Below are 48,617 nucleotides of genomic sequence, written 5' to 3' on the forward strand. Positions count from 1 at the left end.
CCACGTCGACGGCGTTGAAGGACCAGGAGCCGCGCCAGATAGGCCACGGTGCGCTCCCCGATCGGGAGGACAGCGGTGTAGGTGACAGGATCAGACATGCAGGACCTCGGTGACGGTGTCGATCTGTGCTGGACCGAACCGATCTACCGGGGTCCTGCCCCGTTCCCGCTCATCTCACCACCCTCGGCGTGTCGCCACGACCTGCCACCCCGCTACTGAGAACACCTCACTGTCCAGCCTCGGCCGGCGACCTCGGCCGCCACGTGCTCGGCGATCTGGTCCAGCGTCGTCGTCCCGTAGATCTCCGGCTGTCTCGTCCCCAGCGTTCCCAGATTGGGCCCGTTCAACAGAAATAGCGATGGCACGGTTCTCCTCGCGGATGGTGTCGTAATGCACGAACAATTCTAGGAGAATCTTCCGGGGTTGGCGGCCGAGGCGCTGAAATAGGGGTTCCTAGGGGGCGTTAGGGGCGGTGACGTCCCGATTTACCAGGGTTACTCTCGAATGGTCCCGGCAGGTGTCGGGCAGTTTCCCGCGATGTCGCGCATTCCACCGTCAGAGAGAAGTGATGCGTCATGGCCGACCACCTGCAGCCCGCGCCGGAGCTCCCGGCGTGGCCTCAGTACTCCGATTCCGAACGGACCGGTCTGATCCGGGCACTGGAACAGGGGCAGTGGTGGCGGATCGGGGGCAGCGAGGTCGACTCCTTCGAGCAGGAGTTCGCGCAGTACCACGGATCCGAGCACGCGCTCGCCGTGACCAACGGCACCCACGCCCTCGAGCTCGCCCTCGAGGTCCTCGGCGTCGGGCCGGGCACCGAGGTGGTGGTCCCCGCGTTCACGTTCATCTCGTCGTCCCAGGCGGCCCAGCGGCTCGGCGCCACGGCGGTCCCGGTCGACGTGGACCCGCAGACCCTCAACATCGACCCGGACGCGGCCGCCGCCGCCATCACGCCGCGGACCCGGGCGATCATGCCCGTGCACATGGCAGGCCTGGTCGCCGACATCGACGCCCTGAACAAGATCGCCGCGGACAGCGGGGTGTCGATCGTGCAGGACGCGGCGCACGCCCACGGCGCCCGCTGGCGGGGGAAGCGGATCGGTGAGCTCGGTTCGGTGGCGGCGTTCAGCTTCCAGAACGGCAAGCTGATGACCGCGGGCGAGGGCGGAGCCGTCCTGTTCCCCGACGCCGGGCTGTACGAGGAGGGCTTCGTCCGGCACAGCTGCGGGCGGCCGCGGACCGATCGCGGCTACTTCCACCGCACCTCCGGGTCCAACTTCCGGCTCAACGAGTTCTCGGCGAGCGTGCTGCGGGCCCAGCTGGAGCGGCTCGACGGCCAGATCGAGACCAGGGAGCAGCGGTGGCCGCTCCTGCGCTCACTGCTCGCCGAGATCCCGGGGGTCGTGCCTCAGGCCGACGACGAGCGCGCCGACCGGAACCCGCACTACATGGCGCTGTTCCGGCTGCCGGGCATCGGCGAGGAGCGCCGCAACCTGCTCGTCGACCAGCTGGTGGCGCGCGGCCTGCCGGCCTTCGTCGCGTTCCGCGCCGTCTACCGCACCGCCGCGTTCTGGGAGACCGGCGCCCCGGACGAGAGCGTGGACGACCTCGCACGCCGCTGCCCGAACTCGGAGGAGATCACCGCCGACACCGTCTGGCTGCACCACCGGACCCTGCTCGCCCCGGAGGCCGACATCGAACGGGTCGCCGCGATCATCGCCGAGACGGTGGCGGCACTGTGAGCGCAGCCGTCCGGGTCGCCGTAGTCGGTGCCGGGTGGGCGGCGCGGTCCATCTGGTTGCCCAGGCTCGCCTCGCTCCCCGGCTACGTCGTCACCGCCCTGGTCGACGCGGATCCCCGGGCGTCGGCGGCCGCTGCGGACCTGGCCCCCGCCGCGGCCCGGTACACCGGCGCCGACCAGCTCGATCCCGCCGCGATCGACCTCGCTGTCGTGGCGGTGCCCAACCACGCCCACGCCGCCGTCGCGAGCGGTCTGCTGCGGCGCGGGATCGCCGTCTTCGTGGAGAAGCCCGTCTGCCTGGACGCTGCGCAGGCCGCCGAGCTGGCCGAGGCCGAGCGGGTGGGCGGGGCGGTGCTGCTCGCCGGCAGCGCCGCCCGCTACCGGGCCGACGTCCGCGCCCTGGTGGATGCCGCGGCCACGGTGGGCGAGCTGCGCCACGTCGACCTCTCGTGGGTCCGTGCGCGGGGTGTCCCGGACGCGGGCGGCTGGTTCACCGACCGTCGGACGGCAGGCGGCGGCGCGCTCCTCGACCTGGGATGGCACCTCCTCGACGCCGCGACCCCCGTACTGGGACGGCTGGAGGTCGAGCACGTCGCGGCCGCGGTGTCCGGCGACTTCGTCAACGATCCCACCCGGCGGGCGGGATGGCGCCCCGACACCGACACCCGCGAGCGGGCCCACGGTGACGTCGAGGACACCGTGCGCGCCTTCCTCGTCACCCGGTCCGGCGTGTCCGTGTCCCTGCGCGCGAGCTGGGCCTCGCACGAGGTGCGGGACACGACGGTGCTGACCGTCGAGGGGAGCCGGGCCGTCGTGCGGCTGCGGGCGACCTTCGGCTTCAGCCCCCATCGCGAGGGCGGATCGACCCTCACCACCACACGTGCCGGGGTGACCACCGAGCTCGACCCGGTCGACGAGCCGATCGGGAGCGAGTACGACCGCCAGCTCGTCGAGCTGCCGGCGCTGCTGCGCGACCCGAGCAGCCGCGGGGTGGCCATCGCGGAGGCCGAACGGGCCGTCGCCCTGATCGACCGGATCTACACCTCGGCCCGGGCCACCGAGCCGACCACGCTGGGAACGGGGAGCCGACCATGACGGTGCACACCGAGTCGTCGCACGTCCTCACGGTCGTCGGACCGACCACCCCCGCCGACGCCGTCGTCTTCGACCTCGACGGAGTCCTGGTGGACAGCTTCGACGTGATGCGCGAAGCGTTCGGCATCGCCTACGCCGAGGTCGTCGGACCGGGAGAGGCTCCGTTCGCCGAGTACAACCGGCATCTCGGCCGGTTCTTCCCCGACATCATGCGGATCATGGGGCTCCCCCTGGAGATGGAGGAGCCCTTCGTACGGGAGAGCTACCGCCTCGCGGACCGCGTGTCGCTGTTCCCCGGGGTCGCCGAGCTGCTGGCCGAGCTGGACGCCCGGGACGTGCCGCTCGCGGTCGCGACCGGCAAGGCGGGGGTCCGTGCCCGGTCCCTGCTCGACGGGCTGGGGGTGCTCGGCAGGTTCCGCCACGTGATCGGGTCGGACGAGATCAGCCGGCCGAAGCCCGCCCCGGACATCGTGCTCCGCGCGCTCGACCTGCTCGACGTCGCGCCGGAGCGGGCCGTGATGGTCGGTGACGCCGTCACCGACCTGCGCAGCGCACGCGGGGCGCGGGTCCGCTCGGTCGCCGCGCTCTGGGGCACGACCGAGGAAGCGGCGCTGCGGGCCGAGGGGCCGGACGTGGTCGCCACGGTCCCGACCGACGTGTTGGCGCTCGTCCGAGCCGCCTGAGCCCGACACCGCAGAGACGAGCCGCCGCGGCGGCCGGAGAGAACGAGGACCATGCGAAGCGATCTGATCCGCCCGCTGCCGGAGACCCTGCTGGCGCACGCGGCGGAGTCCGGCACCACCGTCGCTTTCCGGGACGCGCGCCGCGCGGTCACCTACGCCGAGCTCGAGGCCCGCACGGCGCGGCTCGCCGGGCACCTGGCGTCGGGCGGGGTGGGCCGCGGTGACCGGGTGGCGATCCTGCTGGGCAACGCGGTCGAGGTGATCGAGGGCTACCTCGCCGCGACCCGGGCGGCTGCAGTGGGTGTCCCGCTGAACCCGCAGGTCAGCGCGAGCGAGCTCGACCACCTGCTCGGTGACAGCGGAGCGCGGGTCGTCGTGACCGACCGGGCGCGGGCAGCCCTCGTGCGCCGCATCGCAGCGCGCGACGTCCGGGTCCTGGTGACGGGGGAGGGGCGGCTCCCCGACGGCACGGAGTCCTTCGAGGCGCTCGCCCGGACCGCGCCCGCGGTGTCCGCCCGCGACGACCTCGACCTCGACGAGCCGGCGTGGATGCTCTACACCTCCGGGACGACCGGGCTGCCGAAGGGCGTGCTCTCGACCCAGCGCAACGCCCTCTGGTCCGTCGCGTCCTGCTACGTGCCGATCCCCGGGCTCTCGGCCGAGGACCGGGTGCTCTGGCCACTGCCGCTGTTCCACAGCCTGTCCCACATCGCGGGCTTCCTCGCCGTGGTCTCGGTGGGGGCCACCTCCCGCATCCTGGACGGGTTCGCCGCCGACGAGGTCCTCGCCGCTCTGCGGGAGGACCGAACCACCTTCCTGGCCGGCGTCCCGACCGTCTACCACCACCTGGTCGCGGCGGCTCGCGACACCGGCTTCACCGCTCCGGACCTGCGCATCGGGCTCGTCGGCGGCGCCGTGACCACCGCCGCGCTGCGGGCCGACGTCGAGGAGATCTTCGGCGTGCCGCTGCTCGACGCCTACGGCAGCACCGAGACCTGCGGCTCCATCGCCATGGTCCGGCCGGACGGACCACGGGTCGACGGCTCGTGCGGGCAGCCGGTGCCCGGGCTGGAGGTCCGGCTGGTCGACACGACGACGGGTGCGGACACCGCGACCGGCGCGGAGGGCGAGGTGTGGGTGCGCGGGCCCAGCGTCGCGGTGGGGTACCACCGCCGGCCCGAGGAGACCGCAGCGGCGTTCGGCGGCGGGTGGTACCGCACCGGCGACCTGGCCACACAGGACGGAGCCGGGTTCCTGACGGTCACCGGCCGGATCAAGGAGCTGATCATCCGGGGTGGGGAGAACATCCACCCCGTCGAGGTCGAGACCGTGCTGCGGCGCGGTGCCGGTGTCCGGGACGTGGCCGTCGGCGGCCGCCCGCACCCCGTGCTGGGCGAGGTCCCCGTCGCCTACGTGGTGCCAGGGCCGGACGGTCGCGACGGCCTCGACCCGGGCGCCCTCCTCGCGGCCTGCCGCACCGAGCTGTCGCCGTTCAAGGTGCCCGAGGAGATCCGACTGATCGCCGAGATCCCGCGCACCGCGTCGGGGAAGGTGACCCGCCACCTGCTCCTCGAGCGGCCCTCCCGGCTGGTCGCGACCGGTGCGAGCCACCACGAGCACCTCCTGCGCGTCGAGGACGGGCGCCTGGTCCGCGTGCCCTCCGGCGACACCGGCCCGGCGGCCGGGATCGCCGATCCCGTGCTGGTCACGGGCGCGGACTCGGCCGTGGCCGCGGCGGTCGCCACCCACCTCGTCGGTGCGCACGGGGTGCGCGAGGTCGTGCTGCTCAGCGACTGGGGCCAGGCCGACGGCGCCGGGCCGCTCGCCGAGGAGCTGCGCCGCCAGGGCGCCCGGGTCGTCGTCGTGGCCGGCTCGCCGAATGACCCCGAGCTGGTGCGCGTCGCCGTCGGCGCCGCGGGCGGTCGGTTCGGCACCGTCGTCCAGACACACCCGACCGCCGACCCGGGACGGGTCGCGGCGGTCCTGGTGGACGTCGCGGCCTCGGCACCGGAGACGACCCTCGTGGTCCTGACCGCGCTGGCCCCCGGTGACGGCTACGGCACCGCAGGGGCCGCTCGCGCCCTGTCCGAGTGGGCGGCGGCCCGGCGTGGTGGCGGACTCCCCACCACGGTGCTCGCGGTGGGGCCGACGGCTCTCGACCCCACCGTCCTCGACACCCTTCCCGACACGACACCCGACTCCACGACACCCGACTCCACGACACCCGGCCTCGATGCGACCGTGCCGCTGGCGCCGGCGGAGCTGCTGTCGGCCTTCGATGCCGCCCTCGACCAACCCCCCGGCGACTCGGTGATCCTGCGGCTCGACGAGCGCGCGGCGGCGGAGGTGCCCACACTGCGCCATCTCGTCGTCGAGCAGACGGGCCCGGGTTCGGGTGAGGGCCGGGCCCGGCTCGACGGGCTCACCGCGGCCGAACGGCGCCGGACGCTGGTCGGGGCCGTGCGCTCGGCCGCGGCCGAGCTCCTCGGCGTGCGCGACCCCGCCGACCTGCGCCCCGACCGGCCGTTCCGGGAACTCGGCCTGAGCTCGCTCGCCGCGGTCCGGCTGCGGACCGTCCTGGCCGCGCACTTCGGTGTCACCCTGTCCGCGACGGCGGCCTTCGACCACCCGACCCCGGACGCACTCGCCGACCACCTCGACGAGGTGCTGCGCGGCGGTCGCACCTCCTCCGTGGCGATCCGGGAGCGGACGGCCGCGCCCGGCGAGCCCATCGCGATCGTGGCCGCGAGCTGCCGTCTGCCCGGTGGTGTGACCTCGCCCGAGGACCTCTGGCGGCTCGTCGCGGAGGAACGCGACGCGATCGGCGACTTCCCGCTCGACCGGGGCTGGGACGTCGAGGGCCTCTACGACCCCGAGCCCGGCCGCCCCGGGCGCACCTCGGTCCGACGCGGCGGGTTCCTCTACGACGTCGCCGACTTCGACGCGGACCTCTTCGGCATCTCCCCGCGCGAGGCCGCCGCGGCCGACCCCCAGCAGCGGTTGCTCCTGGAGCTGGCCTGGGAGGCCTTCGAACGCGCGGGGGTGGACCCGCGGTCGCTGCGTGGTGCCGACGTCGGCACCTTCACCGGCGTCATGCACCACGATTACGCGAGCCGCCACGACCAGGTCCCCGACGAGGTGGCGGGCTACCTCGGGATCGGGACGGCGGGCAGCGTCGCCTCGGGGCGGATCGCCTACACGCTGGGGCTGGAGGGCCCCGCGATCACGGTGGACACCGCGTGCTCGTCGTCGCTGGTCGCGTTGCACCTGGCGGTGCAGTCGCTGCGCAGCGGCGAGAGCACGCTCGCCCTGGCGGGCGGGGCGGCCGTGATGGCGACCCCGGGTGTCTTCCTGGAGTTCTCCCGGCAGCGCGCGCTCGCCCCGGACGGACGGTGCAAGGCCTTCGCCGACACCGCGGACGGGACGGGCTGGTCCGAGGGGGCCGGGCTGCTGCTGCTCGAGCGGCTGTCCGACGCGCGCAGGCTGGGCCATCCGGTGCTGGCCGTGGTGCGCGGCACCGCGGTCAACCAGGACGGCGCGTCGAACGGGCTGACCGCGCCGAGCGGCCCGTCGCAGGAGCGGGTGATCCGTGCGGCCTGGGCCGACGCCGGTCTCTCCGGGGCCGACGTCGACCTCGTGGAGGCCCACGGGACGGGGACGACGCTCGGCGACCCGATCGAGGCCCAGGCACTGCTGGCCACCTACGGCCGGGAGCGGACGGCGGACCGGCCGCTGCACCTCGGCTCGCTGAAGTCGAACATCGGGCACACCCAGGCGGCCGCGGGCGTCGCCGGGATCATCAAGGTGATCGGGGCGCTGCACGCGGGGACGCTGCACCGCACCCTCCACGTCGACCGGCCGTCCGCACAGGTGGACTGGACGAGTGGAGCCGTCGAGCTGCTCACCGAGGCTCGGCGGTGGACCGCGGCGACCGGGCCCCGGCGCGCCGCGGTGTCGTCGTTCGGGGTCAGCGGGACGAACGCGCACGTGATCGTCGAGGAGGCGCTCGACCCTGCGGTGGTGTCCGCGCCGCGGGTGGCACCCGCCGCCGTCCCCTGGATCGTCACCGGGCGGGGCGACGCGGCTCGGGTGGCGTTCGCGTCCCGGCTGCGGGCCGCGCTGGACACCGAGGACGCGGCCGGGAAGGAGCACACGCTCGCCGACGTCGGGTGGTCGCTGGCCACCGCGCGCGCGACGCTGGACCATCGCGGGGTCGTGGTCGCCTCCACCACGGGGGAGGCGCTGGCCGGGCTCGACGAGCTCGCCTCGGGCGCGCCCGCCGCGGTGGTCACCGGGGTCGCGGACGTCGCGGGCCGGACCGTGTTCGTGTTCCCCGGGCAGGGTGCGCAGTGGGTGGGGATGGGCGCGGAGCTGGCCGAGTCCTCCCCGGTGTTCGCCGAGGCCGTCGACGAGGTCGCGGCCGCGCTGGCGCCGCTCGTCGACTGGGACCTGTGGGCGGTCCTGCGGTCCGAGCCGGGCGCACCGTCGCTGGAGCGGGTGGACGTGCTGCAGCCGGCGTCCTTCGCGGTGGGGGTCGGCCTGGCCCGGCTCTGGGGAGAGTTCGGGATCGTGCCGGACGCCGTCGTCGGGCACTCCCAGGGTGAGGTCGTCGCCGCGCACGTGGCCGGGGTGCTCGGCCTGGCCGACGCCGTGGAGGTCGTGGTCGCGCGCAGCCGTGCGATCGCCTCGGGGCCGGCGGGTCACGGGGGGATGCTCGCCGTCTCGCTCGCCGAGGACGAGGCGGTGGCCCGGGCGAGGGGCCGCGTCGAGCTCGCCGCGGTCAACGGACCCTCCGCGGTCGTGCTCGCGGGAGAGCGGACCGCCGTCGCGGACCTGGCCGCCGAGCTGGAGGCCGACGGTGTCCGGGCCCGGGTGATCCCGGTGGACTACGCGTCGCACACCGCGGCGGTCGACCCGACCCGGCCGGAGATCCTCACCGCGCTGGCCGGCATCCGGCCCGGCCGGGCCCGGATCCCGTTCTGGTCCACCGTGGAGGACGGGTGGGTCTCCGGCGAGGAGCTCGACGCCGGCTACTGGTTCCGCAACCTCCGCAGGCCGGTCCGCTTCGGTGCGGCCGTGGACGGGCTGGTGGGCGCCGGGTTCGCCGCGTTCGTCGAGGTGAGCCCGCACCCCGTGCTGACCTACCCGATCGAGGCGGGCCTGGAGCGCCTCGACGTCGCCCGCGCCGTCGTCACCGGCACCCTGCGCCGCGACGACGGCGGCCTCGGCCGGTTCCTGCGATCGGCGGCGGCGCTGTTCGTGCGGGGGCTGCCGGTCGACTGGGCGCCGGTCTTCGCGGGGACGGGTGCGGTGCGCGTCGACCTGCCCACCTACCCGTTCCAGCGGGAGCGGTTCTGGCTCGGGTCGACGGCGCCCGCCGGGGTGGCGGCGGCCGGGATCGAGGCGGCGGACCACCCGCTGCTCGACGCCGTGGTCCCCCTCGCGGGCCGCGACGCGAGCCTCGCCGTCTCGCGGCTCTCCGTCCGGGACCATCCCTGGCTCGCCGACCACGTGGTCGACGGCGCGGTCCTGCTGCCCGGCACGGCGCTGCTCGACGCGGTGGCCGCGCTCGCCGACCGGCTCGGCGCACCCGTGGTCGAGGAGCTCACGGTCTCCGCACCGATCGTCGTCCCCGCCGCGGGGGCGATCGACCTGCAGGTCGAGGTCGGCCCGGAGGAGGGTGGACGGCGCGCGGTGGCCGTGCACGTGCGGGCGCGACCGGAGGAGCCGTGGGCCGAGCACGCCACCGGCACCCTCCTGGCCGACACACCCGCGCCGCGCGCGGAGACGACCGCCTGGCCGCCGGCGGGGGAGCCGGTCGATGTCGCCGGGCTCTACGAGCGGCTGACCGTCGACTACGGGCCGGCCTTCCACGCGGTGCGCGCCGTGTGGCGCGACGACGAGCGGGTGCACGCCGAGATCACCCTGCCCGACGAGGTCGACGCCGCGGGCTACGGCCTCCACCCGGCGCTCCTCGACGCCGCCCTGCACCCGGTGCCGGTGACCGACCTGCTCGACGCCGGCCAGGGCGCGCGGCTGGCCTTCTCCTGGGCGGGCGTCCGCCGGTACGCCACGGGAGACCGGACACTGCACGTCACCCTCGTGCCCGCCGGGCCGGATGCGATCTCGCTCCGTGCGACCGACCCGTCCGGCGCCCCGGTGCTGGAGGTCGACCGGCTCGTCCTGCGGCCGGTCCCGGCGGTACGCGACGACTCGCTGTTCGAGATCGCCTGGGTGGCGGCCCCCGGCGGTGACGATCCCGGCGAGCTGCGGCTCATGGCCCCGGACGAGGACCCGGCGGGCCCGGGGACCCCGGTCCTGGTGCCGGGGACCGGCCCGGTCGGGCCGAGCGTGCCGGAACGGGCGCGTGCCGCGGGGCTCGGTGCACTGACGGCGCTGGCGAGGTGGCTGGGCGACGAGTCCGTGACCGACGTCGTGGTCGCCGTGCAGGCCGGTGACCCGGCGGGGGACGTCGTCGCCGGGCTCGTGCGCTCCGCGCAGTCCGAGCACCCCGGCCGGATCCGCCTGCTGGAGCTGGACCGGGTCGACGAGGCGGGCGTCCGGACCGGCCTCGCCGTCGACGGCGACGAACCGCGGGTCGCCGTCCGGGACGGGACCGCCCTCGTGCCGCGCCTGCGCCGGGTGCAGGTGCCGGACGCCCGTCCGGCCGGCCTCGCGGGCGGCGCGGTGCTGGTGACCGGGGCGACCGGCGGGCTGGGTCGGCTGGTCGCCCGGCACCTGGTGACCGCACACGGGGTGTCCGAGCTGGTCCTCGTGACCCGCTCCGGAGTGCCGGACGCACAGCGCGAGGAGCTGGTCCGCGCCGGTGCCTCGGTGCACGTGGTGACCGGCGACGCGGCGGACCGCGCGGTCCTCTCGGAGGCCCTGGAGCTCGTCGGGGACCGGCTCGTCGGCGTGGTGCACGCTGCGGGGGTCGTCTCCGACGGTGTCCTCGCCGCTCTCGACGCGCAGCGGTGGGACCGGGTCGTGCGCACGAAGGCGGACGCGGCCTGGCACCTGCACGAGCTGACCGCCGGTCGGGACCTGGCGGCGTTCGTCCTGTTCTCGTCGGCGGCGTCGACCTTCGGCGGGGCGGGACAGGCCAACTACGCGGCGGGCAACGCGTTCCTGGAGAGCCTCGCGGCCAGGCGCCGCGCCGCCGGGCAGCCCGCGACCGCGCTCGCCTGGGGTCTGTGGGAGCAGCAGGCGGGGATGGGCGGCCGGCTCGCCGAGGCCGATCTCGCCCGGATGGCCCGGGTCGGCACCGTGGCGCTGTCCGACGAGGAGGGTCTCGCGCTGTTCGACCGGGCCCTGGCAGGTGACGCGCCCACACTGGTGCCGATCCGGCTCGACCTGGCCGCGGTGCGCGCCTCCGGCGAGGTGCCCGCGCTCCTGCGCGAGCTGGTCCCCCGCCGGGCGACCGTGCCGAGGACGGAAGGCCTGGCCGGACGCATCGCCGGTCTCCCCGAGAAGGAGCGGGCCGCCGCCGTCCTCGACGAGGTCCGGACCCACGTCGCGGACGTCCTCGGCCACGGTGCGGCGACGGCGGTCGACGCCGCGCGCGCGTTCAAGGACCTCGGGTTCGACTCGCTCACCGGGGTGGAGCTGCGCAACCGGCTCACCGCGAGCACGGGCGTGCGGCTCCCGGCCACCGTGGTGTTCGACCATCCGACCCCGGAGGCGCTGGCCGCGCACCTGCTGACCGAGCTCGTCGGCCTGCGACGTGGCGTGCCCACCGCGCCGACGCGTCGCGTTGCGACCCCGGACGACGACGCGGTCGCGATCGTCGCCGCGGGCTGCCGGTTCCCCGGCGGCATCACCTCCCCCGACGCGCTCTGGCGGTTCGTCGAGGCCGGGGGCGACGCCATCGGTCCCTTCCCCACCGACCGCGGCTGGGACCTGGACGCGGTGTTCGCGGCCGATCCCGACCGCGCGGGCACGACGTACGTCCGAGCGGGCGGCTTCCTCGACGACGTCGCCGGGTTCGACGCCGAGTTCTTCGGCATCAACCCGCGCGAGGCACTGGCGATGGACCCGCAGCAGCGGCTGCTGCTGGAGGTGTCCTGGGAGGCCCTGGAGCGGGCGGGCATCGACCCGGCCGGGCTGCGCGGCAGCCCCACCGGCGTGTTCGTCGGCACCCACGGTCAGGACTACGGCACGGGTGACCAGCGCGGCGCGGGGGCCGACGAGGGCTACCTGGTGACCGGCAACGCGGGCAGCGTGCTGTCCGGCCGGATCGCCTACGCGCTCGGCCTGGAGGGGCCTGCTCTCACCGTCGACACGGCCTGCTCGTCGTCGCTGGTGGCGCTGCACCTGGCCACCCGCGGGCGAGGTGTCGCTGGCGCTGGCGGGCGGGGTGTCGATCATGTCGACGCCCGACGGCATCGTCGGGTTCTCCCGGCAGCGCGGGCTGGCCGAGGACGGGCGCTGCAAGGCGTTCGCCGAGGGTGCCGACGGCTTCGGGATGGCCGAGGGAGTGGGGGTGCTGCTGCTCGAGCGGCTCTCCGACGCACGCAGGCTCGGCCATCCCGTGCTGGCGGTGGTGCGCGGCAGCGCGGTGAACCAGGACGGCGCGTCGAACGGGCTGACGGCCCCGAACGGACCGTCCCAGGAGCGGGTCATCCGGGCCGCCTGGGCGGACGCCGGCCTGGCCGCGGCGGACGTCGACGTCGTCGAGGCGCACGGGACCGGCACCGCGCTCGGCGACCCGATCGAGGCCCAGGCGCTGCTCGCCACCTACGGCCGGGACCGTGCGGACGCGGCACCGCTGCTGATCGGGTCGGTCAAGTCGAACATCGGCCACACCCAGGCCGCCGCCGGTGTCGCGGGCGTCATCAAGATCGTCGAGTCGCTGCGGCACGGCCGGTTGCCCGCGACCGCGCACGTCGACCGGCCGTCGTCGCACGTGGACTGGACGAGCGGAGCCGCGGAGCTGCTGACCGCGCCACGGGAGTGGGCCGCGGGGGAGCGGACGCGGCGGGCGGGGGTGTCGGCCTTCGGGGTCAGCGGCACCAACGCGCACGTGATCCTGGAGGAGCCGCCGGCCCCCGAGAAGCCCGAGGCTCCCGAGCCGGTCGAGGAGCGGCCCGCCGCGACGCCGGTGCCCTGGCTGGTGTCGGGGCGGACCGAGCAGGCGCTGGCCGCGCAGCAGGCGCGGCTCGCGGACCTCATCGAGGAGCGTCCCGACCTCGCCCCCGCGGACGTCGCGCTGTCGCTGGGCCTGCGGTCGGCGTTCCGCCACCGCGCGGTGGTCCTGGCGGCCACCCGCGAGGACGGGGTCGCCGGGCTGCGGTCGGGCGCCGAGGTCCTCACCGGGGAGGCCGACGTGACGGGCAAGCGGGTGTTCGTCTTCCCCGGCCAGGGCACGCAGTGGGTGGGTATGGGTGTGGAGCTCGCCGCGGCGTCGCCGGTGTTCGCCGCGGCACTGGACGAGGTGGCCGAGGCGCTCGCCCGGTACGTGGACTGGGACCTGTGGGCGGTGCTGCGCTCCGAGCCGGGAGCGCCGTCGCTGGACCGGGTCGACGTGGTGCAGCCGGCGTCGTTCGCCGTCGGGATCGCCCTCGCGGGGCTCTGGCGTTCGCTCGGGGTGGAGCCCGACGCCGTCGTCGGGCACTCGCAGGGCGAGGTCGCCGCCGCGTACGTGGCCGGGGCGCTCACCCTGGACGACGCCGTGCGGGTCGTGGCGCTGCGCAGCCGGGTCATCTCGCAGCGGCTCGCCGGCCGCGGCGGCATGGTCTCCGTCGGTCTCCCCGCCGCCGACGCGGCCGAGCGGCTGCGGGCCTGGCCCGAGCTCGAGACCGCCGCGGTCAACGGCCCGGGCTCCGTCGTGGTGGCAGGTCCTCCGCAGGCCCTGGACGAGGTGGTCGCGGTGCTCGACGCCGACGGCGTCCGGGTTCGCCGGATCCCGGTCGACTACGCCTCGCACACCTCGGCGGTCGAGGCGGTCGAGGCCGACCTCGCCGCGGTACTGGCCGGGCTCGCCCCCCGGGCGGGCTCGGTGCCGATCTGGTCCGGCGTGGACGGTGGCTGGGTCTCCGGCGAGGCCCTCGACGCGGCCTACTGGTACCGCAACCTGCGCAGCCCGGTCCGCTTCGGGGAGGCCGTCGCCGGGCTGGTCGAGGCAGGGCACCGGGCGTTCGTCGAGGTCAGCGCCCACCCGGTGCTCACCTTCGACGTCGCCCAGGAGCTCGACCGCCACGACCAGCCGACGGTGGTGACCGGCACCCTGCGGCGCGACGACGGCGGTCCGGCGCGGTTCCTCGCTGCCACCGCGGCGCTCGCGGTCCGCGGGATCGGCGTCGACTGGTCCCCCCTGATCGAGGGCGCCCGGCCCGTCGCACTCCCCACGTATGCGTTCCAGCACCAGAGGTTCTGGCTGGACGCGGTGCCCGGCGGTGTCGGTGACGTGCGCACCGCCGGCCTCGACCCCGTGGAGCACCCCCTGCTCGGCGCGGTCGTCGCTCTGCCAGGGGCGGGCGGTGCGGTGGCGACCGGTCGGGTCTCGCTCGCGACCCACCCGTGGCTGGCCGACCACGCGGTCACCGGCACGGTCCTCGTGCCCGGTGCCGCGATCCTGGAGCTCGTCGCGCGGGTCGCCGACGAGGCCGGCCTGGCCGCCGTCGACGAGCTGGTGGTGGAGGCCCCACTGCTGCTGCCGGAACGCGGCGCCCTGCAGCTGCGGGTGACCGTGACGGCGGACGGCGGGATCGAGCTGCACGCCCGGACCGAGGACACCGGGCCCGACGGCGAATGGACGCGCCACGCCCGCGGCCGGGCGGTCACGGAGCCGTCCCCGGCGCCGGCGGACCAGGGCACGGTGCCCACGCAGTGGCCGCCCGGCGACGCCGAGCCCGTCGAGCTGGACGAGTTCTACCCGCGGCAGGCGCAGGCAGGGCTGGACTACGGGCCGGCGTTCCGGGGCCTGCGGGCGGCGTGGCGGCGCGGCACCGAGGTGTTCGCCGAGGTCGCGCTCCCGCCGGAGCTGCGGGGCAGCTCCTTCGGGTTGCACCCGGCGCTGTTCGACGCCGCCCTCCAGTCGGCGAACCTGGGGGCCGCTCCCCAGGCCGGACCCGACGAGGTGCTGCTGCCCTTCGCATGGCACGGGTTCGCGCTGCGGCGGACCGGCGCGACCACGCTGCGGGTGTACGCCGCACCGAGCGCCGACGGCGTGCAGGTGAGTGTCGCGGACCCGACGGGCGCACCCGTGGCGTCGTTGCGGTCGCTGGTCCTGCGACCCGCGCCGCGGGCCGGCCTGACACCGCGGGCCGGGGCGCTGTACCGCACCGAGTGGGTGCCCGTCACGGCGTCCGGCGGTGGTGACACGCCGCCCGTGCTGGACCTGAGGCCGGGCGCGGTCGGGACCGTCCTGGACCGGGTGCGGGCACTCACCGAGTCCGCCCTCGCCGGTGTCCAGACCCACCTCGCCTCCGCCACGGCGAAGCCCCTGGTCGTCCTGACCGGTGGCAGCGACGACCCCGCGGCCGCGGCCGTCTGGGGACTCGTCCGGTCCGCGCAGACCGAGCACCCCGGACGGTTGGTCCTCGTCGACACCGACCAGCCGGAACCGCCCCTGACCACCCTGGTCGGGGCGGGTGAGCCCCAGCTGCGCCTCCGCGACGGGCAGCTCGCGGCGCCCAGGCTCGTCCCGGTGCCGTCCGCGCCCGCCACCCGGGGGTTCGGCGCGGGCACCGTGCTCGTCACCGGAGGCACCGGAACCCTGGGCGGCCTGGTCGCCCGGCACCTGGTCACCGACCACGGGGTGCGACGGCTGCTGCTCACGAGCCGCAGCGGGCCCGGTGCGCCCGGCGCTCGGGAGCTCCGGGCGGAGCTCGTGGCGCTGGGTGCGGAGGTGTCCGTCGTCGCCGCCGATGTCGGGGACCGGGCACAGGTCGCCGCGCTGCTCGATGCCGCGCCGGATCTGACGGGTGTGGTGCACACCGCGGGAGTGCTCGACGACGGTGTGGTCGAGAGCCTCACCCCGGCTCGGCTCGACACCGTGCTCCGTGCCAAGGCGGACGCCGCATGGCACCTGCACGAGCTGACCGAGGGTCGGGACCTCGCCGCCTTCGTGCTCTTCTCCTCCGGGGCGGGCACCTTCGGCAGCGCGGGCCAGGCGAACTACGCGGCCGCCAACGGCTTCCTCGACGGGCTCGCCCGACGGCGGGCGGCCGCCGGGCTCCCCGCCCTCTCGCTGGCGTGGGGGTTCTGGGAGCAGGCCAGCGCGCTCACCGGCGAGCTCGGCGACGCCGGGCTGTCGAACGGGGAAGGCCTCGCCCTCCTGGACGCCGGCCTGGTCGCGGGGGAGCCCGCCCTGGTCGCCACGGCGCTGGACCTCGGCGCGGTCCGGCGGCTCCCGGACGTCCCGCCCCTGCTGCGGGGGCTCGTCCGAGCCCCACGACCGACCCGCCACGCGGCACCGGACGGCGGTGACACCCCGGTGGACCTGCGGACCCGGCTCGCGGACCTGGAGCCCGCGGCCAGGGAGCGCGCCGTGCTGGACCTCGTCCGTGGCCTGGCCGCGGACGTGCTGGGCCACGACGGGCCGGCGGCGGTGCGGCCCGGCCGGGCCTTCACCGAGATCGGCATCGACTCGCTCACGGCCGTGGAGCTGCGCAACCGGATCGCCACGGCCACCGGCGAACGCCTTCCGGCCACGGCGGCGTTCGACCACCCGAACCCGGCCGCCCTCGCCGCCGTGCTCCGGGAGCGCCTCGGGGCCGACACAGGATCCGAGGCAGGGGCCGACGCGGGGCCGGACGCGGTGCCCGCCCCGCCGCCGGACCCGGCCCTCGCCGAGCTCGACCGGCTGGAACGGGCGCTGGCAGCGGCCGACGGCGGCGTCCGGGAGCAGGTAGCCCTCCGGCTCGCCGAGCTGGCGCGCTCCTGGGCCGGGCGCACCGGGCCGGCCGTCGACACCGGCACCGACACCGACGACGAACTCTTCGCGCTCCTCGATCAGGAACTGGGACGGTAGCGATGGCGGACGACGACAAGCTGCGCGAGTACCTCAAGGCCACGCTCGGCGAGCTGCGCCGGACGCGGGCCCGGCTGCAGGAGCTGGAGGATGCGCGCTCCGAGCCGATCGCGGTCGTGTCGGGCGCCTGCCGGCTGCCCGGCGGGGTGCGCACCCCGGAGGACCTGTGGCGGCTGGTGGCCGAGGGCCGCGACGCGATCGCGCCCTTCCCGGTCGACCGTGGCTGGCCGCTGGACGCGCTGTTCGACGACGACGCCGACCGGGTCGGCACCACCTACGCCACCGAGGGCGGATTCCTCGACGACGCGGGCGGCTTCGACGCCGCGCTGTTCGGCATCTCCCCACGCGAGGCACTGGCGATCGACCCCCAGCAGCGGCAGCTGCTGGAACTGGCCTGGGAGGCCTTCGAACGGGGGCGGATCGACCCGACCTCGCTCCGCGGCGCCCCGGTCGGCGTCTACGCGGGCCTGATGTACCACGACTACGCGGCGAACCGGATCACGCTGCCGGAGGGGCTGGAGGGCTACTTCGGGATCGGCAACTCGGGCAGCGTCGCCTCGGGCCGGATCTCCTACACCCTGGGCCTGCAGGGTCCGGCGCTCACCGTGGACACGGCGTGCTCGTCGTCGCTGGTGGCGGTCCACCTCGCGGTACGGTCGCTGCGCTCGGGGGAGACCGACCTCGCGCTCGCCGGCGGCGCCGCGATCATGGGCACCCCCGAGGTGTTCGTGGACTTCGCCCGCCAGCGCGGCCTGGCCCGCGACGGGCGCTGCAAGGCGTTCGCCGACGGCGCGGACGGCACCGGCCTGGCCGAGGGCGCCGGGCTCCTGCTGCTGGAGCGCCTCTCCGACGCCCGCCGCCACGGCCACCCGGTGCTCGCGGTGATCCGCGGGACCGCGGTCAACCAGGACGGGGCCTCGGCCGGGCTCACAGCACCGAACGGCCCGTCGCAGGAGCGGGTCATCCGCGCCGCGCTGACCGACGCGGGCCTGACCACCGCCGACGTCGACCTGGTCGAGGCGCACGGCACGGGCACACCGCTCGGGGACCCGATCGAGGCCCAGGCCGTCCTCGCCACCTACGGGCAGGGCCGCAGCCCGCGGCGGCCCGTCCACCTGGGCTCGGTCAAGTCCAACCTCGGCCACACCCAGGCCGCGGCGGGGGTCGCCGGGATCCTGAAGGTGATCGGTGCGCTGCGCCACCGGACGCTGCCCAGGACCCTGCACGCCGAGGCGCCGACGTCGAAGGTCGACTGGTCCGACGGCGACGTGGCGCTGCTCACCGAGAACAGGGACTGGGCCTCGCCGGACGGGCCCCGGCGGGCGGCCGTGTCCTCGTTCGGGGTGAGCGGGACGAACGCGCACGTCGTGCTCGAGGAGGTGACGCCCGAGGAGGTGCCCCGCACGGCACCGACGGGCGCGCCGGTGCCGCTCGTGATCTCCGGGCGATCCGCTGCGGCACTGCGGGCCCAGGCGGAACGCCTGCTCGCCGTCGCCGACCGGGACCCGCGCGCCCTCGGGTTCGGCCTCGCGACCACCCGGGCCGCCCTCGACGAGCGCGCGGTCGTGGTCGCGGCGAGCGCCGAGCGGACCGCCTCGGGCCTGCGCGCGCTCGCCGGCTCCCGGCCCGCGGCGAACCTGGTGACCGGCCGCGCGGACGTCGACGGTCGCACCGTCCTGGTCTTCCCGGGTCAGGGTGCCCAGTGGTCCGGGATGGGCGCTGCGTTGCTCGACGAGTCTCCCGTGTTCGCCCACGCCTTCGACGAGGCGGCCGCGGCCCTGGCCGAGCTGGTCGACTGGGACCCGGTGGCCCAGGTGCGGGCGGTGCCCGGACCGACCCGGGTCGACGTCGTCCAACCGCTGTCCTTCGCCGTGGCCGTGGGGCTGGCCGCGCTGTGGCGGGCCCACGGCGTGGTGCCGGACGCGGTCGTCGGCCACTCCCAGGGCGAGATCGCCGCGGCGTACGTGGCGGGCGTCCTGTCCCTGTCGGACGCGGCCCGGGTCGTCGTCGCGCGCAGTCGTGCCATCGCCGCGGGTCCGGCCGGGGGTGGCGGGATGCTGGCGGTCGGACTGCCCGAGGCGCTGGCGCGGAACCGGGCCGCGGGGCGGGCCGAGATCGCCGCGGTGAACGGACCCTCGTCGGTGGTGCTCGCGGGCGAGCGGGCGGCCCTCGACGACCTGGCCACCGAACTCGACGCGGCGGGGGTGCGAGTCCGTCGCATCCCGGTCGACTACGCCTCGCACACCGCCGCGGTGGACCACACCGAGACGGAGATCCTGCGGGCTCTCGACGGGCTGCGACCGGGGCGGCCGCTCGTGCCCTTCTACTCCACGGTCGACGGGCGTTGGGTGCGGCCGGGCGAGCTCGACGGCGACTACTGGTACCGGAACCTGCGCCGGACCGTCCGGTTCGCCGAGGCGGTCGAGGCACTGGTCGCGGACGGGCACCGGGCGTTCGTCGAGGTCAGTCCGCACGCCGTGCTGACCGGCGCGATCGAGGAGGCGCTCGACGCGGCGGCCGAGCCGTCGGTGGTGACCGGCACGCTGCGCCGCGACGACGGCGGCCTCGACCGGTTCCTCGCCTCGGCCGCACAGCTCTGGATCCGTGGGGTCCCGGTGGACCTGCGGCCCGCGTTCGGTGCCGAACCCCCCGGGCCGGTCGACCTCCCCACCTACCCGTTCCGCCACGAGCGGTACTGGCTGCGCCCCGGCGACGGCCGGACCCTCCACCACCCCCTGCTCGACGCCGTGGTCTCGCTGCCCGAGACCGGTGGCGCGGTCGGATCGGGGGTCCTCTCACTGTCCCGGCACCCCTGGCTGGCCGATCATGCGGTCGAGGGCCGGGTCCTGCTCCCCGCCACCGGGCTGCTGGAGCTCGTGCTGCCCGCGGCCGAGGAGTCCGGGTCCCCGGTCGTGGAGGAGCTGCTGGTCGAGGAGCCGCTGACGCTGCCGGACCGCGGCGCGGTCGAGGTCCGGGTGACCGTGGGCGCGCTCGACGGCACGGGCAGGCGTCCGGTCGGCGTCCATGCCCGACGACAGGACGGCGCGGACGACTGGAGCCGCCACGCCCGCGGCTACCTCGGTGTCGGCGAGCACCCGCCCGGACAGGTCCTCGCGGACCCCGGGGAGCGGATCGCGCTCGACGCCTTCTACACCGACCTCGGTGACCGGGGGTACGGGTACGGCCCCGCCTTCCGCGGTCTGCGGGCGGCGTGGCGGACGACCGACGCGGACGAGATCGTCGTCGACGTCGCCCTGCCCGCGGAGGCGGTGACCGACGGTCCCCCGTTCGTCGTGCACCCTGCGCTGCTCGACGCGGCCCTGCAGGCCACCAGCCTCGTGCGGCCCGCCGAGGCCCGCCGTCGGTTGCTCCCCTTCGCCTGGGAGGGCGTGCGGGTGCACGCGACCGGGGCCACCGCCCTGCGGGTGCGCGTGCGGCGGCTCGGCCAGGACGTCTTCGCACTCGTGGCCACCGACCCGGCGGGCGGACTCGTGGCGACGGTCGAGGCGCTGACACTGCGGCCCGCCGCGGAGGCGACCCTGCGGCCCGCCGCGGAGGCGGGACCGGCCCCGGTCGACGACCTGTACCGGGTCGTGTGGCGCCCGCTCGTCCTGGCGGGCGCGTCGGCCACGGACCTGCCGCCCGTCGTCGACCTCACCGCCGCGGACCCGGGAGCACCGCCCGCCGCCGCCCGGGCCGCCGCGACGACCGTGCTCGACGCGCTGCGCGCCGTCGAGGGACCGGTGGTCGTCGTGACCGGCGCGGACCTCGACGACCCGGTCACCGGGGGCGTGTGGGGCCTGGTGCGCACCGCGCAGTCGGAGGAGCCCGGCCGCATCACGCTGGTCGCCGCCGCGGACGCCGCGGACCCCCTGTTGCCCGCCGTCGTCGCGTCGGGGGAGCCGCAGGTGCTGCTCCGCGCAGGCGAGGCCTTCGTGCCCCGGCTCGCCCGCGCGTCCGCCGGGGGCGCCGGTCGCCCGTGGGACCCCGACGGGACGGTGCTGATCACCGGCGGCACGGGCACCCTCGGAACCGCCGTGGCCCGGCACGTCGCCCGCACCCGTGGCGTCCGGCACCTCGTGCTCGTCGGCCGCACCGCGACGGAGGACCCCGCGCTGCGGGCCGAGCTGGCCGAGATCGGCACGCAGGTGCGGTTCGCCGCGGCCGACGTCGCCGACCGGGAGGCACTGGCGGCCGTGCTCGCCGCGGTCCCCGCAGGCCATCCGCTGACGGCGGTGGTCCACGCGGCGGGTGTGCTCGACGACGGCGTGCTGACCGCACTGACCCCCGAGCGGGCGGACGCGGTGTTCCGGCCCAAGGTCGACGGCGCCTGGAACCTGCACGAGCTGACCCGGGACGCCGACCTGGCGGACCTGGTGCTGTTCTCCTCGGGCGCCGGCACGTTCGGCACCCCGGGGCAGGGGAACTACGCGGCGGCCAACGGGTTCCTCGACGGGCTCGCCGCCCTGCGCCGCGCCGCGGACCTCCCCGCCGTCTCGCTGGCCTGGGGGCTGTGGTCGGAGACCAGCGGCCTCACGGCCGGGGCGGACCGCCGCCGGCTCGACCGCGCGGGGCTGCGCGGGCTCTCGACGGAGGAGGCGCTCGCGCTCTTCGACGCGGGCCTGGGCGGTGCGGACCCGGTGGTGCTGCCGACCCGGTTCGACGTCGCGGCCCTGCGCGGACAGGCAACGGAGGGGACGTTGCCCGTCCTTCTGAGAGACCTCGTCCGGGCCCCGCGCCCTACCGCCCCCACGGGCGCCGCCGGGACGCCGTCCGCACCCCCGGTGTCGCTGCGGGACCGACTCTCGGAGCGGACCGACGCCGACCGGGTGCGCGAGCTCGTCGAGCTGGTCCGCAGGCAGACCGCGGCGGTGCTCGGCCACGCCGACATCGACGCCGTGGCCGCCACCCAGGCCTTCCGTGAGGCCGGGTTCGACTCGCTCGCCGCCGTCGAACTGCGCAACCGGCTGGCCGCCGCGGCCGGGGTGGCACTGCCCGCGACGGTGGTCTTCGACCATCCGACACCCACGGCGCTCGCCCGGCGGCTACGCGACGAGCTGTGGGGCGAGCCCGCACCGGACGTGCCGGCGGCCGCGGCGCCGGGCGAGATCGACCTCATCGAGTCCATGCAGGTCGACGACCTGATCGCACGAGCGTTGGGAGGTGCCGGCCGATGACCGACGACCGGTTGGTGGCGGCTCTGCGGGCCGCCTTGGTGGAGAACGAGCGGCTGCGCAGCGGCGCGGCGACGCGCACGGAGCCCATCGCCGTCGTGGCGGCGGCCTGCCGGCTGCCCGGCGGTGTCCGTTCACCGGAGGACCTGTGGGAGCTCGTCGCCGCGGGCCGGGACGCAGTCGCGGAGTTCCCGACCGACCGCGGCTGGGACGTCGAGGCCCTCTACGACCCCGACCCCGGCGCGGCGGGCCGCTCGTACGTCCGGGAGGGCGGCTTCGTCGACGGCGCGGGGGACTTCGACGCCGGCTTCTTCGGCATCTCCCCGCGCGAGGCGCTGGCGATGGACCCGCAGCAGCGGTTGCTGCTCGAGCTGTCCTGGGAGCTCGTGGAACGGGCCGGCATCGACCCCACGTCGCTGCAGGGCAGTGACACCGGGGTCTACACCGGCGTGATGTACCACGACTACGCCTCCGGACTGCGCGAGGTGCCCGAAGGGTTGGAGGGCTTCCTCGGTACGGGCAACTCCGGGAGCGTGGTGTCCGGGCGGGTCGCCTACACCCTCGGCCTGCAGGGGCCCGCGATCACGGTGGACACGGCCTGCTCCTCCTCGCTGGTCGGCGTGCATCTCGCGGCGCAGGCGCTGCGGGCCGGCGAGTGCTCGCTCGCACTGGCCGGCGGTGTCGCCCTCCTCTTCGGACCCGCGCCGTTCGTCGAGTTCTCCCGCCAGCGCGGGCTGGCCCCGGACGGACGCTGCAAGGCCTTCGCCGACGCCGCGGACGGCACCGGCTGGGCCGAGGGGGCCGCGGTGCTCCTGCTCGAACGCCTGTCCGACGCCCACCGCAACGGCCACCCCGTACTGGGGCTCGTCCGGGGCTCCGCGGTCAACCAGGACGGCGCGTCGAACGGGCTCACCGCCCCGAACGGGCCCGCCCAGCAGCGGGTGATCACGCGGGCGCTCGCCGATGCCGGACTCGGCCCCGCCGACGTCGATGCCGTCGAGGGGCACGGGACGGGGACCACGCTGGGCGACCCGATCGAGGCCCAGGCCCTGCTGGCCACCTACGGGCGTGACCGGCCCGCCGACCGGCCCCTGCTGCTCGGCTCGCTCAAGTCCAACATCGGCCACACCCAGGCGGCCGCCGGGGTCGCGGGGATCATCAAGATCCTCGAGGCACTGCGGCACGGCGTCCTGCCGGCCACCCTGCACGTGGACCGGCCGTCGTCGCAGGTGGACTGGTCCGGCGGCGCGGTCGAGCTGCTCACCGAGGCACGGCGGTGGCGACCGGGTGGGAGCCCGCGTCGGGCCGGTGTGTCGTCCTTCGGGGTCAGCGGCACGAACGCCCACGTGATCGTGGAGGAGGCCCCGCCCGGGCCCGTGGACGACGGCCCGACGGGCCTGCCACCCGAGACCGTCCCGCTCGCGGTGTCCGGTGTCGACGGCGAGGGACTCCGGGCCCAGGCCGCCCGGCTCGCGGACGCCCTGGACGTCGGAGAGGCCGGGCTCGCCGACGTCGCGCTGTCCCTCGCCACCGACCGGGCGGTGCTGGCCCACCGCGCCGTCGTCGTCGCCGGGTCCCGCGCGGAGGCGGTCTCGGGGCTGCGTGCGTTGGCCGTGGGCGACCCGGCCCCCCGGTTGGTCACCGGGTCCGCCCGGGTGGACGGCCGGATCGCCCTGGTCCTGCCCGGCCAGGGCGCGCAGTGGGAGGGCATGGGCGCCGAGCTCCTGACCTGGCCGCGCTTCGCCGAGGTGGTCGACGAGGTGGCCACGGCGCTGCGCCCGCACGTCGACTGGGACCTGCGCGCGGTGCTGACCCGGGCACCGGGCGCTCCCGGTCTGGACCGGGTGGAGGTGGTCCAGCCGGCGTCGTTCGCGGTCGGGGTGGCGCTGGCCCGGCTCTGGGAGTCCTTCGGGCTCCGCCCGGACGCGGTCGTGGGCCACTCGCAGGGCGAGATCGCCGCCGCCACCGTGGCCGGTGCCCTGTCGCTCGCCGACGGCGCGCTCGTCGTCGCGGCGCGCAGCAGGCTGATCGGGCAGACGCTGTCCGGGCACGGGGGCATGGCTTCGCTGGCACTCACCCCCGACGAGGTCGCGGACCGGCTCCGGCACCGGGCGGGCGAGCTCGAGATCGCGGCGGTGAACAGCCCGCGGTCCGTCGTCGTCGCCGGTGATCCCGACGCGGTGCGCGAGCTGGTCGCCGAGGTCGACGCCGAGGGCGGCCGGGCCCGGCCGGTCCCCGTCGACTACGCCTCGCACACCGCCCACGTCGAGAAGATCGAGACCGAGCTGCGCGAGGCGCTGGCGAGCGTGCGCCCGCAGGCGTCGACCATCCCCTTCTACTCGACCGTCGAGGGGGCCTGGGTCGACGGCACGGCCCTCGACGCGGACTACTGGTACCGCAACCTCCGACGACCCGTCGGATTCGCCGACGCCACGTCGGCGCTGGTCGCACAGGGCTACCGGGTGTTCGTCGAGGCCGGTGCCCACCCCGTCCTGACCAGTGCGGTCCAGGAGAGCCTCGACGGGTCCGGCGCGGTCGCGGCCGTGACCGGCTCCCTGCGCCGCGACGACGGCGGACCCGCTCGCTTCCTGACCTCGCTGGCCACCCTGCACGTCCACGGGGTGCCCGTGGACTGGTCCCCGTTGTACGCGGGCACGTCCACCCGCCCGACCACCCTGCCCACCTACGCCTTCCAGCGCCGACGGTACTGGCTCGATTCGGAGAGTCCCCAGGTGACGACCACACCCCGACCGGAGACCGACACCGTGACCGACACCGACACCGACACCGACACCCTGACCGCCGGGCCGGATCTGGCCGTGCTCCCCGAGGACGAGCTCGTGGCCGCGCTGACCGAGATCGTGCGCGCCGCCGCCGCCGCGGTCCTCGGGCACCCCGGGCCCGAGGCCGTCGCGCCGGACGCGGTGTTCTTCGAGACCGGGTTCACGTCCCTGACCGCGGTGGAGGTGCGGGACCGGCTGGCGGCGCGGACGGGCCTGGAGCTGCCCTCGCTGCTGATCTTCGACCACCCCACGCCGCAGCTGCTCGCCGACCACCTCGCCCAGGAGCTCGCCGATGTTCGACGTTGACCGCTATCTCGCCGTTCTCGGGCTGCCGAGTCGCCCCGAACCGACTCGCGAGGCGCTCGCTCTGCTGCACCGTCGCCACCTGGCGACCCTGCCGTACGACAGCTCGCTCAACGCAGGTCGGGGGCTCGACCTGTGGGCCGGGATCGACATCGACGTCGACGCGGTCTTCGACGAGATCGTCACCGGAGATCGCGGCGGTGTCTGCTACGAGCTCAACGGCCTGTTCCGGGAGCTGCTGGCCCGGCTCGGCTACGAGGTGGGAGTGCTCGCGGCCGGGATCCGGCAGGCCGACGGCTCGTTCGGCCCGGACCTCGAGCACGTCCTGTCCTTCGCACGGGTCGAGGGCGAGCTGCTGCTGGTCGACGTCGGGTTCGTCGGGCCCTCCTACCTCGAGCCACTGCGGGTGAGCGAGCAGGTCCAGCACCAGTCGGGCGCCGACTTCCGGGTCGTCCCCGACGGCGGCTACCAGGTGGTGCAGCGGCGTGGCCGCGTCGGTGACTGGCAGCCCGTCTACCGGCTGCACACCGACCCTCGCGACCTGGCCGAGTGGCAGCGGCCGGACACCGGGCTGGAGGAGTTCGCCCGCCTCCTCGCCGGTGCGGGCACGGTCGTGCGGGGCCGGGCCACCGACAACGGCCAGAAGATCCTCATCGGGCGCAGGCTGCTCGTCGTCGACGACGGGAAGGACACATTGCGCGGACTGGTGACGCAGCCGGACCTGGACGAGGCCGTGGCGGACATCCTGCGGCGCCCGAGGTGAGCGGGCCGCTGCAGGCCGACGTCGTCGTGGTCGGGTTCGGCCCGGTGGGGCAGGTGGCGACCCTGCTGCTGGCGCGCCCCGGACGCCGGATCGTGGTGCTCGAGCGGTGGCCCCGGCCCTACCCGATGCCGCGCGCGGTCTCCTTCGACGGCGAGTCGGGCCGGATCCTCGCCGCCACCGGCATCGGTGACCGGCTCGCCGAGGTCACGGAGCCCTCCCGGGACTACGTCTGGCAGAACGGCGCGGGCACCGTCCTGTTCGAGGTCGACGTCTCCGACCGCGGCCGGTCGGGCCACCCGGACTCCAGCGCGGTGTACCAGCCGGGCCTGGAGTCGGCCCTGGCCGAGCGCGCCGAGTCGTCGCCAGGGGTCACCGTGCTGCGGGGCCACGAGGTGGTCGCCCTCGACCAGGACGCCGACCGGGTGCGGGTGGTGACCGCGGGGCCGGACCCGCTCGAGGTCGAGGCCTCGTGGCTCGTCGGGTGCGACGGGGCCAACAGCACCGTGCGCGCGGCCCTCGACCTCCCCGTGACCGACTTCGGCTACTTCGACGACTGGCTGACCTGCGACGTCACCGTGCACGACGGACGGGTCCTCGAGCCGAACAATCTGCAGGTCTGCGACCCCGCCCGCCCGCGCACCGCGGTGTCGGCAGGACCCGGTCACCGGCGGTGGGAGTTCATGCGGCTGCCCGACGAGGACCCGGCGGACTTCGGCACGGCCGACTCGGCGTGGCGGCTGCTGGGGCTGTTCGGGCTCGACCCGGGCAACGCCACCCTCGACCGGCACGCGGTCTACACGTTCCAGGCGCGGTTCGCGAACGACTGGCGCTCCGGGCGGGTCCTGCTCACCGGGGACGCCGCGCACCTGATGCCGCCGTTCGCCGGGCAGGGCATGTGCTCGGGGCTGCGGGACGCGGCGAACCTCGCGTGGAAGCTCGACCTCGTCCTGCGGGGCGCGGCCGCCGACTCGCTGCTGGACAGCTACACCGTCGAACGCCGGGCGCACGTGCAACACGCCATCGGCATGTCGATGAACCTCGGCCGGGTCATCTGCCAGACCGACCCGAAGGCCGCCGCGGACCGCGACACGGCGATGGCGGCCGCGGCCGCGCGCCGGCGCGGGACACCGGCCGAACCCGCGGTCACCGCGCTGACCCGAGGCGTGCTCCGCAGGGACCCCACCGGGCTGGGCGGCGTGCTCGGCCCCCAGGGAACGGTGACGCGCGACGGCGTCACCGGGCTGTTCGACGACGTCGTCGGCACCGGGTTCGTCCTGCTGTCGACGCTGCCGGTCGAGGGGCTCCTCGATCCGGCACGGCGCGCCCGGCTCGCCGGGCTCGGTGCCCACCTGGTGCAGGTCGCTCCGGCCGGGAGCGACGCCGCGGGCGTGCTCCAGGACCTCGACGACGTGTACCTGCCGCTGTTGGCCGACGCCGGCGCGGTCGCCGCGCTGGTCCGTCCGGACTTCTACCTCTTCGGCGGGGCGAGCGACACGACCGGGGCGCGAGCCCTCGTCGACGACCTCCTCATCCACCTCGGTTCGGAAAGGCTCTCCCCGGTATGACCCCCCTGGCCCCCGTGCTGCCGACCGACCCGCTCGGTGCTGCCGCCGCGCGCATCGCCGCCGCCACCGCGCGACCCGCGCTCCAACAGCCCGACTGGCCCGACCCGGGCCGGGTCTCGGCGGTCCGTCGTGCCCTGGCGCTCATGCCGCCGCTCGTCGCCGCCGACGAGGTCGACGGTCTGCGCACCCGCCTCGCCGAGGTCGCGCGCGGCGAGGCCCTCGTCGTACACGGCGGTGACTGCGCGGAGACCTTCGACGGCAACACCCGCGAGCACCTGCTGGGCAACCTCGCGACGCTGGGCGCCGTCGCCGACGTGCTGCGCGGCGGCGCGACCACCCCGGTCGTGCGGATCGCCCGGATGGCGGGGCAGTACGCCAAGCCGCGCTCGAACTCCTCGGACGCCGACGGCCTGCCGGTCTACCGGGGGGACATCGTCAACTCGGCGACCGGGACGCGCGCCGCCCGCGCGGCCGACCCCCAGCGGATGCTGCGCGCGTACGCGGACGCGGCGAGCGTCCTGGACCGCATCCGGACGCACCCGCAGGAGGTGTTCGCCGGTCACGAGGCGCTGCTGCTGGACTACGAGTCCGCCCTGGTCCGACGCTCCACGGCCGGCCTCTACGGGGGATCGGGCCACTTCCTCTGGATCGGCGAACGCACCCGGCACGTCGACGGCGCGCACGTCGCCCTGCTCCGCCTGCTGGACAACCCGATCGGGATCAAGATCGGGCCGGGAGCGACACCCTCCGAGGTCCTGACCTACCTGGGGCTGCTCGACCCCGGCCGCCTCCCGGGGCGGCTCTCGCTGATCGTCCGGATGGGCGCCGAGCGGGTGGCGGAGGCGCTCCCGCCGATCCTGGCGGCCGTCGCGGCCACCGGACACCCGGTCGCGTGGCTGTGCGATCCGCTGCACGCCAACACCGAGACCTCCGCCTCGGGGCTGAAGACCCGCCGGCTGGACCGCGTGCTGGCCGAGGTGCGCGCCTACGCCGCGGCGCACCGGGCAGCGCGCACCCACCCCGGCGGGCTGCACCTCGAGCTCACCGGTGACGACGTCACCGAGTGCGTCGGCGGTGCCGTCGCACCCGGTGACCTCGCCGACCGCTATCGCACCGCCTGCGACCCGCGGCTCAACCGCCCGCAGGCGGTCGAGGTCGCCGCGGTCGCCGCGCACGAGTTCGGCTGAACGGCCCCGCTCACGCGCTCGTCGCCTGCTGCTGGGGGGCGGTGCGCGAGGGGCGCAGGATGGCCGCGGCCAGGCCCACTCCCACGAGGGTGACCGCTGCGGCCACCCATCCGGCGAGCCGCAGTCCCGCGACGACGGCGTCCGGGGTCGCGTCGGGTTCCAGTCCGGCGCTCGCCACGGCGACCAGGGCGGCCAGGCCGACCGCGGAGCCCAGGTACTGCGAGGTCGAGGCCAGGGCGGAGGCGACGCCCTGCTGTTCGGGTGCGACGCCGGTGGAGACGGAGACGAACAGCGGTGGGAACGCGAGCCCGGCGGAGGTGCCCCAGAGCAGCACGCCGGGCAGGACGGCCCAGTAGGAGCCGCCGACCGACATGCCGAGGGCGAGCACCACCAGTGAGGCGGTCACGCAGGTCATGCCGATGACGAGGGTGCTGCGGATGCCGAGCCTGCCCAGCAGCAGGGGGACCAGTGTCATCGATGCGAGCAGGCTGCAGATGCTGAGTGGCAGGAAGGCGAAGCCCGCGGTCAGCGGGGAGTAGCCCAGGACCGTCTGGAGGTAGGTGGTGAACAGGTAGTACTGGGTGCCGACGGTTCCCATGAACACGAAGATCACCGCGGTGGCGGCGACGACGTTGCGGTTGCGGAACAGGCGCAGGGGCACGAGCGGGTCGCGGGTGCGGGACTCCACGAGCACGAACAGGCCCACCAGCACGAGACCGAGTACGAGCGCGCCGACGCCGCGCGGGGTGAGCCAGCCGATCTCCGGGCCCGAGACCAGGCCGAGCACGACGAGGGTGAACCCCGCGGTGGCGAGGACGGCGCCGGGCAGGTCGAACCCGCCGGAACTCGTCGTGTGGTCGCGGCTGAGCAGGGTCGGCGTCGCGGCGAGCGCGATGGCCATCAGGGGCACGTTGACGAAGAAGACCCATTCCCAGCCGAGCAGGCTGGTGAGCACCCCGCCGCCGAGGGCGCCGACCGCGGCGCCGGTCGCGCCCGCGGCTCCCCAGACCGCGAGGGCCTTGTTGCGTGCGGGGCCCTCCGCGAAGTGCGCGGTGACGAGCTTGAGGGTGGACGGGGTCAGCAGCGCCGCACCGAGCCCCTGTACCGCGCGGGCGAGCACGAGCACGGTCGGGCCGCTCGCGAGGCCCGCGACCAGCGAGGACAGTCCGAAGACCACGAGCCCGGCGACGAACATGCGCCGCGCTCCCAGCCGGTCCGCGGCCCGCCCGCCGAGCAGGAGGAAGCCGCCGAGGACGACGGTGTAGGCGCTGACGACGGTCTGCAGTGACTGTTCGGAGAAGCCGAGGTCGCGGCCGATCTCCGGCAGCGCCACGAAGACGATGTCGAAGTCGATCGCGGTCATGAACTGGGCGAACGCGAGCAAGGCCAGGGTGAGCCCCGGCCGGGGGACGGTGCGGGACGGAGCGGTGGACACGGGGGTCCCTTCGTCGAGACGGGTGTGCGTCTCGCAGCATCGGTGGGCAGCGCGACCGGCAGTAGAGGGAACATTCGGGTCGCCTGGGGAACAGCGATGTGACCGTCCTGGTCGGCGCGGGCCCGACGACGTCGCTGTGGCCCGGATCACCGAACGTGCCCGGCCGGTGACCATGGGATGAGCCCGCGATGGGCGTCGCCGCCGATGCTGACCTGCGACGGCGACCCCGAGCAGGTGAGGACGGACGATGCCCGACACACCCGTGCGGTGCGACCGGTGAGCATCCTGGCGATCGACATCGGCGGGACGAAGGTGGCCCTGCGTCGCGAGGGAGCCGGAACCCCACCGCACGAGACGGTCGTGCGGTGGTCAGAGGGGGCGAGCAGGTCCGACGATCTCGCCCTCCTGCGCGCAGCGGTGGCCACGATGGGGAGCGGATCCCGCGCCGTCGGCGTGTCCCTCCCCGCGACCGTCGCCGTGTCGGGGACCGTGACGAGCTGGCCGAACCGCCCGAGCTGGGTGGGCCTGGACTGGGCCGGGTTCGTCGCGGATCTGTTCCCCGCGACCCCCACCGCGACCGCGGACGACGGAGATCTCGCGGCGCTGGCCGAGGCCGAGCACGCCGGCCGGTCGGATGTGGTCTACCTCGGGGTGGGGACCGGTGTGGGTGGCGGGATCGTCTCCGACGGCCGGCTGCTCCCTCGGTCGGGACGCGGATCCTGCGAGGTGGGGCACATGATCGTCGCGCTCGACGGCCCACGGTGCGACTGCGGCAGACGCGGATGCCTGCAGGGGATCGCATCCGGGCCCGCGGTGCTGCGGGCCGCGGGCGCCGCGTTCGGACAGGAGACCGGCCCTGAGCAGCTGCTCGACGGATGGCGCGCCGGTGCCCCGTGGGCGGACGGGGCGGTCCGGGCGGCGGGTCGGGCGTTGGCCGCCGCGGTCATCGGGGTGGGGGAGCTGTTGCGGGTCGATCTCGCCGTGATCGGCGGAGGGTTCGCCGCCGGTGTCACGGACCTGGCAGCCGTCGTCGCGGACGAGGTGGCGGGACACGCGCGGGTGGGGCATCCCGTCCCGGAGGTCCGTGCGGCCGCGCTCGGAGGGACGTCGTCCCTCCACGGGGCGCTGTCGCTGGCCAGGTCCCTCCGGGCCGAGGCCGTGCCGTGAGCCCGGCTCCCGGGCCCGCGTTGGCGGCGGCTCGCCCCTGGCTGGTCCCCGTGCGTGACGTCGACCCCGCGGCGCCGTTGCTCCTGTGCTTCCCGCACGCGGGCGGTACCGCCGCCTACTTCCACCGCTGGTCGGTCGAGCTGGCGCCGGACGTGGCGGCCCTCCCCGTCCACTATCCGGGGCGTTTCGACCGCCGGCCCGAGGCCGCCCCCGACGACCTCATGACCCTCGCCACCGCGGTGGCCGATGTCGTCGCGCCGCTCGCCGCGTCGCGGCGCACCGTCCTGTTCGGGCACAGCATGGGCGCCGTGGTCGCCCACGAGGTGAGCCGGGTGCTGCAGGCCCGCGGTGCACCGTCCGCCGCCCTGGTGGTGTCCGGACGACGGTCACCGCGGTCGGCCTGCACCGAGCGGTTGCCGGCCGACGACGAGGCCGTGCTCGCGGACGTCCGGCGGCTCGGCGGCCGCGGAACGGCGTTGCTCGACGATCCGGACGTGCGCGCGGCCTTCCTTCCGGTCATCCGCGGTGACTACCGGCTCCTGGACCGCCACCGGTTCCGGCCGGGCCCGCCGCTGGACATCCCGGTCACAGCGGTCGTCGGGGACGCCGACCCCCGCGCGACGGCCGCCGACGCGCACGGGTGGGGCGCTCTCACGACGGGGCCCTTCCGGCTGTTCACCCGCCCCGGTGGGCACTTCTACCTCGACAGCGACACACCGTTCCTGTTCGAGATGGTCAGGAGACTGCTCGACTGACCTGCTCCCGAGCCGATCCCGGTGCCGGGTGGTGGCTCCCATGGCCGTGTCGGCCGTGTCGATGGGCCGAGTGGACGAGCGATGACCCGGCGATGGGCGGTGGATGGGCCGCGGATCGGAGCATGGGCTCGACCGTCTGCGTCACCTGCGGTCCGACCTCGGGACGACACGTCCCGGACGAAGGGAGTCCTCCATGCGCGTCGCACTCGGTGTCCTGTCGGTACTCGGCGCGATCGCCTTCCTCGCCATCGGCGGCGGCAAGATCGTCTCGACGGCGACGTTCGTGGACCAGCTGGGTCTGCCGGCGGCGCTGGTGGTGGTCATCGGACTGCTCGAGGTCGCGGGCGCGCTCGGCCTGCTGGTGGGGCTCCGCGTGCGTGCGATCGGACTCGCCGCGTCCACCGGCCTCCTGCTCCTGCTCCTGGGCGCGGTCGGCTTCCACCTGCTGCGCGGTGACCTGATCCCGGCAGGCACGTCCGCGCTCGTCCTGCTCGTGGTCGCGGGCGCACTGACGGCGCTCCACGCGCTCCTGGCGCGTCCGGTGTCCGCCGCCCGGACGACCGCGGAGCCCGCAGCCTGACCCTTCCGGGCAACGGAGCCGGCGGTACCGCAACCGCGGAGGGCGCGGGTCGTCAGGGTGTCGTGCTGGCCAGCGAGCACCGGCCCGATCCGCGGGCGGAGGCGACCGGGCTCGTCGGTCTGGCGTTGCGGGGGATGCGGGCGGAGCCGGCCGGGTCGAGGATTGACGTGGGCCGGACCCCGGTACGTAGAGTCGTCCCACGGACCTGCGGGCCCTCCACACCCGGCCGGGACCCGGCTCGACGACGCCGCCGCGCCCGGCCGTCCGTGGCACGGGTGCGCACGCCGGGAGCGATGGGGGAACGGTGAAGGTCGGGTTCGTGGGGTCCCGCAGGAGACACATCGACCTGCTCCGGGTGGCCGGGGCGTGCTGTCCGGGGTGGGTACGTCCTCGCTCCCGACCCGCTCACCGGTGCCCTCCCGGAGGTCCGCATGTCCCCGCGCCCACCGCTGTCCGTCCTCGACCTCTCACCGGTGCCCGCCGGCGGGGGCGCCGGTGACGGGCTGCGCCATTCGATCGACCTGGCCCAGGTGACCGAACGGGCCGGGTACCGCCGCTACTGGGTGGCCGAGCACCACCTCAATCCCGGTGTCGCCTCCTCGTCGACGCCGGTGCTGGTGGCGCTGATCGCCGCGGCCACCGAGCGGATCCGGGTCGGGTCCGGGGCGGTCCAGCTGCCGAACACCCCGCCGCTGTCGGTCGCCGAGCAGTTCGGGACCGTCGGCGCGGTGCATCCCGGCCGGATCGACGTCGGGCTGGGCCGGTTCGACCTGCACAAGCTGCTGACGCTGATCCGCCAGGGCCGGGCGGCCCCCGGTGACACGCCGCCGCCCGCCCCGCCCGCACGGGTCGTCGACGGGCTGCTGGTCCCGCCGCCCGCCCGGTTCGTCGGTGACCTGTCGTTGTTCGGGACCTTCGGTGAGCTCCTCGGCTTCAGCGCCGACGACCCCGCGCCGGACTACGGAGCCCAGGTGCGGGAGATCCTGTCCTACTTCGCCGGTACCGCGACCCGCGCGGACGGCCGCCCGTTGCAGGTCACCCCCGCGGCGGGGGCCGACGTGCAGGTACTGGTCCTGGGCGCGAGCGCGGGGGCGAGTGCACAGGTTGCGGGGGAGCTGGGGCTGCCGTTCGCCGCGAACTACCACACCTCACCGAGCGCGACGCTCGATGCGGTGGCGGCCTACCGGGCGGCGTTCCGGCCCGGCCGCATCGCCGAGCCGCACGTGCTGGTCTCGGCGGACGTCGTCGTGGCGGACGACGACGACCGGGCCCGCGAGCTGGCCTCGCCCTACGGCCAGTGGGTCCTCGACATCCGCAGCGGGCGCGGCGCCCACCCCTACGTGACCCCGCAGGAGGCGCGGGCCAGGGTGTGGACCGAGGAGGAACGGGCCGTGGTGCGGGACCGGGTGGACACCCAGTTCGTCGGGTCGCCGGCGACGGTGACCGAGCGCCTGGAGACCCTCGCCCGGGCCACCGGCGCGGACGAGCTCGTCGTCACGACGATCACCACCGAGTACACCGACCGGGTCCGCAGCTACGAGCTGCTCGCGAAGGCGTGGAACACGTGACGGACCGCGACGGGATCTTCCTGGCCTACAACCTGCGGACCTACGGCAACCTCCCCGACGCCTGGCTGTCGCCGAGGCTGCGGCGGTTCTCGCTGTACGACCCGGCCTACTGGGCGGAGTTCGCCCAGCTCGCCGAGGCCGGCCTGCTCGACGCCGTGTTCACCGGCGACGGCTCCCAGATCACCGACCCGACCACCGCCGTCGCGGACGGGCTGGACCGCTTCACCGCGTGGACGGCCGCGATCGAGGCCACCGAGCACGTCGGCTTCCTGCTGACCGCCTCCACCACCTACAACGACCCGTTCCGGCTGGCCGAGCGTCTGCTCTCGCTCGACGTGCTCAGCGGCGGCAGGCTGGCCTGGAACGTCGTGACCTCGCACTCCGGCGCCGCCGCGGCCAACTTCGGGCTGCCCGCCCACCCGCCGCGGGACACCCGCTACGCCCGGGCCGAGGAGTTCGTCGGGATCGTCACGGACCTGTGGTCGGGCGCGACCGTGGACCACGTGAGCGACCAGTTCACCGTGCGCGGGAGGCTCGCCGTGCCCCCGTCCCGGCAGGGGCGGCCGCCGATCGTGCGGGCCAGCACCTCCGAGGCCGGGCGGTCGCTGGCGGGCCGTTTCGCCAACGGGGTGTTCGCCGCGGACCTGACCCGTGCCGGGGCCGTCGAGCACCGGGCGGCGTTCCGCGGGGACGCGGTCGGCTTCGGGCGCCCTGCCGACCACCTGAACTACCTCTCGGGGCTGCGGCTGGTGCTGGGGAGCACCCAGGCCGAGGCGGAGGCCAAGGTCGCGGACGTCTACAGCCAGTCCGAGCAGCAGACCGGCGAGCAGGTGGCGTGGCTGAGCTCGCTGATCGCGTTCGACGTGTCGACGTTGGACCCGCAGGAGCCGCTGCCGGTCGAGCTGCTGTCCGCGCAGCGGCTGGCGGAGCTGCCCGCGAGCGAGACGGTCAGCCTCGGGTTCCGGGCCTCGGTGCACGGGTTCCTGCGTGAGCACGCCGGGCTGCCGCTGGCCCAGCTGCTGGTCCGCAGCCGGTTCGTGGGTGCGGGGCACTCGACGTTCGTCGGGCCGCCGGAGCAGCTCGCCGACCGGCTGGAGGACTGGTACGAGGCGGGCGCCGCGGACGGGTTCGTCCTCGCCCCCGACCTCACCCTCGAGACCCTGCAGGTGCTGGTCGACGAGCTCGTCCCCGCGCTGCAGCGCAAGGGGCTCTACAAGCGCGAGTACACCTCGGACACCTTCGCCGGGCACCTGGGGCTGCCGCCGTTCCGCGACCCCGGCGACCTGCGGTTCGACGTCGACCCGGCGCGCCGGGCGGCGGCGCGGGCCACCGTGGTGGCCCGGCGCGCCGACCCGCGGGCGGAGGACCCGTCGGCGCCGGCCCCGGACGGGGTGGCGGCGTCCCTGTCCGCGACCGTGTCCGCGGCCGGGTCGGCGCACGGCCGGTGGAGCGCGGTCGCCCTGAACGGGGAGGCGGTGCGGGACGCGGTCGCGGACCCCGACCGGCTGCCCACCGGTACCTACCTGCTGGGCCTGGACCGAGTGCTCGGACCGGAGCCGGTGACCGCCCTGGACCCGACCACGGTCGCCGCGGTCCTCGGCCTGCGGCGGCCGGACTCGACGTTCCTGCCGGTGGTCGCCGTGGAGCGCGAGCACCCGTGGAACCTCGCGCGGACGGTGGCGAGCCTGGAGCACTGGCTGCGCGGCCGGACCGGGATCGTGCTCGCGAGCCACGACCGGCTCACCGCCGCGGGCCGGGCGGGCGCCGGGGCGTGGGACCCGGGCCCGTTCGCCGACCCGACACCCGCCGGTGCCGCCACCACCGGCGAGGTGGCCGGCATCCTGCGCGCGCTGTGGGACTCGTACCCGAACTCGGCGCTGGTCGTGGACCGCGAGCGTGGCGTCTACGCGACGGGGGAGGGCATCGCCCCGATCGACCACGTCGGCGCCTACCGGGTCGCGGGTCCGGGCGCGGTGGCGTCGTCCTTCCACGGCAGGCCGGTCGTCGCGCAGGTCGTGGTCGACCCGGAGGACCTGCTGCACGCCTCCGACGCGGTCGACCTCGCCCTGGTCGAGGCCGCGCGGCTGCCGTCGTTGCTCGCCCTGCTCGACCGGCTGCCCGCGCACCTGCGGTTCCTGGTGGTCGACGGCGAGCCGCCCGCCGACGACCGCTTCGTCGGCACGGTGACTCAGGTGCCGCAGTAGGTCACGTGCGGACCGGTTCCGGGGCGGGTGAGGTCCGCCAGGCCGGGCCGCTCGACGTAGGGCTCGCGGACCGCGGCGAGCAGCCGGTGGAAGGGGTCGAGATCGCCGTGCTCGGCGGCCGCGAGCGCGGCGTCGGTGACGTGGTTGCGCGGGACGTAGAGCGGGTTGACCCGGTCCATCGCCGCCCGGCCCGCGGTGACCAGCGGCGCGCGGCGGACCGCCCAGGCGTCGAGCGCCGCCCGGTCCAGGAACAGGTCCCGGGCGGTGCCCGCCGCGAGCGCGCGGAAGAACGTCGTGAAGTCGACGTGCTGGGCGTGCAGCAGCGCCATCAGGTCGGTCGCGAGCGCGGCGTCCGGCGTGGACAGCCCCAGCTTCGCCGCCATGCCCCGTGCCCAGTACCGCTCGTAGGTGCGCGGGAACTCGTCCACGAGGTCCTCGACGTCGTCGAGCGGGCGCAGGCTCTCGGCGAGGCGCGCGAGGTTCCACCGCAGGATCTCCGGCTGCGCCGCATAGGCGTAGCGGCCCGTCGTGTCGAGCGAGCTGAACACGGTGGCGGGGTCGACGGCGTCCATGAACGCACACGGCCCGTAGTCGATCGTCTCGCCGGAGATCGTGGTGTTGTCGGTGCTCATCACGCCGTGCACGAATCCGACGAGCATCCAGCGGGCCACCAGCGCGGCCTGGGCGTCGACGACCCGGCCGAACAGCTCCCGGTAGGGCCGCACGGCCCGGGCGGCGTCCGGGAAGTGGCGGGCGATCGCGTGGTCGGCGAGGGCGCGCAGCGACCCGGGCTCGCTGACGGCCGCGTACTGGAACGTCCCGACCCGCAGGTGGCTGGCGGCGACGCGGGTGAGCACCGCGCCCGGCAGCTCGCGTCCGTCCCGCTCGATCCGCTCCCCGGTCGCGACGACGGCGAGCGCGCGCGTCGTCGGGATGCCGAGTGCGTGCATCGCCTCGCCGAACAGGTACTCGCGCAGCATCGGACCGACAGCGGCCCGGCCGTCGAGCCCGCGGGAGAAGGGGGTGGGGCCGATGCCCTTGAGGTGCAGGTCGCGGCCGTCGGGCAGCTCGCCGGCCAGGAGGGCACGCCCGTCGCCCAGCCGGGGTTTGTAGACGCCCCACTGGTGGCCGGCGTAGGCCAGCGCGCGGGTGTCCACCCCGTCGCCCACCAGCGTGGGCAGCTCGACCGGGCCGACCCCGAGATCGTCGTTGCGGCCGAGCACCCGGGGGTCGGGGAACCGCACCGCGGGCCACGGCACCGACAGCGCCGGGACGTCCCGGGCATAGGTGTGCGTGAGCTGTGACCACTCGCCGGGGCGGGCCCGGATCGCGTCGCGGGTGTCCACCGCTCAGCCCACCGCACCGGGGCGGACGCGCCGCGCGAACAGCGAGGCTCCCGGACCGGGCATCCGAACCTCGCTCATGGCCACCCCTTCAGCATCACCTCCGCCGGGTGTGCCCCGCGAGGTGAGTCACGGCACATGCTTCCACGACGCAGCCTGCATCGTCCCGGCCCGTGCGCTGCTGCTGCATGCAGCGCACACCGGGACGTACGGCTCCCGGTGCAGGTCGCCCGGGGCGAGAGCGAGCCGAGCAGGACGGTGGGACACAGCACAGGCGTGGGACACGCCCGCTACGCGACGGCAGACTGGGCGTCGCCGATCTGTATGCAGATCGTCGTCCCTGTGGTGGAGGTATCGCGGTGCACGAGCTGACCTGGGCCGATCCGGTCGTCCCCGACGGCGTCCGGGCGATCGGTGCGACGGCACCGTTCTGCTACGGCCTGACCAACTACGTCGCGGCGAACCTGAGCGCGAACGTACTGCTGGCGGTCGGGGCGAGCCCGGCCATCGGTGCGCTGCCCGGGGCCCCGGTCGCCTTCGGCGCCGGGGCGTCCGCCGTCTGGATCAACACCGCGTCGCTGATGAGCAGCGGCCCGGACACCCTGCTCGACGCGGCCCGCTCCGCCGATGCCGCGGGCACCCCGTGGGTCCTCGACCCGGTCGCGTTCGGCGCCGGGGCGGGCGAGTACGACGAGATCGTGCGCTCGCTGCTCGCCCACCGGCCGACCGCGATCCGGGGCAACGCCTCGGAGCTCATCGCGCTGAACGGCGGCGCCGGCGGCCGCGGTGTGGACACCACCGCCGACTCGACCGAGGCGATACCGGTGATCGCGGAGCTCGCGTCGCGGACCGGCGCCGTCGTCGCCGTCTCCGGGCCGACCGACTACGTCACCGACGGCGACGCGACCGTCGCCGTCACCGGCGGCGATCCGCGGCTGACCCAGGTCACCGGCGCCGGCTGCGCGCTGGGCGCGCTGACGGCGGCCGCGCTGGCCGCGGTCGACGACCGGTTGACCGCGGTCGCCGTCGCGCACGCGGTGTACGCGGAGGCCGCCCGGCGGGCCCGGCCGGCGCGGGGGACCGGCTCGTTCGCCGTCGCCTTCCTCGACGAGCTGTCCCTGCTGGCGGACTGATGCACCTCGCGGCCTTCCTCAACGCCGGCCCGCAGGGCACCGCCGGATGGCGCCACCCGGACAGCACCTCGTCGTTCCTGCGGGCGGAGCACTACCTGCGCGTCGCCCGGCTGCTCGAGGACGCCCGGTTCGACCTGGCCTTCGTCCCCGACTCGCTCGCCGTCCCGCGCAGCCTGGGCGGGTCGTTCGACCCGGCGGTGCGCTACGGCACTGGGACACCCCGGCTCTCGCCGATCCCGGTCCTGGCGATGATGGGGGCGGTGACCGAGCACCTCGGGCTCGCGGCCACCGGGTCCACCGGGTGGGCCCAGCCCTATCCGGTGGCCCGCGAGTTCGCGACGCTGGACCACCTCACCGGCGGTCGCGCGGCCTGGAACGTCGTCACCAGCTTCCAGGACGCCGAGGCGCGCAACCACGGCGCCGAGGCACTGCCCGGCCGTGCCGAGCGGTATGCCCGTGCCGAGGAGTTCCTGCAGGTCGTCACCAAGCTGTGGGACGGCTGGTCCGACGACGCGGTCCTGGCCGACCGCGAGACCGGCATCTACGGCAGGCCGGAGGAGGTCCGTGCCCTCGACCACGAGGGCGAACGGTTCCGGGTGCAGGGTCCGCTCGGGGTCCCGCGCAGCCCGCAGGGTCGACCGTTGATCGTCCAGGCAGGAGCCTCGCCGGCCGGCCGGGACTTCGCCGCCCGGTGGGCCGACGTCGTGTTCTGCAGCCACGAGTCGCTGGAGTCGGCCGTCGCGTTCTACGGCGACCTGAAGAAGCGGGTCGCCGCACAGCACCGGGACCCGGACCAGGTCCGCATCCTGCCCGCCGCGACCACCGTGGTGGGCCGGACCGACTCCGACGCGCGGGCCGCGCACGAGGCGTTCGCCGACCTCGTGCATCCCGAGGCCGGACTGTCGCGGCTCGCCTACCACGTGAACGTCGACCTCACCCGGTACGACCTCGACGGTCCGCTGCCCCCGCTGTCGGAGGTCGGCGTGGATGGGCACTACCGGGAGGTCGTCGAGTTCGCCGAGCGCGAGGGACTCTCGATCCGCGAGATCGGCCGGTGGTACGGCGCACGGACCGAGGGCGACATGGTCGGTTCCGCGGCGACGATCGCGGACACGATGGAGCAGTGGCTCGAGGCCGGTGCGGCGGACGGGTTCATGGTCCAGGCCACCCACGTCCCGGGAGCGTTCACCGAGTTCGCCGACGCCGTCGTGCCCGAGCTGCGCCGGCGCGGGCTGGTCCCGTCCGCGTACACCGGGGGCACGCTGCGCGACAACCTGGGCCTGCACCGACCGGAACGGGGGCCGGCGTGAGCGAGCTCGTCACCGCGGAGGAGCTCGTCGAGGAACGGGCCGAGGCACTCGTCCTCGACGCGACCGTCGCCCGGGACACCGGTCCCGGGGGCGCGGTCGTCTACCGGTCCGGGCGCGCGGTGTTCGAGGCGGGTCATCTGCCCGGTGCGTCGTTCGCCGACATCGTGGAGGTGTTCTCCGCACGGGGTGCCGCGCTTCCGCTCACCCGGCCGTCCACGAGCGAGCTCGGCAGGGCCGCCCGCGACCTCGGGATCGACCGGGACTCGCGGATCGTCGTCTACGACTCGCTGAGCGGGGCGTGGGCCGCGCGGATCTGGTGGTTGCTGCGCGCCGCCGGACACACCGACGTCCGGGTCCTCGACGGCGGCCGCGCCGCCTGGGTCGCGGCCGGCGGTGAACTCGAGACCGGGGCGCCCCGACCGTCGGCCCGGGGAACCTGGACGCCCGTCGCCGCCCCGGGGCGCTGGGTCGACCTCGACGGCGTCCGCGCGATGCTCGACGGCGGCCGCCCCGGCACCTTGGTGTGCGCGCTGCGGACGCCCGACTTCGCGGCCGGTCACATCCCCGGCTCGCGGCATGCCGCCTACAACGACCTGCTGGACGAGGGGGGGGCTGCTGCGTCCGGAGCGGGCCGACGCCGTCGCGGCGTCGTTGCGGGATGCGCCCGGCCCGCTCGTGCTCTACTGCGGCGGCGGCATCAACGCAGCAGGCCTGGCACTCGCGCTCGCCGGACGGGGACGTGACGACGTCGCCCTGTACGACGGGTCGCTCACCGAGTGGCGATCCGCCGGACTGCCCCTGGAGGCGTCGCCGTCCGGCTGAGAGCGTTCCCGGTCAGTCCCGGGGTCGTGCCACCAGCTGTCGGATCCGCGCGTCACGGTCCTGCGCCAGATGGGCCAGCATCCGGGCCCGCGCGGTCGGCGCGTCACCGGAACGGATCGCGGCGGTGATCGCGTCGTGCTGGGCGAGCGCGTCGGCGAAGGACCCGGCGGCGGGGTCGGTCCGCCACGGAGCGTGCATCTTGATCTGGGCCTCCAGCCGCCCGATGAGGGCGGCGAGGGTGGTGTTGTGCGCGGCGGCCCGCACCGCCTCGTGCCACGCGTTGAGGTGCCGGCGCACGACGGCCACCTCCGCGGCGTCCCGCGCACGTGCCGAGGCCTCCTCGATCCGTGCGAGGTCGAGCGGCGTGGCCCGCGCCGCGGCGGCCTCTGCTGCTCCCGCGTCGAGCAGCGCCCGGGTCTCGAAGATCTCCAGCAACTCCTCGGGGTCGCGGCGGCGCGGGAGGAAGCCGTGGTGCGTCGCGACCAGCAGTCCGTCCTGGGCGAGCAACCCGAGTGCCTCCCGCACCGGTGTGCGGGACACCCCGAACTCCGAGCTGAGCGTGCCGGGGACCAGGGCCTCGTCCGCGCCGTAACGCCCGTGCAGCAGCCGGTCTCGCAGCTCGGCGTAGACCCGGTCCCGTGCGTTCCCCCCGGTCGGTCCCTCCCGTGACCCCACTCCGGGAACGGTAGTCGGGTCGGGCTCCCGGGGACCACTGCTCGCGGGATCCGTACCCACCGCCACCGGTCACCGGCCCATCACCCCCGGACCGGCGGGCCCACTCGCACCGCACGGTGGCGCAGCGCGACGACTGCCTCCGCGATGGCCGCCGGTTGCTCCTCCTGCACGTAGTGGATGCCCCGGCCGGCGTGGGTGCTCTCCAGGTTCCGGATCGTCTCACGGGCCCACGCCACGATCGTGGGGCTGAGGAGGAAGCCCGGTTCGAACTGCAGCAGGGTCTTGGGCACGTCGCTGGTCCGCAGCCAGTCGACGAAGGAGTCGAGGAACTCCACGGTGGAGGCCGGATCGCCGTCGACGGGGAGGTTGCGCGGCCCCTGCAGCACGGGCCGCCGCGACTCCGGGGTCGGGAAGGGGCGCTGATACTCCGCGATCGTCTCGGCCGACAGCGGGTTCAGGAAGAAGCCGGGGAACAGCTCGGTGAGGAACGCGTTCCGCTCCAGTACGAACTCCTCGCCCGCTCCCCGCGTGCGGATGAGGGCTCGGACGTCCAGGAACTGGTCGGGCAGGTGGCTCGACTCGATCGGGCGCAGCACCGGCTCGGCGAGGAGCACGGCGGCGACCCGGTCCGGGTGGCGGGCGGCCCAGTGCAGCCCGTGGGCCGCGCCGTAGTCCTGCAGCACCAGGGTGACGTTTCGCAGGTCGAGGGCGTCGAACCACGCGTCCAGGTGATGCTGCTGGTCGGTCAGGGAGTACTCGAGCGCGGGCTTGCCGGAGTCGCCGAATCCGAGCAGGTCGACGGCGAGAAGCCTCCCGTGGCCTTCGAGCCTGCGGAACACGTGCCGCCAGAGGAACGAGCTGGTGGGGTTGCCGTGGATGAACACCACGGGGTCGCCGCTCCCTGACTCGACGTGGTGCAGATGGGAGTCGAGGACGGGGGTGTCGTGCGCGGTGGCGGTCTCACCGAACTCCGGGTGCGGGTCGACGTTCGCGGGATGGGACACGGAGTCTCCTGGTGTTTGGTGTCAGGTGGACGTGGGCGGGGGAACGCGCCACAGACGTGGGGAGTGCGGGCCGGTGGGCAGAAGCCTGCGCCGGCGGAGGATCGGGACCACACCGTCGACGAAGTCCTCGGCGCCTCCGGGGTTGTGCGAGAACTTGACGACGAACCCGTCGGCGGCCCCCGTCGCCAGCCATTCCTCCATGATCGTGGCGACCTGCTCGGCCGTCCCGACGTGCGAGAGGTGGCCGCGGCTGCCCGCGACCTGCCGTACCAGTGTCCGCAGCGTCGTGGCAGGGCCCAGCCGGGCAGCTATCCCGGCCAGCACCGGGGCGCGGCTGCGGATCCCGTCGAAGTTCGCGGCGGCGAACCGCTCGGGCAGCGGGCAGTCGAGCCCGCCGGGCGGGACCTCGATCCCGAAGCCGCGCAGCAGGCCTGCCACGTTGTCGTCGGTGAGGAGGTCGTCCAGGCGGTCCCGCAACGCACGGGCCTCCGACTCGGTGGAGCCCAGGGTGACCAGGAAACCGGGCAGGAGCAGTGGCGGGCGGGTGCCGAGGACCGCGGCCCGCCGGTGCAGGTCGCGGCGGAACGCCCGCCCGTCCTCGACCGTCGGGGTGGCGGCGAAGACGACGTCGGCGTGTCGGGCGGCGAAGTCCCGCCCCCGGTCGGACGCCCCGGCCTGGACGAACAACGGCCGCGGGCCGTGTCCGCCCGCATGCCACAGCTCGTGGAAGCGGGCGACGACGCCGTCGGCGAGGTCGTAGCGGCTACCGTGGGCGGGCACGTCGGCCAGCCCGAACGCGGCGGCTGCCGACGGCGCCCCGGCGGTCACGATGTTCCAGCCCGCTCGGCCGCCGCTGACGTCCTGCAGCGCGGCGAAGGTGTCCACCAGCCCCTCGGCGGTGCCGAACACCGTGGAACCGGTGGCCACCAGCCCGATGTCCGGCACGGCTGCGCCGACCGCCCCCAGCAGCGTCGTCGGCTCGAACGGCCACCGCACGTGGTCGCGCACCGCGGGATCGAAGCCCACGAAGTCCGCGAAGAACACGGCGTCGAATCCGCCGCGGGCGGCGAGCCGGGCGCGGTCGACGTAGTAGCCGGCGTCGTCGGTGCGGTCCGGCCGCGCGGTCGGCAGCCGCCACGCGGCCTCGTGGTCGCCGCTGTGGTGGAACTCGGCGAACAGGTGCAGCGCACGGCTCATACCGACACCGCCCGCGGCACGACGCCCTGCGGCCCGGCAGGCACATCGAGCGGGGAGTGCACCGACCAGTGGAGACCGTCGTGGTGCACCGGCTCGATCCTGCTCACGTCGACGTGGATGCCCGCCTGCTTGTCGTTGCGGACCGCGCCGGGCTTCCAGGACCCGAGCAACGCCTCGACCAGGCCGACGGACTCGGTCCGGCGGTCCGGGTCGTCGTCGCGCGGGAGCCACTCCGCCCGGCCCGCGCTGATCTTGTCCAGCGCCGCGAGTCTGCGTGCGATCACATACGGGTGCACCTCGGCGGTGTCGACCACGACGACGAGCCGGATCCTGGTGGTGCGCACCGCGACCGCAGCGGCGAGCACGAACGGATCGGGTCTGCGGGGCAACACGAACCGGGCGTCGTCCGCAGCCTCCCGGGCGACGGCCGCCGCGACGAGTTCATCGAAGAACCCGCTCATGGCCGGAACTCCCCGAGCTGCCGACCGCCGTCGACGACGAACTCCGAGCCGGTGGAGAACCGGGACGCCGGTGAGAGCAGGAAGACCACCAGCTCGCTGACGTCCGCGGGCCGCCCCGGCTCGCGGATCACCTGGTTCGGCAGCACCGCCGAGTCCAGACCGTCGATGAACGGGGTCACGATCCGGCCGGGGTGCACCGAGTTCACCCGGATGTGGTGCCTGCCCAGATCCAGCGCGGCGGACTTCGTGAGTCCGCGTACGGCGAACTTGCTGCTCACATAGGACGGGTGGTGCTCGATGCCGATCAGCCCGGCGATCGAGGAGATCGTCACGATGCTGCCTCCTCCCGCCCGCACCAGGCTCGGGACGACGGCTTGGATGCCGAGCAGGACGCCGTCGACGTTGACCCGGTGCACCTGGCGGAACACCTCGAGGTCGACGGTTGCGGTGTCGCCGTGGCCGAAGATCCCTGCGTTGGCGACGAATCCGGTCAGGCCGCCGACCGCCGCCTCGCCGGCTCGCACTGCGGCGGCCCAGGAGTCCGGCTCGGTGACATCGAGGTCGACGGCGACGGCCGACTCTCCCAGCTCCTTCGCGACCCGGCGGACACCGTCGCCGTCGATGTCGCCGAGCACGACCCGGCCGCCCGCGGCGACCACGAACCGGGCGTGGCTCTCGCCGAGCCCGCGCGCCGCACCGGAGATCAGCACGACCTGGCCGGCGAGCGCGTCGCTCACGGGAACAGCCCCAGGGCGGTCCGGCCGACGACGTCGCGCACGGTGTCCGGGTTCGGCGGATGGAAGGACCCGGCCCGGACGTCGCGGTACAGCCGCTCCAGCTCCCCGCCCCGCGAGATCGAGCCCGCGCCCGCGATCTCCAACGCGAGGTCGGTGGCCGCGCGGGCACCTCGGGTGGCGTTCTCCTTGGCGGCGAACAGTTTCGTCAGGGTCCGGGCGCCGTGGTCGACCCCGGCGGTGAGTTCGGTCGTGAGGTTGTCCAGCTGGCCGAGGATGCCCTCGAGCAGCAGCTCGGCTTCGGCAGCGTGGTACTGCACGAACGGCTTCCCGGCCACGGGCCCGTCGCCCAGGCTGAGCGCGGTGCGTTTCCGCGCGGTCGCGAGCGCGACGTCGACGGCGCGCCGGGCGATGCCGTAGTAGACGTTGCCCAGCAACGGCAGTACCCACGTGAAGATCCCCGCGACGGCAGGCGCCGGATCCGCTCCGAGGTCGTGCACGTCGATCACGCGCTCGGCGGGGACGAACACGTCGGTGAGCACGGTGTCGTGGCTGGCGGTGGCCCGTACACCGAGGGTGTCCCAGGTCTGCTCGGTCTGCACGCCGGCGTCGCGGGTGAGGAACGCGTGGACGATCCGCGGCCGGTCCGGGTCGCTGTCGTCGCGGGCGTGCACGCCCAGGTAGTCCCAGGCGGGCGCGAGCGAGGTGAAGATCTTGCGCCCGGTGATCCGATAGCCCCCCGGCACCGGGACCGCCACGGTGCGGGAGTCGGCGATGGCGACGTCGTTGCCCGGCTCGCCGTGCCCGGCAGCGATCACCTTTCCCGCCGCGACCTCGCGCAGCAGCCATTCCTGGGAACGGTCGCCGCCCCGGTGGAGGCTCGCGGCGTTGCCGACCCAGTACAGGTGCATCGTGGTCGCCAGGCCGGTCGACGGGGCCCAGTAGGCGAGCTCGCGCTGGGCGCGGTTGACCTCGTGGAGGGTCAGTCCGCCGCCGCCGAACTCCCGGGGGACGGGGCCGCGCAGGTGCCCGGCGGTGCGCAGCTCGTCGAGGTCCTCGGCGAAGAAGCGGTTCTCCTCGTCGTAGTCGCGGGCCCGCGCGTGGATGCGGGCGAGCAGATCGTCGTCGAGGGCGGAGCGCAGGCCCTGGCCCATCTCGGAACCGGTGGTCATGAGGTGATCTCCGTGGGTGGGTGCACGTCGCTCGGGCGGACCCGTGCGACGCTGGTGAGATGCGGGTGGAACAGGCCAGGTGCGTGCTGGCGATCCTGCGCACGGGCTCGTTCCGGGACGCCGCCCGCGATCTCGGGATGAGCCAGTCCACGCTCAGCGAGGCGGTGCGCGCGCTGGAGCGGGAACTGGGTGTACAGCTGCTGCACCGCAGGCGGCGCGGGGTGTCCGCCACCGAAGTGGGCGCGGCGGTGCGCCCGCAGCTCGAACACATCGCGCGGGCCGCGGCAGAGGTGCAGAACACCGTCGCGGCCTTCTCCGAGGCCGAACGCGGGCGGCTGCGCGTCGGGGTGGTCACGGCGGCGGCGGGCACCGTGCTGCCCGCCGCGATCGGCGACCTGCTGGCCGGACGTCCCGACCTGGAGCTGCAGGTCTCCTCGACCGGCTCGTCCGAGATCGGGGACGCGGTCGCCGCGGGCAGGCTCGACGCCGGGCTGATCACCGTGCTGGCCGGCGCGCCGGCGCCGCCCGGGCTGACCGTGGTCCCGTTGCTGCGGTGCCCGCTGGTCGTCTGTGCCCCCCTCGGACACAGGTTCGCCGACCTGGCCGAGGTGCCCGCCGCCGAGCTGGCGACCGAACGGCTGATCGCCTACCGGCCCGGCTACCTGATGCACGATCTGCTCGGTCGGCTGGTGGAGCTGCAGACCGCGACCGTCGTCTACCGCACCGACGACACCCGCACCGCGCTGGCCATGATTGCTGCGCACGTCGGCGTCACCGTGCTGCCGGAGCTGTCGGTGCCCGACCCGCAGGGGTTGCTCCGCCGCCCGTTGGCCCAGCCGCACCCCGAGGTGCTGGTCGCCCTGGTGCACGCCCACGACGACAAGGACCCGGCCGTGGCGGCGTTCGGCGAGATCCTGCTGCGGCACGCCCGCGCATCGGCTCACGACGGCACGTCTGGCAGCACGAGCGTGCGGTCCTCGGTGTAGGCCGCGCGGAGCGCTCGCCCGCCGTCCCGCGGGCCGACGGGTGGACCGCAGCACTCACCGCGGTCTCGGCCACGCCGTCGTCCTGCACCCGATCGACCGTCGCGGATGCCGGGCTCACTGCGCCGGGCCGGTGGGCGCCGCGAACAGCTCGGCGTCCGGGAGCACACCGAGGGCGATGCTGATGCGATTGGTGGCGTTGATGATCGAGATGATCTGGACCGCCTCGTAGATGTCCTCGTCGGACAGCCCGACGGCCCGCAGCTCCTCGATCCGGGCGTCGGACACCTCACCCGGAGTGTGGGTCAACGTGATCGCGAGATCGGAGAGCAGACGTTCGCGGTCGGTCAGCTCCGTGACCTCGCGGTGGTCCAACGCGACACGGTGGGCGAGCCGGTGGTCACCGAGGACCTTGCCCAGGCCGTCCACGTGCAGCGCGTGGCAGTAGCTGCACCGGTTGGCCACCGAGACCACGGTGGCGACGATCTCCCGCTCACGCAGCGTCAACGTGCTCGGGCTGTCCGGTGAGCCGAGCAGCAGGGGGAAGAGGTAGGCGTTGAGTCGGGTGAAGCCGGGCCCGCCGAGAGCGAAGGCCTTGAGCCAGTTGGGGACGTACCCCTCCAGGGCCTCGGTCCGCTCGAAGAACTCGGCGATGGTCGGGGGCAGGTCCTCCGGGGCGGGGACCTTGAGACGGGAGATGCGGGTCTCGGGCAGGGTCTCGTGCGTGGTCATGATGTGGCGGCCTCTCGAGGGGTGGGGTGGCTCGGCTCAGGCGAAGAACTGGTCGTCCGGCGTGACCTGCAGGAAGATGCTGAAGCGGTTCGCCGCGGCGAACACGGACACGACCTGCACCGCCTCGAAGATCTGCTCGTCGTCGAGGCCCAGCTCACGGAGGCCGGCGATGTCCGCGTCCTCCACCTCGGTCGGACGCAGCGCGAGCTTGCTCGCGAACTCGGCGAGCACACGGTGCCGCGGGGAGAGCTCGCGAACCTCGCGGTAGTCGATCGCCACCCGGGTGCCCAGCCTGCGGTCGCCGAGCGCATCCCCGAGGCTGCCCGCGTGGTTGAGGCGGCAGTAGCTGCAGCCGTTCTCCGCCGAGGTGACGGTCGCGAGGATCTCGCGGTCGACGTAGGGAAGCAGACCCTGGTTCGGGTCGAGCAGGGCAAGCAGATAGTCGTTGAATCGGGCGGTGTGATCCCCGCCCAGAGCAAACGCACGGACCCAGTTCGGGGTGTAGCCGAGCGTCGCGGTCAGGGACTCGATCTGCCCGCGCAGTTTCGCGGGCAAACTCTCGATCTCGGGAACCCGCAGACGTGAAATCGTGTGCTGATCGAGCGCTTCGGTGCTCATGGAAATCCTTTCCACGGAGAGTGGGCGGCATTCATCGGCACATCACCGACACTGAAGAGGTGTGGGCGAATTCAGGCGGTCGAAGCATCTAGCTCAACGAGTTCGGCGAATATCTCGGAGGGCTTCTTCCAGTTGTGGATCTTACGGGGTCGGTCGTTGATATCGCAAGCCACCATCGCCAGATACTTCGGGTCCGAGGTGATTTCCGTGCCTTTCGGGAAGTACTCGCGCACGATGCGGTTGAGGTTCTCGTTGCTGCCGCGTTCCCACGGCGAGTGCGGGTGGGCGAAGTACACCGGCATCGACCCCTTGGTGACGGCGGCGTGGCCGGCCATCTCCGCCCCGCAGTCCCAGGTCAGCGAGGCCCGCATGTGGGCGGGCAGGCCACTGGTGGCGGCGATGACCCCACGGCCGACGGTCAGCGAGTCGCGCCCGTGCAGCGGAACGAGCACGAGGA

General features: G+C 75.0%; 29 protein-coding genes and 3 pseudogenes. 19 read left to right on the plus strand and 13 right to left on the minus strand.

Annotated features, from left to right (window positions below):
* Both Ae505Ps2_RS33575 and Ae505Ps2_RS20065 read right to left on the minus strand, forming a co-directional pair.
* Positions 1 to 98: pseudogene (locus Ae505Ps2_RS33575) on the minus strand (IS5/IS1182 family transposase); the annotation flags it as partial.
* 114 nt (positions 99 to 212) lie between these two features.
* Positions 213 to 365, minus strand: a complete 153-nt coding sequence (locus Ae505Ps2_RS20065; RefSeq protein ID WP_084786351.1) for a type II 3-dehydroquinate dehydratase — start codon at positions 363 to 365, stop codon at positions 213 to 215.
* A 210-nt stretch (positions 366 to 575) separates the two neighbouring features.
* Between Ae505Ps2_RS20065 and Ae505Ps2_RS20070 the strand changes: the two genes are divergently transcribed.
* From Ae505Ps2_RS20070 to Ae505Ps2_RS20110, 10 genes and pseudogenes are all read left to right on the plus strand, one after another.
* Complete coding sequence (locus Ae505Ps2_RS20070) at positions 576 to 1,742, plus strand: DegT/DnrJ/EryC1/StrS family aminotransferase (protein ID WP_075333289.1); 1,167 nt, start codon at positions 576 to 578, stop codon at positions 1,740 to 1,742.
* Positions 1,739 to 2,836: a Gfo/Idh/MocA family oxidoreductase gene (locus Ae505Ps2_RS20075; RefSeq protein ID WP_075333290.1), complete on the plus strand. Its 1,098-nt coding sequence runs from the start codon at positions 1,739 to 1,741 to the stop codon at positions 2,834 to 2,836. The genes Ae505Ps2_RS20070 and Ae505Ps2_RS20075 overlap by 4 nt, the downstream gene beginning before the upstream one ends.
* Complete coding sequence (locus tag Ae505Ps2_RS20080; protein ID WP_075333291.1) at positions 2,833 to 3,519, plus strand: HAD-IA family hydrolase; 687 nt, start codon at positions 2,833 to 2,835, stop codon at positions 3,517 to 3,519. The genes Ae505Ps2_RS20075 and Ae505Ps2_RS20080 overlap by 4 nt, the downstream gene beginning before the upstream one ends.
* Positions 3,520 to 3,570: 51 nt before the next feature.
* Positions 3,571 to 11,829 (plus strand): annotated as a pseudogene (locus tag Ae505Ps2_RS33580) (SDR family NAD(P)-dependent oxidoreductase); the annotation flags it as partial.
* Between the two features lie 1,069 nt (positions 11,830 to 12,898).
* Positions 12,899 to 16,492 (plus strand): SDR family NAD(P)-dependent oxidoreductase, encoded by a 3,594-nt coding sequence (locus Ae505Ps2_RS32715; protein WP_249265308.1) that lies wholly within the window; start codon positions 12,899 to 12,901, stop codon positions 16,490 to 16,492.
* A gap of 2 nt (positions 16,493 to 16,494) precedes the next feature.
* Positions 16,495 to 21,669: a type I polyketide synthase gene (locus Ae505Ps2_RS20090; protein ID WP_075553864.1), complete on the plus strand. Its 5,175-nt coding sequence runs from the start codon at positions 16,495 to 16,497 to the stop codon at positions 21,667 to 21,669.
* 23 nt (positions 21,670 to 21,692) lie between these two features.
* Positions 21,693 to 24,755, plus strand: a pseudogene (locus Ae505Ps2_RS20095) (beta-ketoacyl synthase N-terminal-like domain-containing protein); the annotation flags it as partial.
* The gene (locus Ae505Ps2_RS20100; RefSeq protein WP_075553866.1) at positions 24,742 to 25,515 is read left to right on the plus strand and encodes an arylamine N-acetyltransferase; all 774 of its coding nucleotides are present in this window, start codon (positions 24,742 to 24,744) and stop codon (positions 25,513 to 25,515) included. The pseudogene Ae505Ps2_RS20095 and the gene Ae505Ps2_RS20100, both read left to right, overlap by 14 nt.
* A complete protein-coding gene (locus Ae505Ps2_RS20105; protein WP_084786353.1) occupies positions 25,512 to 27,080 on the plus strand; it encodes a bifunctional 3-(3-hydroxy-phenyl)propionate/3-hydroxycinnamic acid hydroxylase in 1,569 nt (522 codons plus the stop codon). The genes Ae505Ps2_RS20100 and Ae505Ps2_RS20105 overlap by 4 nt, the downstream gene beginning before the upstream one ends.
* Entirely contained in the window at positions 27,077 to 28,267 is a 1,191-nt protein-coding gene (locus Ae505Ps2_RS20110; protein WP_075333295.1) for a 3-deoxy-7-phosphoheptulonate synthase, read from the plus strand. The genes Ae505Ps2_RS20105 and Ae505Ps2_RS20110 overlap by 4 nt, the downstream gene beginning before the upstream one ends.
* Before the next feature lie 10 nt (positions 28,268 to 28,277).
* Here the strand turns inward: Ae505Ps2_RS20110 and Ae505Ps2_RS20115 are convergent, their stop codons facing one another.
* Positions 28,278 to 29,702, minus strand: a complete 1,425-nt coding sequence (locus Ae505Ps2_RS20115) for an MFS transporter (RefSeq protein WP_075553867.1) — start codon at positions 29,700 to 29,702, stop codon at positions 28,278 to 28,280.
* 276 nt (positions 29,703 to 29,978) lie between these two features.
* Between Ae505Ps2_RS20115 and Ae505Ps2_RS20120 the strand changes: the two genes are divergently transcribed.
* From Ae505Ps2_RS20120 to Ae505Ps2_RS20140, 5 genes are all read left to right on the plus strand, one after another.
* Complete coding sequence (locus Ae505Ps2_RS20120) at positions 29,979 to 30,869, plus strand: ROK family protein (protein WP_226365448.1); 891 nt, start codon at positions 29,979 to 29,981, stop codon at positions 30,867 to 30,869.
* A gap of 50 nt (positions 30,870 to 30,919) precedes the next feature.
* Entirely contained in the window at positions 30,920 to 31,624 is a 705-nt protein-coding gene (locus Ae505Ps2_RS20125) for an alpha/beta fold hydrolase (RefSeq protein WP_233147520.1), read from the plus strand.
* A gap of 193 nt (positions 31,625 to 31,817) precedes the next feature.
* Positions 31,818 to 32,204 (plus strand): DoxX family protein, encoded by a 387-nt coding sequence (locus Ae505Ps2_RS20130; RefSeq protein ID WP_075333298.1) that lies wholly within the window; start codon positions 31,818 to 31,820, stop codon positions 32,202 to 32,204.
* A gap of 431 nt (positions 32,205 to 32,635) precedes the next feature.
* Positions 32,636 to 33,772: an LLM class flavin-dependent oxidoreductase gene (locus Ae505Ps2_RS20135; RefSeq protein ID WP_075333299.1), complete on the plus strand. Its 1,137-nt coding sequence runs from the start codon at positions 32,636 to 32,638 to the stop codon at positions 33,770 to 33,772.
* Positions 33,769 to 35,976, plus strand: coding sequence for an LLM class flavin-dependent oxidoreductase (locus Ae505Ps2_RS20140; protein WP_170917064.1), 2,208 nt, complete (start codon positions 33,769 to 33,771; stop codon positions 35,974 to 35,976). Before Ae505Ps2_RS20135 ends, Ae505Ps2_RS20140 begins: the two co-directional genes overlap by 4 nt.
* Here the strand turns inward: Ae505Ps2_RS20140 and Ae505Ps2_RS20145 are convergent.
* A complete protein-coding gene (locus tag Ae505Ps2_RS20145; RefSeq protein WP_249265309.1) occupies positions 35,961 to 37,322 on the minus strand; it encodes a protein adenylyltransferase SelO family protein in 1,362 nt (453 codons plus the stop codon). The two genes, Ae505Ps2_RS20140 and Ae505Ps2_RS20145, sit on opposite strands and share 16 nt — an antisense overlap.
* Positions 37,323 to 37,678: 356 nt before the next feature.
* Here Ae505Ps2_RS20145 and Ae505Ps2_RS20150 point away from each other — a divergent pair, with 356 nt between their 5' ends.
* The 3 genes from Ae505Ps2_RS20150 to Ae505Ps2_RS20160 are packed head-to-tail and all read left to right on the plus strand — an operon-like array spanning position 37,679 to position 40,505.
* Positions 37,679 to 38,452 (plus strand): hydroxyethylthiazole kinase, encoded by a 774-nt coding sequence (locus Ae505Ps2_RS20150; RefSeq protein ID WP_075333301.1) that lies wholly within the window; start codon positions 37,679 to 37,681, stop codon positions 38,450 to 38,452.
* Entirely contained in the window at positions 38,452 to 39,762 is a 1,311-nt protein-coding gene (locus Ae505Ps2_RS20155; protein WP_075553869.1) for an LLM class flavin-dependent oxidoreductase, read from the plus strand. The genes Ae505Ps2_RS20150 and Ae505Ps2_RS20155 overlap by 1 nt, the downstream gene beginning before the upstream one ends.
* Positions 39,759 to 40,505 carry a rhodanese-like domain-containing protein gene (locus Ae505Ps2_RS20160; protein WP_083702331.1) on the plus strand — a complete coding sequence of 249 codons (747 nt, stop codon included), beginning with the start codon at positions 39,759 to 39,761 and terminating at the stop codon, positions 40,503 to 40,505. The genes Ae505Ps2_RS20155 and Ae505Ps2_RS20160 overlap by 4 nt, the downstream gene beginning before the upstream one ends.
* 91 nt (positions 40,506 to 40,596) lie before the next feature.
* Here Ae505Ps2_RS20160 and Ae505Ps2_RS20165 read toward each other — a convergent pair whose 3' ends face one another.
* The 6 genes from Ae505Ps2_RS20165 to Ae505Ps2_RS32725 form a co-directional block, all read right to left on the minus strand.
* The gene (locus Ae505Ps2_RS20165) at positions 40,597 to 41,259 is read right to left on the minus strand and encodes a GntR family transcriptional regulator (RefSeq protein ID WP_075333303.1); all 663 of its coding nucleotides are present in this window, start codon (positions 41,257 to 41,259) and stop codon (positions 40,597 to 40,599) included.
* Positions 41,260 to 41,339: 80 nt separating this feature from the next.
* A complete protein-coding gene (locus Ae505Ps2_RS20170) occupies positions 41,340 to 42,263 on the minus strand; it encodes a haloalkane dehalogenase (RefSeq protein WP_075333304.1) in 924 nt (307 codons plus the stop codon).
* A gap of 21 nt (positions 42,264 to 42,284) precedes the next feature.
* On the minus strand, positions 42,285 to 43,460 hold the full coding sequence (locus tag Ae505Ps2_RS20175) for an LLM class flavin-dependent oxidoreductase (RefSeq protein WP_075333305.1): 1,176 nt from the start codon (positions 43,458 to 43,460) through the stop codon (positions 42,285 to 42,287).
* On the minus strand, positions 43,457 to 43,921 hold the full coding sequence (locus tag Ae505Ps2_RS20180) for an LLM class flavin-dependent oxidoreductase (RefSeq protein WP_075333306.1): 465 nt from the start codon (positions 43,919 to 43,921) through the stop codon (positions 43,457 to 43,459). Before Ae505Ps2_RS20180 ends, Ae505Ps2_RS20175 begins: the two co-directional genes overlap by 4 nt.
* A complete protein-coding gene (locus Ae505Ps2_RS32720) occupies positions 43,918 to 44,658 on the minus strand; it encodes an SDR family oxidoreductase (RefSeq protein WP_075333307.1) in 741 nt (246 codons plus the stop codon). The genes Ae505Ps2_RS20180 and Ae505Ps2_RS32720 overlap by 4 nt, the downstream gene beginning before the upstream one ends.
* Entirely contained in the window at positions 44,655 to 45,827 is a 1,173-nt protein-coding gene (locus tag Ae505Ps2_RS32725) for an acyl-CoA dehydrogenase family protein (protein WP_075553870.1), read from the minus strand. The genes Ae505Ps2_RS32720 and Ae505Ps2_RS32725 overlap by 4 nt, the downstream gene beginning before the upstream one ends.
* 65 nt (positions 45,828 to 45,892) lie before the next feature.
* Between Ae505Ps2_RS32725 and Ae505Ps2_RS20195 the strand changes: the two genes are divergently transcribed.
* Positions 45,893 to 46,813, plus strand: a complete 921-nt coding sequence (locus Ae505Ps2_RS20195; RefSeq protein WP_170917065.1) for a LysR family transcriptional regulator — start codon at positions 45,893 to 45,895, stop codon at positions 46,811 to 46,813.
* Positions 46,814 to 46,927: 114 nt separating this feature from the next.
* Here Ae505Ps2_RS20195 and Ae505Ps2_RS20200 read toward each other — a convergent pair whose 3' ends face one another.
* The 3 genes from Ae505Ps2_RS20200 to Ae505Ps2_RS20210 all read right to left on the minus strand — a co-directional run.
* Positions 46,928 to 47,542, minus strand: coding sequence for a peroxidase-related enzyme (locus tag Ae505Ps2_RS20200; RefSeq protein ID WP_075333310.1), 615 nt, complete (start codon positions 47,540 to 47,542; stop codon positions 46,928 to 46,930).
* 36 nt (positions 47,543 to 47,578) lie between these two features.
* Positions 47,579 to 48,160 carry a peroxidase-related enzyme gene (locus tag Ae505Ps2_RS20205; RefSeq protein WP_075333311.1) on the minus strand — a complete coding sequence of 194 codons (582 nt, stop codon included), beginning with the start codon at positions 48,158 to 48,160 and terminating at the stop codon, positions 47,579 to 47,581.
* A 71-nt stretch (positions 48,161 to 48,231) separates the two neighbouring features.
* Positions 48,232 to 48,617 (minus strand): IS30 family transposase (locus tag Ae505Ps2_RS20210; protein ID WP_170917066.1); only part of this gene is annotated, 386 nt, incomplete at its 5' end.

This window comes from Pseudonocardia sp. Ae505_Ps2 (genome assembly GCF_001932425.1).
Taxonomy (GTDB): Bacteria; Actinomycetota; Actinomycetes; order Mycobacteriales; family Pseudonocardiaceae; genus Pseudonocardia.

What these genes read in the sequence shown, in the direction of transcription:
- Ae505Ps2_RS20080 (WP_075333291.1), top strand. Translation starts at nt 2,833, where the DNA reads ATGACGGTGCACACCGAGTCGTCGCACGTCCTCACGGTCGTCGGACCG.
- Ae505Ps2_RS32725 (WP_075553870.1), bottom strand. Translation starts at nt 45,827, where the DNA reads ATGACCACCGGTTCCGAGATGGGCCAGGGCCTGCGCTCCGCCCTCGAC.
- Ae505Ps2_RS20155 (WP_075553869.1), top strand. Translation starts at nt 38,452, where the DNA reads ATGCACCTCGCGGCCTTCCTCAACGCCGGCCCGCAGGGCACCGCCGGA.
- Ae505Ps2_RS20130 (WP_075333298.1), top strand. Translation starts at nt 31,818, where the DNA reads ATGCGCGTCGCACTCGGTGTCCTGTCGGTACTCGGCGCGATCGCCTTC.
- Ae505Ps2_RS20090 (WP_075553864.1), top strand. Translation starts at nt 16,495, where the DNA reads ATGGCGGACGACGACAAGCTGCGCGAGTACCTCAAGGCCACGCTCGGC.
- Ae505Ps2_RS32715 (WP_249265308.1), top strand. Translation starts at nt 12,899, where the DNA reads ATGGGTGTGGAGCTCGCCGCGGCGTCGCCGGTGTTCGCCGCGGCACTG.
- Ae505Ps2_RS20200 (WP_075333310.1), bottom strand. Translation starts at nt 47,542, where the DNA reads ATGACCACGCACGAGACCCTGCCCGAGACCCGCATCTCCCGTCTCAAG.
- Ae505Ps2_RS20135 (WP_075333299.1), top strand. Translation starts at nt 32,636, where the DNA reads ATGTCCCCGCGCCCACCGCTGTCCGTCCTCGACCTCTCACCGGTGCCC.
- Ae505Ps2_RS20205 (WP_075333311.1), bottom strand. Translation starts at nt 48,160, where the DNA reads ATGAGCACCGAAGCGCTCGATCAGCACACGATTTCACGTCTGCGGGTT.
- Ae505Ps2_RS20100 (WP_075553866.1), top strand. Translation starts at nt 24,742, where the DNA reads ATGTTCGACGTTGACCGCTATCTCGCCGTTCTCGGGCTGCCGAGTCGC.
- Ae505Ps2_RS20180 (WP_075333306.1), bottom strand. Translation starts at nt 43,921, where the DNA reads ATGAGCGGGTTCTTCGATGAACTCGTCGCGGCGGCCGTCGCCCGGGAG.
- Ae505Ps2_RS20110 (WP_075333295.1), top strand. Translation starts at nt 27,077, where the DNA reads ATGACCCCCCTGGCCCCCGTGCTGCCGACCGACCCGCTCGGTGCTGCC.
- Ae505Ps2_RS20070 (WP_075333289.1), top strand. Translation starts at nt 576, where the DNA reads ATGGCCGACCACCTGCAGCCCGCGCCGGAGCTCCCGGCGTGGCCTCAG.
- Ae505Ps2_RS20175 (WP_075333305.1), bottom strand. Translation starts at nt 43,460, where the DNA reads ATGAGCCGTGCGCTGCACCTGTTCGCCGAGTTCCACCACAGCGGCGAC.